Source organism: Glycomyces sp. YM15 (genome assembly GCF_016918015.1).
Classification (GTDB): Bacteria; Actinomycetota; Actinomycetes; order Mycobacteriales; family Micromonosporaceae; genus Glycomyces.
Genome location: NZ_JAERMK010000015.1, coordinates 73,133 through 130,535 on the forward strand (window position 1 = coordinate 73,133; position 57,403 = coordinate 130,535).

At 69.8% G+C, this 57,403-nt stretch carries 50 protein-coding genes and 1 pseudogene (1 of these 51 only partly in view); 30 read left to right on the plus strand and 21 right to left on the minus strand.

Translation table 11 applies throughout. The annotated features are described in order from the left end of the window. Positions 1-85 precede the first annotated feature (85 nt). Entirely contained in the window at positions 86-967 is an 882-nt protein-coding gene (locus tag JHY01_RS16955; RefSeq protein ID WP_205326840.1) for a hypothetical protein, read from the minus strand. Positions 968-1,139: 172 nt separating this feature from the next. On the opposite strand from JHY01_RS16955, the gene JHY01_RS16960 reads away from it, so the two are divergent. The 9 genes from JHY01_RS16960 to JHY01_RS17000 all read left to right on the plus strand — a co-directional run bounded on the left by JHY01_RS16960 (position 1,140) and on the right by JHY01_RS17000 (position 10,942). Next, positions 1,140-1,865, plus strand: coding sequence for a DUF4129 domain-containing protein (locus JHY01_RS16960; protein WP_205326841.1), 726 nt, complete (start codon positions 1,140-1,142; stop codon positions 1,863-1,865). Then, a complete protein-coding gene (locus JHY01_RS16965; protein ID WP_205326842.1) occupies positions 1,862-2,371 on the plus strand; it encodes a hypothetical protein in 510 nt (169 codons plus the stop codon). Before JHY01_RS16960 ends, JHY01_RS16965 begins: the two co-directional genes overlap by 4 nt. Continuing rightward, the gene (locus JHY01_RS16970; RefSeq protein WP_205326843.1) at positions 2,371-3,432 is read left to right on the plus strand and encodes a MoxR family ATPase; all 1,062 of its coding nucleotides are present in this window, start codon (positions 2,371-2,373) and stop codon (positions 3,430-3,432) included. Before JHY01_RS16965 ends, JHY01_RS16970 begins: the two co-directional genes overlap by 1 nt. After that, positions 3,429-4,787: a DUF58 domain-containing protein gene (locus JHY01_RS16975; RefSeq protein ID WP_205326844.1), complete on the plus strand. Its 1,359-nt coding sequence runs from the start codon at positions 3,429-3,431 to the stop codon at positions 4,785-4,787. The genes JHY01_RS16970 and JHY01_RS16975 overlap by 4 nt, the downstream gene beginning before the upstream one ends. 28 nt (positions 4,788-4,815) lie before the next feature. Beyond that, positions 4,816-5,430, plus strand: coding sequence for a hypothetical protein (locus JHY01_RS16980; protein ID WP_205326845.1), 615 nt, complete (start codon positions 4,816-4,818; stop codon positions 5,428-5,430). 20 nt (positions 5,431-5,450) lie between these two features. Further along, the gene (locus JHY01_RS16985) at positions 5,451-6,827 is read left to right on the plus strand and encodes an NAD(P)/FAD-dependent oxidoreductase (RefSeq protein WP_374199542.1); all 1,377 of its coding nucleotides are present in this window, start codon (positions 5,451-5,453) and stop codon (positions 6,825-6,827) included. 74 nt (positions 6,828-6,901) lie between these two features. After that, positions 6,902-7,591 carry an MtrAB system response regulator MtrA gene (gene mtrA / locus JHY01_RS16990; RefSeq protein ID WP_030155693.1) on the plus strand — a complete coding sequence of 230 codons (690 nt, stop codon included), beginning with the start codon at positions 6,902-6,904 and terminating at the stop codon, positions 7,589-7,591. Beyond that, entirely contained in the window at positions 7,591-9,219 is a 1,629-nt protein-coding gene (gene mtrB, locus JHY01_RS16995) for an MtrAB system histidine kinase MtrB (protein WP_205326846.1), read from the plus strand. The genes mtrA and mtrB overlap by 1 nt, the downstream gene beginning before the upstream one ends. Beyond that, positions 9,203-10,942, plus strand: a complete 1,740-nt coding sequence (locus JHY01_RS17000; RefSeq protein ID WP_205326847.1) for an LpqB family beta-propeller domain-containing protein — start codon at positions 9,203-9,205, stop codon at positions 10,940-10,942. The genes mtrB and JHY01_RS17000 overlap by 17 nt, the downstream gene beginning before the upstream one ends. Positions 10,943-11,098: 156 nt before the next feature. Here the strand turns inward: JHY01_RS17000 and JHY01_RS17005 are convergent, their stop codons facing one another. Both JHY01_RS17005 and JHY01_RS17010 read right to left on the minus strand, forming a co-directional pair. Continuing rightward, positions 11,099-11,326: a DUF3107 domain-containing protein gene (locus JHY01_RS17005; protein WP_205326848.1), complete on the minus strand. Its 228-nt coding sequence runs from the start codon at positions 11,324-11,326 to the stop codon at positions 11,099-11,101. A 295-nt stretch (positions 11,327-11,621) separates the two neighbouring features. Then, the gene (locus JHY01_RS17010; protein ID WP_374199544.1) at positions 11,622-12,248 is read right to left on the minus strand and encodes a TetR/AcrR family transcriptional regulator; all 627 of its coding nucleotides are present in this window, start codon (positions 12,246-12,248) and stop codon (positions 11,622-11,624) included. 176 nt (positions 12,249-12,424) lie between these two features. Here JHY01_RS17010 and JHY01_RS17015 point away from each other — a divergent pair, with 176 nt between their 5' ends. From JHY01_RS17015 to JHY01_RS27400, 6 genes are all read left to right on the plus strand, one after another. Next, a complete protein-coding gene (locus JHY01_RS17015; protein ID WP_205326850.1) occupies positions 12,425-14,479 on the plus strand; it encodes a hypothetical protein in 2,055 nt (684 codons plus the stop codon). 5 nt (positions 14,480-14,484) lie between these two features. Continuing rightward, entirely contained in the window at positions 14,485-15,471 is a 987-nt protein-coding gene (locus JHY01_RS17020) for an alpha/beta fold hydrolase (RefSeq protein ID WP_205326851.1), read from the plus strand. Positions 15,472-15,539: 68 nt separating this feature from the next. Next, complete coding sequence (locus tag JHY01_RS17025; RefSeq protein WP_205326852.1) at positions 15,540-16,361, plus strand: DUF3152 domain-containing protein; 822 nt, start codon at positions 15,540-15,542, stop codon at positions 16,359-16,361. Between the two features lie 99 nt (positions 16,362-16,460). After that, a complete protein-coding gene (gene moeZ, locus JHY01_RS17030) occupies positions 16,461-17,639 on the plus strand; it encodes an adenylyltransferase/sulfurtransferase MoeZ (protein WP_205326853.1) in 1,179 nt (392 codons plus the stop codon). Between the two features lie 173 nt (positions 17,640-17,812). After that, complete coding sequence (locus tag JHY01_RS17035) at positions 17,813-18,706, plus strand: serine hydrolase (protein WP_205326854.1); 894 nt, start codon at positions 17,813-17,815, stop codon at positions 18,704-18,706. Between the two features lie 137 nt (positions 18,707-18,843). After that, complete coding sequence (locus JHY01_RS27400) at positions 18,844-19,722, plus strand: hypothetical protein (protein ID WP_275889807.1); 879 nt, start codon at positions 18,844-18,846, stop codon at positions 19,720-19,722. A gap of 172 nt (positions 19,723-19,894) precedes the next feature. Here the strand turns inward: JHY01_RS27400 and ahcY are convergent, their stop codons facing one another. Continuing rightward, positions 19,895-21,343, minus strand: a complete 1,449-nt coding sequence (ahcY, locus tag JHY01_RS17045; protein ID WP_205326855.1) for an adenosylhomocysteinase — start codon at positions 21,341-21,343, stop codon at positions 19,895-19,897. Positions 21,344-21,683: 340 nt separating this feature from the next. Here ahcY and JHY01_RS17050 point away from each other — a divergent pair, with 340 nt between their 5' ends. Further along, positions 21,684-22,712, plus strand: coding sequence for a GNAT family N-acetyltransferase (locus JHY01_RS17050; protein ID WP_205326856.1), 1,029 nt, complete (start codon positions 21,684-21,686; stop codon positions 22,710-22,712). A gap of 94 nt (positions 22,713-22,806) precedes the next feature. Here the strand turns inward: JHY01_RS17050 and manA are convergent, their stop codons facing one another. From manA to JHY01_RS17075, 5 genes are all read right to left on the minus strand, one after another. Continuing rightward, the gene (gene manA / locus JHY01_RS17055; protein ID WP_205326857.1) at positions 22,807-23,955 is read right to left on the minus strand and encodes a mannose-6-phosphate isomerase, class I; all 1,149 of its coding nucleotides are present in this window, start codon (positions 23,953-23,955) and stop codon (positions 22,807-22,809) included. 152 nt (positions 23,956-24,107) lie between these two features. Next, positions 24,108-25,301, minus strand: coding sequence for an SIS domain-containing protein (locus JHY01_RS17060; protein ID WP_205326858.1), 1,194 nt, complete (start codon positions 25,299-25,301; stop codon positions 24,108-24,110). Between the two features lie 190 nt (positions 25,302-25,491). Beyond that, positions 25,492-25,665 carry a Trm112 family protein gene (locus JHY01_RS17065; RefSeq protein WP_205326859.1) on the minus strand — a complete coding sequence of 58 codons (174 nt, stop codon included), beginning with the start codon at positions 25,663-25,665 and terminating at the stop codon, positions 25,492-25,494. A gap of 3 nt (positions 25,666-25,668) precedes the next feature. After that, positions 25,669-27,048 carry a phosphomannomutase/phosphoglucomutase gene (locus JHY01_RS17070; protein ID WP_205326860.1) on the minus strand — a complete coding sequence of 460 codons (1,380 nt, stop codon included), beginning with the start codon at positions 27,046-27,048 and terminating at the stop codon, positions 25,669-25,671. 145 nt (positions 27,049-27,193) lie between these two features. Continuing rightward, on the minus strand, positions 27,194-27,628 hold the full coding sequence (locus JHY01_RS17075) for a DUF3499 domain-containing protein (RefSeq protein ID WP_205326861.1): 435 nt from the start codon (positions 27,626-27,628) through the stop codon (positions 27,194-27,196). A 121-nt stretch (positions 27,629-27,749) separates the two neighbouring features. Between JHY01_RS17075 and JHY01_RS17080 the strand changes: the two genes are divergently transcribed. Next, a complete protein-coding gene (locus tag JHY01_RS17080; RefSeq protein ID WP_205326862.1) occupies positions 27,750-28,181 on the plus strand; it encodes a metallopeptidase family protein in 432 nt (143 codons plus the stop codon). Between the two features lie 324 nt (positions 28,182-28,505). Here the strand turns inward: JHY01_RS17080 and JHY01_RS27800 are convergent. From JHY01_RS27800 to JHY01_RS17095, 3 genes and pseudogenes are all read right to left on the minus strand, one after another. Further along, positions 28,506-28,757: pseudogene (locus JHY01_RS27800) on the minus strand (WhiB family transcriptional regulator); the annotation flags it as partial. A gap of 328 nt (positions 28,758-29,085) precedes the next feature. After that, positions 29,086-29,607 carry a hypothetical protein gene (locus JHY01_RS17090; RefSeq protein WP_205326863.1) on the minus strand — a complete coding sequence of 174 codons (522 nt, stop codon included), beginning with the start codon at positions 29,605-29,607 and terminating at the stop codon, positions 29,086-29,088. A gap of 8 nt (positions 29,608-29,615) precedes the next feature. Then, positions 29,616-30,704 (minus strand): mannose-1-phosphate guanylyltransferase, encoded by a 1,089-nt coding sequence (locus JHY01_RS17095; RefSeq protein ID WP_205326864.1) that lies wholly within the window; start codon positions 30,702-30,704, stop codon positions 29,616-29,618. Positions 30,705-30,893: 189 nt separating this feature from the next. Between JHY01_RS17095 and JHY01_RS17100 the strand changes: the two genes are divergently transcribed. Next, on the plus strand, positions 30,894-32,984 hold the full coding sequence (locus JHY01_RS17100; protein ID WP_205326865.1) for an alpha-galactosidase: 2,091 nt from the start codon (positions 30,894-30,896) through the stop codon (positions 32,982-32,984). 187 nt (positions 32,985-33,171) lie between these two features. Then, positions 33,172-33,597 (plus strand): hypothetical protein, encoded by a 426-nt coding sequence (locus JHY01_RS17105; RefSeq protein ID WP_205326866.1) that lies wholly within the window; start codon positions 33,172-33,174, stop codon positions 33,595-33,597. A gap of 68 nt (positions 33,598-33,665) precedes the next feature. Here the strand turns inward: JHY01_RS17105 and nucS are convergent, their stop codons facing one another. Continuing rightward, positions 33,666-34,331: an endonuclease NucS gene (nucS, locus tag JHY01_RS17110; protein ID WP_205326867.1), complete on the minus strand. Its 666-nt coding sequence runs from the start codon at positions 34,329-34,331 to the stop codon at positions 33,666-33,668. A 189-nt stretch (positions 34,332-34,520) separates the two neighbouring features. Here nucS and JHY01_RS17115 point away from each other — a divergent pair, with 189 nt between their 5' ends. Further along, positions 34,521-34,982, plus strand: a complete 462-nt coding sequence (locus JHY01_RS17115; protein WP_205326868.1) for a hypothetical protein — start codon at positions 34,521-34,523, stop codon at positions 34,980-34,982. A 59-nt stretch (positions 34,983-35,041) separates the two neighbouring features. Here JHY01_RS17115 and JHY01_RS17120 read toward each other — a convergent pair whose 3' ends face one another. Continuing rightward, positions 35,042-35,812: an NAD(P)H-dependent oxidoreductase gene (locus tag JHY01_RS17120; RefSeq protein WP_205326869.1), complete on the minus strand. Its 771-nt coding sequence runs from the start codon at positions 35,810-35,812 to the stop codon at positions 35,042-35,044. Positions 35,813-36,063: 251 nt separating this feature from the next. On the opposite strand from JHY01_RS17120, the gene JHY01_RS17125 reads away from it, so the two are divergent. Next, complete coding sequence (locus JHY01_RS17125) at positions 36,064-37,599, plus strand: Hsp70 family protein (RefSeq protein ID WP_205326870.1); 1,536 nt, start codon at positions 36,064-36,066, stop codon at positions 37,597-37,599. Between the two features lie 52 nt (positions 37,600-37,651). Here the strand turns inward: JHY01_RS17125 and JHY01_RS17130 are convergent, their stop codons facing one another. Continuing rightward, complete coding sequence (locus JHY01_RS17130) at positions 37,652-38,494, minus strand: alpha/beta fold hydrolase (RefSeq protein ID WP_205326871.1); 843 nt, start codon at positions 38,492-38,494, stop codon at positions 37,652-37,654. Positions 38,495-38,585: 91 nt separating this feature from the next. Here JHY01_RS17130 and JHY01_RS17135 point away from each other — a divergent pair, with 91 nt between their 5' ends. After that, complete coding sequence (locus JHY01_RS17135; RefSeq protein ID WP_205326872.1) at positions 38,586-39,146, plus strand: TetR/AcrR family transcriptional regulator; 561 nt, start codon at positions 38,586-38,588, stop codon at positions 39,144-39,146. A gap of 53 nt (positions 39,147-39,199) precedes the next feature. Beyond that, positions 39,200-42,463 carry a DUF4132 domain-containing protein gene (locus JHY01_RS27805; protein ID WP_205326873.1) on the plus strand — a complete coding sequence of 1,088 codons (3,264 nt, stop codon included), beginning with the start codon at positions 39,200-39,202 and terminating at the stop codon, positions 42,461-42,463. Positions 42,464-42,505: 42 nt separating this feature from the next. Here the strand turns inward: JHY01_RS27805 and JHY01_RS17145 are convergent, their stop codons facing one another. Continuing rightward, complete coding sequence (locus JHY01_RS17145; RefSeq protein ID WP_205326874.1) at positions 42,506-43,435, minus strand: aldo/keto reductase; 930 nt, start codon at positions 43,433-43,435, stop codon at positions 42,506-42,508. A 2-nt stretch (positions 43,436-43,437) separates the two neighbouring features. Beyond that, on the minus strand, positions 43,438-44,682 hold the full coding sequence (locus JHY01_RS17150) for an ROK family transcriptional regulator (RefSeq protein ID WP_205326875.1): 1,245 nt from the start codon (positions 44,680-44,682) through the stop codon (positions 43,438-43,440). Positions 44,683-44,752: 70 nt separating this feature from the next. On the opposite strand from JHY01_RS17150, the gene JHY01_RS17155 reads away from it, so the two are divergent. The 7 genes from JHY01_RS17155 to JHY01_RS17185 are packed head-to-tail and all read left to right on the plus strand — an operon-like array spanning position 44,753 to position 52,381. Next, a complete protein-coding gene (locus JHY01_RS17155) occupies positions 44,753-45,847 on the plus strand; it encodes a Gfo/Idh/MocA family protein (RefSeq protein ID WP_205326876.1) in 1,095 nt (364 codons plus the stop codon). After that, entirely contained in the window at positions 45,844-47,349 is a 1,506-nt protein-coding gene (locus JHY01_RS17160; protein ID WP_205326877.1) for a sugar ABC transporter ATP-binding protein, read from the plus strand. The genes JHY01_RS17155 and JHY01_RS17160 overlap by 4 nt, the downstream gene beginning before the upstream one ends. Next, positions 47,346-48,353 carry an ABC transporter permease gene (locus tag JHY01_RS17165; protein ID WP_205326878.1) on the plus strand — a complete coding sequence of 336 codons (1,008 nt, stop codon included), beginning with the start codon at positions 47,346-47,348 and terminating at the stop codon, positions 48,351-48,353. The genes JHY01_RS17160 and JHY01_RS17165 overlap by 4 nt, the downstream gene beginning before the upstream one ends. Beyond that, positions 48,350-49,333, plus strand: a complete 984-nt coding sequence (locus JHY01_RS17170) for an ABC transporter permease (protein ID WP_205326879.1) — start codon at positions 48,350-48,352, stop codon at positions 49,331-49,333. The genes JHY01_RS17165 and JHY01_RS17170 overlap by 4 nt, the downstream gene beginning before the upstream one ends. Before the next feature lie 12 nt (positions 49,334-49,345). Next, positions 49,346-50,545: a substrate-binding domain-containing protein gene (locus tag JHY01_RS17175; RefSeq protein WP_205326880.1), complete on the plus strand. Its 1,200-nt coding sequence runs from the start codon at positions 49,346-49,348 to the stop codon at positions 50,543-50,545. Then, positions 50,542-51,387 (plus strand): sugar phosphate isomerase/epimerase, encoded by an 846-nt coding sequence (locus JHY01_RS17180; protein WP_205326881.1) that lies wholly within the window; start codon positions 50,542-50,544, stop codon positions 51,385-51,387. The genes JHY01_RS17175 and JHY01_RS17180 overlap by 4 nt, the downstream gene beginning before the upstream one ends. Beyond that, complete coding sequence (locus JHY01_RS17185) at positions 51,380-52,381, plus strand: sugar phosphate isomerase/epimerase (protein ID WP_205326882.1); 1,002 nt, start codon at positions 51,380-51,382, stop codon at positions 52,379-52,381. The genes JHY01_RS17180 and JHY01_RS17185 overlap by 8 nt, the downstream gene beginning before the upstream one ends. A 1,587-nt stretch (positions 52,382-53,968) precedes the next feature. On the opposite strand, the gene JHY01_RS17190 is transcribed toward JHY01_RS17185, so the two are convergent. The 4 genes from JHY01_RS17190 to JHY01_RS17205 form a co-directional block, all read right to left on the minus strand. Further along, positions 53,969-55,327 (minus strand): permease prefix domain 1-containing protein, encoded by a 1,359-nt coding sequence (locus JHY01_RS17190; protein ID WP_205326883.1) that lies wholly within the window; start codon positions 55,325-55,327, stop codon positions 53,969-53,971. Position 55,328: 1 nt separating this feature from the next. Next, positions 55,329-55,697 carry a PadR family transcriptional regulator gene (locus JHY01_RS17195; protein ID WP_205326884.1) on the minus strand — a complete coding sequence of 123 codons (369 nt, stop codon included), beginning with the start codon at positions 55,695-55,697 and terminating at the stop codon, positions 55,329-55,331. Between the two features lie 137 nt (positions 55,698-55,834). Next, on the minus strand, positions 55,835-56,497 hold the full coding sequence (locus tag JHY01_RS17200; RefSeq protein WP_307814486.1) for a nucleoside/nucleotide kinase family protein: 663 nt from the start codon (positions 56,495-56,497) through the stop codon (positions 55,835-55,837). A 23-nt stretch (positions 56,498-56,520) separates the two neighbouring features. Further along, on the minus strand, positions 56,521-57,403 hold the 3' portion of the coding sequence (locus JHY01_RS17205) for an MFS transporter (protein ID WP_205326885.1). 545 nt of this gene lie beyond the right edge of the window; 883 of the gene's 1,428 nt are visible here — the last part of the coding sequence; its start codon lies beyond the right edge, outside the window; it ends in the stop codon at positions 56,521-56,523.

The following is a 57,403-nucleotide window of genomic DNA, read 5'->3' on the forward strand; positions in this document are numbered from 1 at the left end:
TTCGCGCCCGGCCGCACTCTGCGCCGCCCCCGCCGGGGGCGGGGCCGGACCTTCAGGTCCGGCCCCGCCCGCAAGTTCGTCGTCGCTAGTCGAAGAGCTCTTCGATGCGCTCAATCTCAAGTGCCCTGTCGCCCCATCTGTCCAGCTGGTCGAGGTCGGTGCACGAGGTGATGCGTTCTTCTGCCGCGGCGTCGACCGCGATGCCGCGTTTCTCGAGGATTCGAAGCAGCATCCGCGATTCGCCTTGGGCCTGGCCTCGGGCTTCGCCTCGGGCTTCTCCTTGGGCCTCCAAGCGATCGATGAAGGTAACTCGGTGTGCGGTGTCGGTCATGATGGCGGCCTCCAGTCGCTCCAGAGCTTTGTCCGAGAGCGTGTTGCTAGCGATTCGAGTGTACTTGACCTTGAGATGTTCGGGAAGTTCCACGAGGACGCCCCACAGAGCTTCGATGACCTCCACGCCTGCGTCGCCGCCGCCGTGAGCCATGGCGCTGAGCAGGGCCATCTGCTCGCAACCTCGGACCTCGGCGGGATGGGTGACCACCGGAATGAGGTCCGGTCCGATCACGAACGGCACGAGGGTGAACCCCACGTGACCGGTCTCGATCGGGGCCATCGCCCACTTGGCGGTCTTCTCGTCCGGGCAGATGACGACCAGCGCAACAGGACAGCGCAGCCGGCTCCGCACCGCGATGAGGTAGTCAGGCCAGGAGAAGTGTTTGTCCTCGCTCTCGGCGCGCTGCACTTCGACGATGAGCGCGAAGACCGGCTTCTCGTCCTGGTAGTAGATGTCGAGGTTGTCGCAGTCGCGCTTGTCGGGTTTATCGCTGCGGGTCATCGCCTCGGAGCCCTCCTTCACCGAGGTGTAGTCGGGGAGGCGCTGGCCGAGCAGGCCGCAGTACAGCTCGGTCGCGAGTTTCGGGTTGTCCTGCAAGAGGCGCAGTGGCGCCTCGTGTTCGTGTGTGACCACCTGTTCGACGCTAGGGGAGCCGTGGTGTTCTACGTGCGAACGACACTGTTGGTTGCGAGACGGCGTCGTGAAGTCGCTTTCCGGGCGGCGACGGTGGTAGGCGGTTGCAGCGCCACTGACATAAGGTGGGGCGCGTAACTCCCGGAAGATGAGCACCCCCTTGAGGTTCCGTATGGCGCACCCCGATACGCAGCGGCGGCGAGTCGCGCTCAGGCGCTGGCTGCCCGTGCTCGTAGTGGTCGCCGCGCTGCTGGTGGTCGGGCTGGCCGCGCAGGGGGCCGGGCTGCAGTGGGATGAGGCCGAGGTCCCGACGTCCACCGGTGAACGGGAGTCGCCGCCGCCGCAGCAGCAGGAGACGCTGGAAATGCCGACGGGCTTGGAGAACGGCACCCCTCAAGACACCTTCACCTTCCCGTCCTGGGTCACCTGGGTAATACTCGGCATCCTCATCGGCGTACCGGCCTTCTTCGTGCTGCTCTTCCTCACGCGCAAACTCATCGACTGGCTCGTGGACGCGCCGCCCAGCAGCGGCGTCGGCGATCCCGAACCCGAGTACCTGCACAGGGACTTCACGCTCGTCGAGGAGGCCGTCAACGCCGCCCTCGCCGAAATGGACCTCGGCGACGACCCGCGCGCGGCGATCATGGCCTGCTGGCTGCACTTCGAGCGGGCCTCCGAGGCCGTCGGCATCGAACGCGAACCCTCCGACACCCCCTCCGATCTCGTCAGGAAACTCCTGGTCCGCCACGAACTCGACGGCTCCGCGCTGCGCCGCCTCTCCGAGGCCTACCTCCGCGCCCGCTACTCACCGCACCAGGTCGTCGAGGCCGACCGCGACCAGGCCCGCGACGCACTCATCGCGCTCCAGGCGCAGCTCGGCCTCAGGACCGGCCGATGAAGGACTTCCTCGCCCCGTTCGGGCGCCTGAAGCTGTGGCCCGCCGTCGGCGCCGTCGCGCTGGCCGTCGTGTTCTGGGGCGCCGCCCGCCTCAGCGGCGTCGACTTCGCGATCTGGCAGCTCGTACTGCTCTCCCTGGCCGCGCTGCTCGCCAACTCCGTCGTGAACGGCATGCGCGCCGACCACGAGAAGGCCCCGCCGATCGTCACCACCACCGTGAACGAACCCAGCTGGCGGCCTTTCACGGAGGTCAACCGCTGGGAGGACCGCCTCATCTTCGCCGAGGCCAAACCCGGCCGCTTCGAAGGCACGAACGCGAAGCAGCAGCTCGTCGAGGTCGCCTCCGAACGGCTCCGCCTCCGGCGAGGCCTCTCGCTCACCGCCCAGCCCGACCAGTGCCGGGCCCTGCTCGGCGACCCCCTGTTCCTGTTCCTCACCCAGCCCGCGCCCGACTGCCCGACCCCTCGGCAGCTCGGCGAATACCTGCACGCCATCGAGGAGATCTAATGTCAGACACCCCGAGCATCAGCCTCGACCAGGTCGCCCACCACGCGGGCGCGGTCCTCAAGTCCGTCCAGTCGGTCATCGTCGGCAAGGACGAGCCGCTGAAACTGGTCCTCGCCGGCATCCTCGCCGGCGGCCACATCCTGCTCGAAGACCTCCCGGGCCTCGGCAAGACGCTCACCGCGCGCTGCTTCGCCCAGAGCCTCGGCCTCGACTTCCGGCGCCTGCAGTTCACCCCCGACCTGCTGCCCGCCGACGTCACCGGGTCGCTGCTCTACAACCAGAAGAGCGGCGAGTTCGTCTACCGCAAGGGACCCGTCCACACCAACCTCCTGCTCGCCGACGAGATCAACCGGACGCCCCCGAAGACGCAGTCGGCGCTCCTCGAAGCCATGCAGGAACGCCAGGTGTCGGTCGAAGGCGAGACGCACCTGCTCCCCGAGCCGTTCACCGTGCTCGCCACCTCGAACCCCGTCGAGTTCGAGGGCACCTACCAGCTGCCCGAGGCGCAACTCGACCGCTTCCTGCTCCGCGTCTCGTTCGGCTACCCGACCCCCGACGAGGAGTGGGAAGTCCTCCAGCGCCGCATCTCCCGGCGCGCCGAGTCGGTCGACCTCGCCCCCGTCATCGACGCCGCGACGCTCGTCGGCATGCAGAAGGCCCTCGAGAACGTCACCGTCGAGGACTCGGTCGGCCGCTACATGGTCGCCATCACCAACGCGACCCGCGGTCACGCCCAGGTCCAGGTCGGCGCCTCGCCTCGCGGTTCGCTCGCGCTGCTGCTCGCCTCCCGCGCGCTGGCCGTCCTCTCCGGACGCGACTTCGTGACCCCTGACGACGTCAAGGGCGTCGCGGGAGCGGCCCTCGCCCACCGCATCACCCTCAAGCCCGAGCTCTGGATGCGCCGCATCGACCCGGCCTCCGTGGTCGCCGACATCTGCCACGGCGTCGCCGCGCCCCAGACCGCTCAGGCCCCCACTTACTCCGCAGCCTCGGCGACGCCAATTGACGGCTCGCAAGCTTCGCCGAGACCGCTTGCGAGCCGTAAATTGGCAGAGCAATGACACTCGCAGGCGATCCCGCGCTCAGTCTGCGCACCGACAGCGCCCGGCCCGCCGGCCGGGTGCAGTCCGAGCCGCCCGTCACGTGGCGCCGCACGCCGGCCCTGACACGGGCCGTCGCGCTCGTCGCCGTCTGCCTGCTCGTCTCGGTCGCGTTCGGCCGGATCGACTTGGTGCTCATCAGTGCGCCCTTCGCCATCGGCACCGCGATGCTGCTCCAGCACCGGCCGACGCGCCCGCCCGAAGCCAAGCTCGTCCCGTTCGACGACGCCACCACGGCCGAGGGCGCGACGGCCGCCGCGACCCTCACGGTCGTCAACCCCGAGCCGGTTCCGATCACCACGCTCGTCACCGCGGCCGCCGATCCCTGGATCGACCTGCACACCGGCAAGGGCGACTTCGCCGAACGCCTCGCGCCCGCGTCCGGGCGCGACATGGTCGTCGCAGGGCGGGCCCGCCGCTGGGGCGGCCACCATTTCGGGCCGATCCACGTCCGCTCGATCGCGTGCGGCGGGCTCCTCGAGACCACGGTGCAGCGACTGCACGGCGCGACCGTGTGGGTCCTGCCGGTGCCCGACTGGTTCGACTCCGCCGAGTCCCTGCCGTTCGCCGACGGCGTCACGGGCGTGCACCGCTCCCGCCGCGGCGGCGACTCCGGCGAGCTCGCCGAGGTCCGGCTCTACCAGCCGGGCGACCGCCTGCGCCGCATCGACTGGCGCACCTCGATGCGCAGCCAGGACCTGTACGTCAACGCCACGCTCTCCGAACGCGACACCGACGTCACCCTGATCCTCGACCTCCAGGTCGAGGCCGGGATCTCCGGCGGTCTGGACGGCGCGGCCTCGATCGCGGACCTCACCGTGCGCGCGGCCGGGGCCGTGGCCTCCCACTACGCGCTCCAAGGCGACCGCGTGGCCTGCATCGAGTTCGGCGCGCGCGGCCGCCGGATGCGGGCCGGGACCGGAAGGCGCCACGCCGCCGCGACGCTCCGCTGGCTCGCGTCGGTCGACATGCCGCCGGACCCGCTGCCGCCCTCGCCCGAGATGCTGCGCCGCCAGCTCGCCGGGCAGCGCAGCCTGAACGTCGTGTTCACGCCGCTGCTGACCGACCGCTCGCTGGCGCTGGTCGCCGCGATCGCCCGCGCCGGGCGGCCCGTGCTCTGCGTCGGCACCCTCCCGCCTCACGTCTCGCCGCCAAACCGTTCACATTGGACGCCGTATGCGGAGCGGCTGTGGCGGCTCACGCGGTCCAACACCGTGATGGAGCTGCGCGACCTCGGCGTCGCGGTCGAGCCCTGGCAGGGCTCGGCGTCGCTCGACAACGTGCTCGCCGAACTGAACCGGAGGCGGTACCGATGAGCCCCCTTGCCGAAGCTTGCGAGTCAAAATGAGCGACGCGCACCGCAGTCTTGCCCGGGCGCTCAGCGAAGGCGCCCGCGACCGCCTCAGAGCGGGCAAGGCCGGCAGCGTCTCCTGGGCCCGGCGGGTCGCGCCCGCGGGAGTCCTGCTGCGGCTGGTGATCGCGCTGCCGGTGTTCGTCGCCGCCGAGATCGCCGTTCCGCCCGAGTGGGCCGCGGCCGGGTTCTACGTCGGCGCCGCCGCGCTCTTCGCGCTCGTCGCGGCCCTGCTCCCGGGTGGGATCGCGCCGACCCTGGCGATCCTGTTCGTGCTCGCGTCCTGGCTCATCAGCGGCGCGCTGGACGAGGGCGAGTCGTCCTTGTGGACGGCCACCGCCATCGCGTGCCTGCTTTATGCGGCGCACGCCACGGCCGCCGTGACCCAGCGCTTTCGGACGACTACCGCAATGGACGGTGAGATCATCCTCACCTGGGCCCGCCACCTGGGGATCGTCCTTGCATCGACAGTGGTCGTAGCCGGTATTCTGGCCCTGTTCACCGCGTATTTCACCGGTCTCGCGGCCGGTCTCGTCATTGCGGCCGGGATCGTGGCAGCGGTAACAGTGATCTACGTCCTCGCGCGTTCACTACACAGGAACCCCTGAGCAAGGACAGAATTGAACCCGTGAAACGTATTGTCGTGATAGGTGCCGGTCACGTCGGTTTCTACGTTGCCGAACGCTTGAGCAAGCTCTTGAAGAGCGATATCAAGCGCGGTCAAGTTGAACTGATGGTCATCGACCCCAACCAGCACATGACCTACCAGCCGTTCCTGCCCGAGGCGGCCGCTGGCTCCATCTCCCCGCGTCACGGTGTAGTGCCGCTCCGACAGGCCCTCAAGCTCTGCACCATCCTCACCGGTGCGGTCACCGAGATCAACCACGCCGAGCGCAAGCTCGTCGTGCAGCCGTTCGTCGGACCCACCCGCGAGGTCGAGTACGACGAGGTCATCGTCGCCCCCGGCTCCGTCACCCGCCCGCTGCCCATCCCGGGCCTGGCCGACGTCGCCATCGGCATCAAGTCGATGGGCGAGGCGATCTGGCTGCGCAACCACGTGCTCCAGCGCTTCGACATCGCGGCCACCACCGAGGACCCCGACGTGCGCCGCAAGGCCCTCACGTTCGTGACCGTCGGCGGCGGCTTCGCCGGCGCGGAGACCCTCGGCGAGCTCGAGGACCTCACGGCGAACATCGTGAAGAACTACCCGATGCTCGACGCCGACGAGATCAAGTGGTACCTCGTCGAATACGCGAACAAGATCCTCCCCGAGGTCGGCCCCGAGATGGGCGCCTACGCGGCCCGCGAGCTCACCAAGCGCGGCGTCGACATCCGGCTCGGCACGACCCTCAAGTCCTGCATCGACGGCCACGTCATCCTCACCGACGGCGAGGAGTTCGACACCGACACGATCATCTGGACCGCCGGCGTCATGCCGAACCCGATGCTCAAGCAGTCGGACCTGCCGATCGGCCCCCGCGGCCACCTCGAGTGCAACACGCGCCTCCAGGTCGCCACCGGCGTCGAGGCCGGCACGCACACCGTCGGCGAGGTCGTCGACGGCGCCTGGGGCGCCGGCGACTCCACGCAGGTGCCCGACACCTCGGACTTCCCGATGGACTGGTGCACGCCGTCCGCGCAGCACGCCGTCCGCCAGGCCTCCGTCCTGGCCGAGAACGTGTACCGCAAGCACGTCGGCCGCGAACTCAAGCCGTACGAGCACAAGTACATCGGCTCGGTCGCGGGCCTCGGCCTGTACAAGGGCGTCGCGAACACCTACGGATTCAAGGCCAAGGGCCTGCTCGCGTGGCTCATGCACCGCGGCTACCACCTGTCGCGCGTGCCCGGGACCGGCCGCAAGGGCCGCGTCCTCACGGACTGGATCGTCGGCTTCTTCACGAAGCGCGAAATGGTCCAACTCGGTGAAATCCACGCCGGTCGCCAACCGTTCGAAGCCATCGCCGCAGGCACTGACCCCGCACGGGCCGCCAAGTCCGTCGGATAGTCGTTACAGTTGGAGCACCACGGGTAAGAGACCCGTGGTGCTTCAACCTTTAGCGAGGTGGAAAACTGGTGTCCATGAGAGCACGTGTACTCGTCGTCGACGACGATCCGGCCCTGGCGGAGATGCTCGGCATCATCCTCCGGACCGAAGGCTTCACCCCCACGTTCGTCACCGACGGCGAGAAGGCGCTCGCCGCGTTCAAGGAGCACCGCCCGGACATCGTCCTGCTGGACCTCATGCTCCCGGGCATGAGCGGCATAGACGTCGCCAAGGCGATCCGCGGCGAATCCGGCGTGCCGATCGTCATGCTCACCGCGAAGTCGGACACCGTCGACATCGTCCTCGGCCTCGAATCGGGCGCGGACGACTACATCGTCAAGCCCTTCAAGCCCAAGGAGCTGGTGGCCCGCATCCGCGCCCGCCTGCGCCGCGGCGACGACGTCACGCCCGAACGCCTCGAGATCGGCAAGCCCGGCCTCCAGGTCCAGATCGACGTGCCGGCCCACCAGGTCACCCTCAACGGCGCCGAAGTCAAGCTCACTCCGCTCGAGTTCGACCTGCTCGTGGCCCTGGCCCGCAAGCCCCGCCAGGTCTTCACCAGGCAGGTGCTCCTCGAGCAGGTCTGGGGCTACCGGCACTCGGCCGACACCCGCCTCGTGAACGTCCACGTACAGCGCCTGCGGGCCAAGATCGAGCCCGACCCCGAGCGTCCCCAGCTCATCCAGACCGTGCGCGGCGTCGGGTACAAAGCCGGATTGGGCTAGTGGCTCCGGATCAGGGCCGGACTCGGGAGAGGCCGGCTTGGCTGCGGCGTCTCGCCCAAGGCGCCGCCCGCTACGCGGGCCGCGTCTCGCGTCCGCTGGTCGACCGCTTCCGGGCGTCGCTCCAACTGCGCGTGGTCTCCTCCACCCTGATCGCCTCCACGATCCTCGTCCTCATCTTCAGCTTCGTCGTGGCCGGCTCGGTCACCTCGGGGCTCCTCGACGATCGCCGGGACACGGCCGTCGAGGAGACCGAGAACGCCGCCGAGAACGCCGCCGAGCAGCTCGGCTCCTTCACCACCGAGTCCGACACTTCTCTGGCCCAGACCATGCAGCGGATCGTCGCCGAACTCGGCGACGACCCGGCCTACGCGCCGTACATCATGCTGCGCACGGCCAACGGGACCGTCGCGAAGACCCACCCGGTGTCGGGCGGGGCCGAACCCAGCGCCGAACTCCAGAGCACGGTCGCGGAAGGCAAGGTCGCGACCCAGTACGCCGAGTTCGACATCGACGATGAAGGACCGCAGCCCTATCTCGTCGTCGGCTCGTACATCGACCTGAACATCGGGTACGAGATCTACGCGCTCTATCCGCTCGAATCGCAGCAGGAGGCCATCGGCCTGCTGCGCACCAACCTGGCCCTGGCCGGGGTCGCGCTGGTGCTGCTCCTCGGCGTGATCGCCGCGCTCGTGACCCGCCTCGTCGTCACCCCGGTCCGCGAAGCCGCCCGCACCTCGCAGCGCCTCGCCGCGGGGCTCCTCCACGAGCGGATGGAAGTGCGCGGATCGGACGACCTCGCCCGGCTGGCCGGGTCGTTCAACCTCATGGCCGAGAACCTCCAGAACCAGATCCGCAGGCTCGAAGAGATGTCGATGATGCAGCGGCGCTTCACCTCCGACGTCTCGCACGAGCTGCGCACCCCGCTCGCGACCATGCGCATGGCCGCCGACCTGCTGTACGACAACCGCGACGAGTTCGACCCGCTCACGAAGCGCTCCACCGAGCTCCTCCAGCATGAGATCGACCGCTTCGAGGACCTGCTCCAGGAGCTGCTGGAGATCTCCCGCTTCGACTCCGGGTTCGCCTCGCTCGAAGTCGAGGCCGTGGACGTCGGCCGTATCGCCGAAGACGTGGTCGAAGGCCTGTCCCGCCTCGCGGGCGAATGCGGCGTCGAGGTCGCGATCAAGAAGCCGCAGCGCCGCGTCATCGCCGAGGTCGACCAGCGCCGGGTCCACCGCATCCTCCGCAACCTCGTCTCGAACGCGATCGAGCACGCCGAAGGACGCCCGGTCGAGATCACCGTCGCCGAGAGCGACACGGCCGTGGCCGTGGCCGTACGCGACCACGGCGTGGGCCTCAAACCCGGTCACGCCGACCGCGTCTTCGACCGGTTCTGGCGCGCCGACCCCTCCCGCAACCGCAAGACCGGCGGCACCGGGTTGGGCCTGGCCATCAGCCTGGAGGACGCGAAGCTGCACTCCGGCACGCTCAAGGCCACCGGCGCTCCCGGCGTCGGCACCTTGTTCGTGCTCACCCTCCCCCTGCAGTCCGGGAACCGGGTCATCAATTCGCCGATCCCGCTGCGACTCCAGCAGAGTAAGGAGGCCTTTCGTGCGACGCAGGACTAGCCTCGCCGCCACCGCGGCCGTGCTGAGCGTCTTCTGGGCGCTGACCGCGTGCGGCATACCGACGGACAAGGCCCCCGAGGTCATCGGCGACGCGCCCACCGACTTCGACTCGTCCTCCGGGGCCAACCCGGAGGTCTTCAGCCCCACCTCGATCGCCAAGGAGACCGTCGAGAACTTCTTCAAGGCGGCCGCGGGCGACCCGGCCAGCCGCGACGACCGGCTCAACAGCTTCACGGTGAGCGGCGACGCGAAGTTCTCCGAGCCGACCGAGGACATCCGCCTCGTCGCGGCCCTCAACGTGACCGTGAACGACTCGAGCGACTTCGACTCGGCGACGGTGACGGTGACCGGCTCGGTCGTGGGCAACTACCGCGAGGACGGCTACGTCCGCATGAACTCGACCCCGAGCGGCTACGAGGAGACCTTCACCCTCCAGCGCGGCGACGTCGACGAGGTCTGGAAGATGAGCGAGCAGCCGGTGCACGCCGCCCTCAGCTACGACTACTTCACCAACGCCTATGAGCAGGCGCCGATGTACTTCCAGGCCGGGCAGGCCGAGCTCCTCGTCCCCGACCTGCGCTGGATCTACCGCGAGCTCGACGCGGAGACCCGCCAGCGGATGCTCCTCTCGTGGCTGCTCGCGGGCTTCCGCGACTTCGCGAGCGGGTCGGCGCACAACGCGATCCCGCCCACCACCACGGGCAAGATCAGCGAGGACGACGGTTTCGTGGTCGACCTCTCGCCGAGCGAGGCCATCGAGGACGAAACCGCCTACGCCATCGCCGCGCAGATCGTCTGGAGCCTCGGAGTCAACGGCGAGTTCACGCTCAGGATCGACGGGGACGTCCGAGTCGAAGGTGATGCGGACGAATGGCGGAGCTGGAACGCCATCCCGCCGAGCCTGCCCGAGACCGCGTACTTCATCGCCGAGAACACGGTGTGGGAGTACTCGGCCACGTTCGGGGTCACCAAGCAGCCCACGGCCGAGCACTCGTGGGTCGGCTTCAGCGCCGAAGGACTCGAGCAGGTCGCGGTCGGCCCGCTCGACCGGATCGCCGCGGTCGTGGCCGGTCCGGAGGGCCTAGCGCTGCTGACCGGTTCGTCGGCTTCGTCGCTGAGGGAGGTCGCCGATCTCAGCGGGGCGCTCGCCGACCCGCAGTGGCTCGACCGGAGCACGTTGCTGGTCATCGACGACGGCGTCCCGACTCTGGTCCTGCCTGCGACGGGGGCGGTGCAGCCGCTCGGCGTCGGAGAGAACGTGACCGCGATGGCGCTCGCCGCCGATGGGCGCCGCCTGGCCTATGTCGAGGACGGCCACGCCTGGGTGGCGCCGTTGAGCGTCGACGCGGACGCGAACGTCACGGTGGGCGACCCGCGGAGGATCGGACTGGACATCGAGAACGTGGAGGACGTGGCCTGGAGCTCCGAGAACTACCTGTGGGTGGTGGGGGAGCGGGGCAGCGACCAGTTGTTCCGAGTCGCGATCGACAATTCGCGGACCGTGCCGCAGGACGGCACGGGCACTGGGCAGATGCCGCCGATCACGCAGATCGCGGCGAACCCGGCTGATCCGAAGCGACCGAACGCCGATCGCGGCGAGCCGGTGATCATCGTCGCGAACACGACCCTGTACCGCGTCTACGCGAGCGATGCGGCCCAGGTGACGAACGAGGGCGAGCTGGTGGGCGGCACTGCGCCGTTCACGGTGCTGTCGGACAGCTAGGGCGAGGCGAAAGGCCCGGAGCATCCTGCTCCGGGCCTTTGCAGTGCGGTATCCACGCGTCGACCGTGCGGTGCCGTCGGTTCACGGCTCGAGCCTTCGCAAGCTCAGGCGTCGACCGTGCGGTGCCGTCCGTTCACGGCTCGAGCCTTCGCAAGCTCAGGCGTCGACCGTGAAGCCAACCGACCGCACGTTGGTCGCGGCGACCTCGACGTAAGCGATCTTCTCGACTGGGATGAACACCTGCCGGCCCTTGTCGTCTTCGAGACGGAGGACGCCGCCGTTCGTCACGGCCTGCTCGATCGTCTCGGACAGGTCCTTCGGCGACAGCTTGCTCTCCAACACCAGTTCGCGTGGGGCGTACTGGACACCGATCTTGACCTCCACGGGTCCTCCTCAATCGAAATTCTGTGACGTCTCTACGGTTGCAAGACTACTCGTGGGCCCGCCCGGGACCGTCGCGGCGCAGTGCGCCGAGAGCGAACGGAGCGGCGCAAGGGACGTGTCAGGGCTCACGCGAAACGCTTGAAAACCGGTCCTGCCGTGCCGTTCTCTACCCGCGCTCGGCTTCGCCTTCACGCGGGCTGTGCCCCTCGCTACCCGCGCTCGGCTTCGCCTTCACGCGGGCTGTGCCCCTCGCTACCCGCGCTCGGCTTCGCCTTCACGCGGGCTGTGCCCCTCGCTACCCGCGCTCGGCTTCGCCTTCGCGCGGGAAGTGCGAAATGCCGCGCCAGGCCAGTGTGCTCATGAGCTGGATGGCCTCGTCCTTCGGGATGGCGCGGTCGGAGGCGATCCACTTGCGCGCCGAGATCTCCGCGATGCCCAGCAGGCCGGTCGCGAGCAGTTCGGCGCGGGCCTTGTCGACGTGCGTGTCGCTCATGATCGTCTCGGCCATGGCGGCCACGCAGTCGGCTTCCATCTTGAGGACCCGCTCCGCAACCTCGGGGTCGTTGCGCTGGTCGGATTCGAAGACGAGTCGGAACGCCTCGCCCTGCGCGTCCACGAACTCGAAATAGGCGCGCATGGCGCGGTTGACCCGCTCTTTGTTGTCCTCAGTGGATTCAAGGGCGTGGCGAACCTGGCCGACGAGTTCGGCCGCGCGCCCGTCGAGGAGCGCCAGGTACAGTTCGAGTTTCGACGTGAAGTGCTGGTACAGCACGGGTTTGGAGACCCCGGCGTTCTCGGCGATGTCGTCCATGGAGGTGCTGTGGTAGCCCTTGGACACGAAGACGTCCTGGGCGGCCCGCAGCAGTTGCGCCCGGCGTTCGCTCCTGGGCAGTCGGACCCGGCCCTCACCAGCGCTGTTCACCACGGCACCTCTCCTCGGCACATGTCGGCCATCCGTCAGCAGCCCGCTCTTGCGACCTGAACGAAGTTTACGGAAACCTGAATACAGTCTCCCAGCGTACGGGGGCGACAAACGCGGGTTCGAGTCACTGGGCACGCCACGGTACCTTGAGGGCGGGAATATGAAGGAGTTGTCTAGTGGTGTATGACCAGAACCGACCGGATGAGCCGCAGCGTCCGAGCGGGGAGGAACGACCCGCCCGCAGGCGCATCGGCAGGTCTTGGGGACCGCCCGCCGAGGAGGCTCCCGAGCCCGCCGAGGAGGCGCGCCAGGGGATGGGCCAGGCGCCGGAGCAGTACCGGTTCGACCCGGACCGGGGGCGCCGCCACCGCTACAGCGAGGACCCCACCGGGCAGGTGCCGAACGTGCCGGTGGAGATCGCCGAGACCGGCCCCATGGTCCCGGCCACCCGCCGCCCTTCTTCCGGCGAGCAGTTCGAGCCGATCCCGCCGGCCCCGCAGCATTCCCAAGCCCCCCAGAGCTTCCAAGGCGAGCAGCAGCAGTCGCCGTTCGCGCCGCCAGGTGTGAACCAGGAGTACAGCGCGCCGCCAGGTGTGAACCAGGAGTACAACGCGCAGCCAGGTGTGAACCAGGAGTACAACGCGCAGCCGGGCGCGAACCAGGAGTACAACGTGCAGCCGCAGGGCGGCAACCAGGAGTACGGTCAGCAGCCCGCTCAGGACCAGGGCGCGCAGCAGCAGGACTTCGGTGCCCCGCAGCAGCACCCGGGCTACAGCGCCCCGCCGATGCCCGGCGATTACGCGGCCCCGCAGCAGCATCCGAACCAGGGACCGCCGCAGCCGAACCAGGAGTTCGGCCCGCAGGGCGGCAACCAGGAGTACAGCGCGCCGCCCGGTGCCAACCAGCAGTACAGCCCGTCGCCCGCCGCGAACCCCGATTACGGGCCGCCGAGCGCGAACGGCGCCGCTCCCGCGAACCAGGAGTACAGCGCGCAGGAGCGGAACGCCGCGGCGCAGCAGTTCTACAGCGCCCCGCGCCAGGCCATGCCGAGCGAGCCGGTGAACCCGCAGTTCGGTCAGCCCGCGAACCAGGACTTCGGCGCGCAGCCGCCGCAGACCCCGAACCAGGACTTCGTCGCGCCTCCGGGCATGAACCAGGAGTACGCCCCGCCCGGCGCGAACCAGGGGTTCGCTCCGCCGAGCGCCAACGGCTCGGGCCCCGGTGCGACGCAGGAGCACAACGCGCCGGCCACCCCGCAGGAGCCCCCCGCGCAGGAGGCACCGGAGGACCGGACCCAGCCCTCGCCGGTCCAGATGCCCGCGCCGCAGCACACCGGCCCGATCGAGCTTCCGCACCAGGCCGCGCCGCCGACGCCGAGCGCGCCGACCCCGCGGCCGCACGCGATCCCGGGCCCGGAGCAGCAGACCGAGCAGTTCCCGATCGTGCAGCCGCAGTCGCCGGTCACCGAGGTCTCGCCCGCGGCGGTCCCCAGCCCGCCCGTCACCGAGCAGGCCCCGCTGCGCACGCCTCCGGCGAACCGTCCGCCGCTCGCCGAGCCCACTCCTCCCGCGACAGTAGAGAAAGACGTGAACGACCCCGAATCCGTGCGCCTCGTCGACGCCGTGCGCCAAGTCCCCGGCGTCCGCGACGCCTTCCACGTGACCGCCCCCGACGGCAACTCCAGTCTGCGCCTCGAACTCGAGGAGGGCGTCGACCCCGACGAGGTCCACGCGGTCGTCTCGGCCGTGGTCGCCGAGCAGCGCGCGGTCGAGCCCGGCCCGCAGTCCGCCGACGAGCAGGAGGTCCACGACCAGGTCGAGTCCCCGTCCGCCGAGGTCGAGCTCGCCAAGGTCGGCCCGGTCGAGCTGCGCCGCGTCGAGATCGAATCCGCCGGGCTCGAAGCCGAGGTCAGCGTGACCCTCGTGCTCGGCGACTCGGAGTCCACGGGCAAGGTCGCGGTGCCGCCGATCGACTGGCACATCCAGCACGCCGCCGCCGCGGCCACCGTCGAGGCCCTGCGCCCGCGCCTGGGCGCGAACGACGTGCGCGTCGAGGTGGAGCACGCCTCGATCGTCCCCACCGGGCCGGTGAAGACCGCGGTGGTCGTCATCCTGTGGCTCGACGGCCGCTCGGTGCGCCGCCTCTCAGGCGCGTCGGTGGTCACCGCCGAACGTTCCCGCGCGGTGGTTTCGGCTACATTGGGCGCGCTCGCCGGTGAAGTGACACACTAGATCCCATGAAACGGGCACGGCTGGCCGAGGCGGGCGGGGTTCGCAATCCGACCCGCCCCCACCCGCCGTTCCCGGGAATGGAGCACCAGCTCAGTCGTCGCCGCCTGTTCATCCGGCACACCCCGCCGACCGCGCCGGGCGCCGAGCCCGCCGTGTTCGTGCACGGGCTCGGCGGCTCCGCGCAGAACTGGACCGATCTGGCCGACGCGCTGTCAGACCGCCTCGCGGTCGACGCGATCGACCTGCCCGGGTTCGGGCATTCGGCTCCGGCCCCGCGCGTCACGGTCCCGCTCCTCGCGCAGGACGTGGCGGCCTGGATCGTCGAGTCCGGCCGCGCCCCGGTGCACCTCGCGGGCCATTCGCTCGGCGGGGCCATCGCGGTCTACCTCGCCGCGACCCGTCCGAACCTCGTGCGCACGCTGACGCTCATCTCGCCCGCGATGCCGTTCGCGAACCCGCGCCGCTCGCACCAGTCGCGATACGTGCCGATGCTCGCCGTCCCCCGCATGGCCTGGTTCGCCGACCGCGCCATGAGGACGCGCACGCCCGAGCAGGTCGTGGAGGACATCTTCCTCGGCACTTGGGCCGATCCCTCGGTGATCCACCCGCAGCGCCGACGGGAGGCGATCGCCGAGGCCCGCCGCCGCCTGGCAGTGCCTTGGAACTCGCGCGCGTACATCCAGACCTATCGGGGCCTGATGGCCTCGTTCTTCCAGGCGTTCGTGCCCGGCACGCATTCGCTGTGGCGGCTCGCCCGCACCATCGAGTGCCCGACCCTCGTCGTCTGGGGCAAACAGGACAAAGTCATCGATGTGCGCCAGGCCCCGCCCACGGCGCTCGCGATCCCCGATTCACGGCTGCTCATCCTCGACCGGACAGGGCACGTGGCGATGATGGAGCGCTGGCAGGCCGTCGCCCGTGCGATGGCCGCGATGTTCGACGAGTATCGAACCTCTTTGGAGCCCACTGATAGCGCTATGTCCGTATTGTGAACAAGAACCATGCCACAGGAGTCTCAGGTGTGGGCCCCTGGCCGCTCCGTCTGCCTTAGACTCGCGGGGTGGCAGAGGGACGGCTGGAACGCAAGCGCAGGCTCCGCAGGAGGCGCCGTTTCGTGTTCTTCGCGATCCTCATCGTCATGGCCGGCGCGGGCCTGTACTTCGCGTTCGGCATCGGCGGCAGCGAGAAGCCGCAGGCCCTCGACGACGAGGAGCGGATCGCTCCGAACAGCGTCGCCGACGCCGTCTCGCCCGATGCGGTTCCGCCCTCGCCGCCGCTGTACTTCTCCGGCACCGGCACTTGGACGTACGCGGTACCAGTGAACGACGCGGTCGTCGGCGACGCCGGGACCCTCCTCAAGTACGACGTGGCCGTGGAGAACGGCCTCGAACTCGACGCCGCCGAGGTCGGCGCGTTCGTGAACGCGACCCTCGCCGACGCCCGATCCTGGACCGCCGGCGGCGCCTGGCGCTTCCAGCAGGTGCCCCAAGGCGGCGGCGCGGACTTCACGGTCTACCTCGCCAGCCCCGAGCAGCGCGCCTACCTGTGCGGCTCCCAGAACACGACGGTCTCGTGCCGCAACGGCGACAACGTCGTCATCAACTCGGCCCGTTGGATCACCGGCGTCGACCACTGGGACGGCACCATCGACACCTACCGCCAGTACGCCGTGAACCACGAAGTGGGCCACCGGCTCGGCCACGGCCACGAGGTCTGCCCCGAAGAGGGCGAGCCCTCCCCGGTGATGGCCCAGCAGACCTACCAGCTCGCGGGCTGCATCGGCAACGCCTGGCCGTTCCCCGACGGCTCGACCTACGTCTCTGGCCCGGCGGGCGATTACAACGGCCCCGACCTCCCGCCGGACGACTTCGTCGACCAGTAGCGTTCCACTATCCGGGAGCTCGCGTCCCATTCGCGTGAAGAACCGCACACCCGGCTTCCCGGTGGAATATCCAGCCCTTGGACATGCATTATTGAACATATGAGTTTGCCGCCGCTGGTCGAACCAGCCTCTGAGCTGTCGGTCGACGAGGTGCGCCGCTATTCGCGCCACCTCATCATCCCCGACGTCGCCATGGACGGTCAGAAACGACTCAAGAACGCCAAGGTGCTCTGTGTGGGCGCGGGCGGCCTCGGGTCCCCCGCCCTGATGTACCTGGCCGCGGCCGGGGTCGGCACGATCGGCATCGCCGAGTTCGACACCGTCGACGAGTCGAACCTGCAGCGCCAGATCATCCACGGCCAGTCCGACATCGGCCGCCCCAAGGCCGAGTCCGCCGCCGCCTCGATCCGCGAGATCAACCCGTACGTCGACGTCGTCATCCACAACACGGTGCTCGACAACGACAACGTGTTCGAGATCTTCGGGCAGTACGACCTCATCGTCGACGGCACCGACAACTTCGCCACCCGCTACATGGTCAACGACGCGGCCGTGCTGCTCGGCAAGCCGTACGTGTGGGGCTCGATCTACCGCTTCGACGGCCAGGCCTCGGTCTTCTGGGCCGACCAGGGCCCGTGCTACCGCTGCCTCTACCCCGAGCCCCCGCCTCCCGGCATGGTCCCCAGCTGCGCCGAGGGCGGCGTGCTCGGCGTCCTCTGCGCCTCGATCGGCTCGATCCAGGTCACCGAGGCCATCAAGCTCCTCACCGGCATCGGCGACCCGCTCGTCGGCTCGCTCATGGTCTACGACGCGCTCGAGATGACCTACCGCAAGATCAAGGTCCGCAAGGACCCCAACTGCGCGGTCTGCGGCCCCAACGCCACCGTCACCGAGCTCATCGACTACGAGGACTTCTGCGGTTCCGTGACCGACGAAGCGGCGGAGGCCGTCATCGGTTCGACGATCACCGCCCGTGAACTCGAGACGTGGATCAAGGAAGGCCGCGACATCGACCTCATCGACGTGCGCGAGCCCGCCGAGTACGAGATCGTGCGCATCCCCGGCTCGCGGCTGATCCCCAAGGGCGACATCGTCTCCGGTGCCGCGCTCGCCGATCTGCCCACCGAGAGGCAGGCCGTGTTCTACTGCAAGGCGGGCGTCCGCTCCGCCGAGGCGCTGGCCGCGGCGAAGGCCGCCGGCCTGAAGAACGCGGTCCACGTCCAGGGCGGCGTGCTCGGCTGGATCAACCAGGTCGATCCCAGCCTGCCCACCTACTAAGGGGTACAACGACATCGAAGGGCGTGCGGCTCAGGCCGCACGCCCTTCGCCGTACCCTCCATAGTGCGATTTGGTTGCCTCGGCCGGATATGAGATTTCGAACCCCTGGTGTTCAATGAATTCCCATGATGGGGCATTGACTCTCGCTTGACCGGTTCCGTACCCTCGCAAGGATGATCCGCATTAGCGAAGCCGTCTCCCGTCGCCTCAACCCCACCCGCCGCAACCTCCTCCGGATCGGCGTGCCCGCCGCGGCCGTCCTCGTCGGGGGCGGCGCGATAGCCACGGTGGCCGCGAACGCCTCGGAAGGCGGACTCGACTCGTTCTTCGGCCCGTCCCGCGAAGAACTCGAAGCCGACCTCAAGAGCCGGATCGACGAGTACCTCGCGGGCACCGGCACCGCCGTCGAAGCCTCCGTCGCCATCGAGCGCGGCGACATGCACCTCGACTACAACCCCGAGCAGACGCACATCACCGCCTCCATCGTCAAAGTCGAGATCCTCGCGATGGTCCAGCAGTACTGGGGTTCGGTCGACGCGATCCCGGAGGACCAGCGAGAGCAGTTGCAGCTCATGATCACCGAGTCCGACAACGGCTCGACGACCACTCTCTACAACTACCTCGGCGGCGCCGCGGCCCTCGAGGCCGCGCATGAGCGCTACGGCCTCCAGAACACCACCGTCGACGCCCAGGGCCGCTGGGGCGTCGGCTGGTCCAGCGCCCCGGACCAGCTCATCCTCACCGACCTCAACCTCTTCGAGGGCGTCCTCACCGGCGAGCAGGTCGACCTCGGCCGCGAACTCATGGGCGCCGTCATCGAAGAGCAGGCCTGGGGCATCTCGGCCGCCGCCACGGAAGGCGAGACCGTCTGGCTCAAGAACGGCTGGGACGTCGAGTCGCAGCTCGACGGGCTCTGGGTCGTCAACTCGATCGGCGTCCTCGGCGGCGACGGCGACGACCCGGTCAAGCTCGCCGTCCTCACCAGCGGTGCCGTCGACGACGTCGAGGGCATCCCGATCGTGGAGGAGATCGCCAGGATCGCCCGCGACGTCATCGAGAGCGAATAGCGAGACGCTCAGCGGCGCAGACGAAGTCACCGGGCGCCCGGCCGGAGCCGGGCGCCCGCGGTGCGTCCGGGACCCTCCAGACGTGAACGAGGGCACCGCCCTTCGCAAGACCCGAGACTGTTTCATACTCTTGCTCAATGACGCAGCACACCCCCGAACGCCGTCCCCCCATGCCCTCCCGCCGCACCGTCCTGCGCGCCGGCATCCCCGCCGCCGTGGCCCTCGCCGGAGGAACCGCCCTCTACGGCGCCACTGCCGCCTCCGCCGCCGGACCGACGGACGCCGAGCTCTCGACCGAACTCACCAACCGCGTCAAGACCTACCTGGCCACCACGGGAACGCAGACCGTCGCCTCAGTCGCGGTCTCGCGCAGCACCACTCGCCTCGTCACCGCCAACAAGACCCTGATCCACGACACCGCCTCCATCGTCAAGATGGAGATCCTCCTGATGCTGCTGGAGAAGTACAGCTCCGTGAGCGCGATCCCCGCCGACATCCGGGAGCACGCGCGCCAGATGATCATCTGGTCCAACAACGACTCCGCCACCAAGGTGTACAACCACCTCGGCGGCTGCAACGCGCTCAAGGCCGCCCACACCCGCTACGGCCTGCAGTACACGAAGGCCTCCTCCGACTGCCGCTGGGGCCTGACCACCACCAACGTCACCGACCAGCTGAAGATCATGGGTCAGCTGCTCTACAAGGGGCGGCTCACCCAGTCCGAGGTGGACCATGCGCGCTGGCTCATGGGCGGCGTCGCCTCCGTGCAGCGGTGGGGCGTCAGCGCCGCGCTGAAGACCGGCGAGAAGGTCTGGATCAAGAACGGTTGGGACTCCCGCTCCTCGCTCGGCGGCCTGTGGGTCGTCAACTCGTGCGGGATCATCACCAAGCCGGGCGCCGTCTCGATCCGGATGGCGATCCTGACCAGCAAGGCCCCCAACGAGTCCAAAGGCATCGCCATCGTCAAGGAGATCGCCAAGATCTCCCGCTCGGTCATCGACAAGGCCGTGCTCTAGGCATGGAAAAGCGGCCCGGACCGTAAGGCCCGGGCCGCTCTGCATCGTCGAGCACCGGCTGTGTTGGCCGCTACCGTCCCTTCGCTTCGCTCAGTACCGGCTGGTTGGCCGCTACCGTCCCTTCGCTTCGCTCAGTACCGGCTGGTTGGCCGCTACCGTCCCTTCGCTTCGCTCAGTACCGGTAGTGATCCGGCTTGTAGGGCCCTTCGACCGGCACGCCGATGTAGTCGGCCTGCTTCTTCGACAGGGTCGTCAGCTTGACGCCGAGCGCGTCGAGGTGCAGGCGGGCGACCTCCTCGTCGAGGTGCTTCGGCAGCGTGTAGACCCCGATCGGGTACTGGTCGAGCTTGGTGTGCAGCTCCATCTGGGCGAGCACCTGGTTCGTGAAACTGTTGCTCATCACGAAGCTCGGGTGCCCGGTCGCGTTGCCCAGGTTGAGGAGCCGGCCCTCGCTGAGCACGATGATCGAGTGCCCGTCGGCGAACTGCCACTCGTGCACCTGCGGCTTGACCTCGAGCTTCTTGATCCCCGGCTCGGCGGCGAGGCCGGCCATGTCGATCTCGTTGTCGAAGTGCCCGATGTTGCCCACGATCGCCTGGTGCTTCATCCGGCGCATGTGGTCGATCGTGATGATGTCGCGGTTGCCGGTGGTGGTGATGAAGATGTCGGCGTACTCGACCGCGTCCTCGATCGTCAGCACCTCGTAGCCGTCCATCGCCGCCTGCAGCGCGCAGATCGGGTCGACCTCGGTGACGAGGACGCGCGCGCCCTGGCCGCGCAGCGACTCCGCCGAGCCCTTGCCGACGTCGCCGTAGCCGCAGACCAGCGCGACCTTGCCGCCGATGAGCACGTCGGTGGCGCGGTTGATGCCGTCGACCAGCGAATGCCGCACGCCGTACTTGTTGTCGAACTTCGACTTGGTCACTGAGTCGTTCACGTTGATCGCCGGGAACGGCAGGCGGCCCTCGCGCTCGAGCTCGTAGAGCCGGTGCACGCCGGTGGTGGTCTCCTCGGTCACGCCCTTGATCGCGGCGGACTTGCGGGAGAAGCGCGTCGGGTCCTCCTTGAGCGAGCGGGCGAGGAGCGCCAGCACGACGCCCTCTTCTTCGCTCTCGGCGCCGGCGAGATCCGGCACGGACCCGTCGCCCTCGTACTTGGCGCCGTTGACCACGAGCATCGTGGCGTCGCCGCCGTCGTCGAGGATCAGGTTCGGCTCCGCATCGCCCCAGTCCAGGGCGCGCTCGGTGCACCACCAGTACTCCTCGAGGGTCTCGCCCTTCCATGCGAACACCGGGACGCCCTGCGGCGCTTCCGGAGTGCCGTTCGGGCCGACCGCGATCGCGGCGGCGGCGTGGTCCTGAGTGGAGAAGATGTTGCACGAGGCCCAGCGGACCTCGGCGCCCAGCGCCGTGAGGGTCTCGATGAGCACCGCGGTCTGAATCGTCATGTGTAGGGACCCGGTGATGCGGGCACCCTCCAGCGGGCGGGACGCACCGTAACGTTCGCGCAGGGCCATCAGGCCGGGCATCTCGTGTTCGGCAAGGCGGATCTCGTGGCGGCCGTAGTCGGCCAGCTTGAGGTCGGCGACCTTGTAGTCGTCGGCACGCAGCGTGTTCGTCATGGCAGAAATGCTACGCGCCGCGCCTCGAAGACCTGAACAACGCCACTGCTGGGGCAGCCTGGAGCACTGAGGCGGACGCCACGGAAAAAAATTTTCCGGCAACGCGTGTTTCGGCTTGACACTGCCGGGGCTGTGGGTAATATTGCAGATACACAGCGTCACGGAGATGCGGAGGGCCCACAGGGTCCGGAACCATCACCGAGGCGCCGGGGAATACCAAACCGGGGGGAGTGCCGGGCGGTCTGGGGTGGCCGCCCGGCACATTTTTGCGCACTGAACGCGATGCGTTTTCACTAAATCACTTGCGCCCCATCCCGTGATGCGGGACGGTACTGGGGCCATGAGTGACATTGAGATTCTCCCGATCGATCCCCTCGACACCGACCTCGTCGGGGCGTGGATCGCCATGCAGAACGCCGTCATCGAGCACGACCGGCCCGGTGACGCCCCCTACAGCCCCGCTCACCAGCGGCTCCGTCTGCTCCTCTATCCGTCGGCCATCGATGTCGAGCGCTACGCGGCCCGCGTCGACGGTTTGATCGTCGGCGCCTTCGAACTCGTCCTCTTCCTCAAGGACAACCAGCACCTGGCGAGCTTCGAGCTCGAGGTCCACCCCGACCACCGCCGCCATGGCATCGGCTCCCGCCTGCTCGAGTTCCTGGAGCAGCGCGTCGCCGAACGCGGCCGCGACACGCTCCTGTCCGGCGTCGCCGAGACCGTCGAGGACGCGCCGACCGTCGACCACGCGGGCCGCGAGTTCGCCAAGGCCCGCGGCTACGCCGCCGTCGACAACGAGATCCACCGCCGCAACGACCTCTTCGCCGTGAACGACGACGACCTCGCGAAGCGCTACGACGACGCGTGGGCCAAGGCCGCCGGGTACGAGCTCGTGCAGTGGGTCAACCACGCCCCCGAGGACATCGTCGAGGGCATCGCCGCCATGCGCGCCCGCATGTACACCGACCCGCCCATGGGCGAGGAGCTGGACATCCGGCCGGCCGTCTTCGACGTCGAGCGGGTCCGCGACGAGGAGCGCGTGCGCGCCGACCGCGGCGAACTCCAGCTCGCCGCCGCCGTCAGGCACGTCGAGTCCGGCGAGGTCGCCGGGATGACCGACATCCTCGTGAGCCCCGGCAGCGAACTCCATGCGGGCCAGAACGACACGATCGTCGACCCGGCCCACCGAGGCAAGCGGCTCGGGACGATCCTCAAGATCGCCAACCAGCGCCTGCTGCGCGAGTACCGGCCGAGGCTCCGGTACGTGCACACCTGGAACGCCGAGGTCAACAGCCACATGATCGCCATCAACGAGGCCGTCGGCTACCGCCGCTTCTGCCGCGACATCGACGTGCAGAAGAAGCTCTCCTAACACGCAGGAGTCCCCACGTCGTTCAACGGCAGAGCGCAGATGGCAAACCGGCCCGGACGTTGCACGTCCGGGCCGGTCTCTCGCTTTGCGGGCGTCACGCGCTGGCGATGAACAGCTCGCCCTCGCCGCTCGCAGTGATCGGGCCGGCCGTGCCCGCCGAGAACGCCGCGCGGCCGGGGTGCAGCGCGACCTCGCCCTGATCGTCGGCGACGGTGACGTTCCCGCCGGTGCTCAGGCAGATGCGCGGGCCGTCGATGTCGATCCGGATCGGCTCGCCCGTGAGCTCGACGCGCCGCAGCGCGAAGTCCTCGATGGGGACCGGCCACGAGCGCACCGGCCCGGCGTCCTCGATGAGCGCACGCGGCTCGTCGATCGCGTTGAAGTCCAAGACCCGCAGCAGTTCCGGCACGTCGACGCGCTTGTTCGTCAGGCCGCCGCGGAGCACGTTGTCGCTCGCGGCCATGATCTCCACGCCGAAGCCCTTGAGATACGCGTGCAGGTTCCCCGCGGGCATGTACACGCCCTCACCGGGCTGCAGCGTGATGTGGTTGAGCAGCAGGCTCACCAGGACGCCCGGGTCGTCGGGGTAGGTGCGGGCCAGGTTCACCAGGTCCGCCGCGTCTGCGGTCCCGAGTTCGGACGCCGCCTTCGCGGCGGCGTCGATGATGCCGCGGCATTCCTCGCGGCCGAGGCCGAGCAGGTCCGGTACGGCCCGGCGCAGGCCCGCCTTCGGGTCGCGCAGCGTGGCGCACAGCGTCTCGAGCTCGGAGAGGCCGAGCGCTTCGATGTCGGCGGCGGCCGCGAGCGGGTCGCGGAAGCCGCACATCGCGCGGAACTCGGTGAGGGCCACCAGGAGTTCGGGCTTGTGGTTGTCGTCGACGTAGTTGCGGTAGGCCATGTCGATGCCGATGCGCATCTCGCGCTGGTGGCCCGAGTTGGCCTGGCGCAGGTTCGGGTGCGCCTGGAGCGACAGCGGCTTCCCGGCGGCGAGCAGCTTCAGCAGGAACGGCAGTTTCGGGCCGAAGCGGTCGAGGACGCGCCGGCCGAGCATCTCGGCGGGCGCCGAGGCGATGGCGTCGTCCAGGGGACGGCCGTCGTGGAGGGTCGAGGGGGCGCTGTGGTGGGCGCCGAGCCATTCCTCGGCTTCGGGGAGGTCGGCGGGGACCTCCCGGCCCTGCAACTGGGCGATGTCGACTTGCGATCCCCACGCGTAGTTGCGGATGACACCGTAGAGCCCCTGCACCGCCGCTCCTCACTGTTCGGGTTGAAGGCCTCAACTCTAACGGTTCGGCCCGCGCGGCTCGCGGCCCCGGCCCGTCTGCGTCCAGGACGCGGAAGGCCGCGGACGGCGATCCCGTCCGCGGCCTTGAAAGCGTTGCCGTCCTTGCGATTCGGTTAATCCGATCCGAGGGTGGCGTCCTTCATCTCGGAGACGGCCGGGACGCGCATCGGGTCGAGGCCGTGGAGGAGCGCCAGGTACACCGACGCGAAGTCGGGGACGGCGATGAGCGAGGCGAGCCGCTCGAGCGCGCAGCCGCCTTCGGCGGGGATCACGTCGCAGCGGACGCCGCGGCGGGAGGCCAGGTCGGCGATGGCGTCGGCGCGGCGCACGTCCGGTTTGGGGCCGGTGTCGTCGCCGTCGAGGCCGTCGTCGCGCATGAGCACGATCCGCAGCCGGGTCAGCTCGTCGTCGGTGGGGTCGGCGAAGATGTCGGTCTGGCCCTCCGCGAGCGAGCCGAAGACGCCGTCGAGGAGGCCGACGCGGCCGCGCCCGACCTCGCCGAGCTCACCGGAGACCACCGGGTAGCGGGAGTTCGCGGCCAGCATGTCGCCGAAGCGGCGGGCGGCCACGCCGGCGAGCGGGCTCGAGCCCCACACCACGGGAATCGACCCGGCCAGGTTCATGGCGAGTTCCTTCGCCGGGTTGACGTACGCGTCGGCGTCGGGGCGGCAGCGTTCGGCGTCCTCGTCGAGCCGCCGGGCGGTCTCGGCGATGTCGGCCTCCACCAGGTTCACGAGCCCGAGTTCCCTGGCGGCCATGAGGACCGGGACGGTGAGCGCCCACAGGCTCAGGCGTGCGGGGGCGCGTCGGGGGACGGCCACGAACGAGGCGCGGGCGCGTTCGGCGAGGGCCTGCAGCTCCGAGTCCGGGGCGCCGATGGCGACCAGGCGCGCGCCTCGCCGAGCGGCGGCCTCGGCGGCGGCGAGCGCCTCCGGGCTGCGTCCCGAGGCCGAGACGGCGATGACGACGTCGGCCGCGCCGACCCAGCCGGGGACGCCGGCGGAGCGGTGCCCGAGGATCGGGACGGGGCAGCGGGGCCCGGCCACGGTCGCGAGGATGTCGCCGGTGCGCGCGGCGGTGCCGACGCCCGCGACGACGACCGCCCGGGGGCGGCCCTCCTCGGCGAGCGCGGTGAGTCCGGCGTCGGCGGCGAGTGCCGCGGACTCGCGGAGCTGCGGTCCGGCCGAGGCGAGCGCCCACAGGGCGCCGCCGGGCCGGATCGACTCGCTCAGGTCGCCTTCGATGCGTCGCTCGTCGGGGAGCCGATCGCCGGTGATCCCGGCGAGGCCGTCGTCCTCAAGACCCATGCTGTACTCCTCTTTGGCCGATGCGGCCTCGACGGTTCACTTCATTGCCGGGCTGTTCAAATCTACGGCTCGCAGGCGTCGCCGAGGGGGCAAACCTACGGCTCGCGAGCGACGCCCGGAAGGCCTCTGGGCGGTTCGCCGGCGTTGCCGCGCTGCCGAATCGCGGCCCGCGGACGTCGCCGCGGTGCGGCTACTCCGGGCCGTCGAGGAGCATCACGGGGATGCCGTCCTCGACCCGGAAGACCTTGGCGCACTCCGAGCAGGTGAGCGCGTTCGCCTCCCGGTCGTACGAGAGCGGGGCGTGGTGGGGCTCAGGGCAGCGCAGCAGTTCGAGGAGCACTGGCTTGGGCGCGGTGGCGGGCATGGGCTAGTTCCTTACGGTGCGGAGGATGTCGTCCCGCAGCAGCTCCATGGACGCCTGGTCGGGGCCCTCGGCGTTGAGGCGCAGCAGCGGTTCGGTGTTGGACGGGCGCAGGTTGGCCCACGAGCCGTCTTCGAGCGTGATCGTGAGGCCGTCGAGGCGGTCGGTCGTGACCCCCTGGCGGGCAGCGTACTGCGCGGCGACCTCTTCGATCTTCGCGTGCGGGTCGTCGACCTTCGAGTTGATCTCGCCGGAGGGCACGTAGCGCACGAACGCCTCGGAGAGCTCCTTGGCGGTGCGCTCGCTCTCGCCGACCGCGGCCAATACGTGCATCGCGGCGAGCATTCCGGTGTCGGCGAACCAGAAGTCGCGGAAGTAGTAGTGCCCGGAGTGCTCGCCGCCGAAGACCGCGTCCTCCTCGGCCATGACGGCCTTGATGTAGGAGTGGCCGACGCGGGTGCGCAGCGGGCGGCCGCCGTGCTCGGCGATGATCTCGGGGACGGCCTTCGAGGTGATCAGGTTGTGGCACACCGCGGAACCCGGGTGCTTGGCGAGTTCGCGGGTGGCGATGAGCGCGGTGATCGCGGAGGGGGTGACGGGCTCGCCGTCGGCGTCCACGACGAAGCAGCGGTCCGCGTCGCCGTCGAAGGCCAGGCCGAGGTCGGCACCGACCTCCCTGACGCGGGCCTGGAGGTCGACGATGTTCGCCGGCTCCAGCGGGTTCGCCTCGTGGTTGGGGAAGGTGCCGTCGAGTTCGAAGTAGAGCTCGTCGATCTCCAGCGGCAGTCCGGGCAGGAGCTGGTCGCCGAGAACCGCGGGGACGGTGTGGCCGCCCATGCCGTTGCCCGCGTCGACCACGATCTTCAGCGGGCGGATCGCGGAGAGGTCCACGAGTTCGCGCATGTACGCGGCGTAGGAGGCGAGGAAGTCCTCGCTCGTGGACGTCCCCGGAGTGTCGGCTTCGGGTGCCGGTTCGCCGTCGAGGATCGCCTGGGCCTTGTCGCGGATGTCGGCCAGACCGGTGTCGAGGCCGATCGGGCGGGCCGCGGGCAGGCACATCTTCAGGCCGTTGTACTCGGCCGGGTTGTGGCTGGCGGTGAACATCGCGCCGGCGACGTTCCGCCGGCCGGCGATGAAGTAGAGCATGTCGGTCGAGCAGAGCCCGGCCTCGATGACGTTCGCGCCCGCCCGGGTCGCGCCGCGCGCGAAGGCGGCGGCGAAGCCGGGGCCCGAGTCGCGCATGTCGTGCCCGACCGCCCAGGTCTGCTCACCGGTGACGGCCACTGCCGCCGCGCCGATGGCCTCCATGACCTCGGGGGTGAGTTGCGAACCGACGAGTCCGCGCACGTCGTAGGCCTTCACGAAATCGCTGAGTTCAGGAGCCACTCAGTTGCCGCCTTTCCGGTGTTGCGGGTCCGGTCGGGGTCCGTCTGGCACTCTCGGCGACGCTCGCGAGCCGTGAATCAGCATCCTCGGCGACGCTTGCGAGCCGTACATTAGCACCGTTGCTAGAGGCCGCCCCGTGACGAGACTAGCGCTGTAGGTCCTCGTCGCCGGACACCACCCGGAGGTGACGCCGGGCACCGATCTGGGGCGCGGCGGGGCGGAGCCCTTGGCGCGGAGACGCATCGGACTCGTCGTAGCGGCCCCCCGCCATCGGGGGCGCCTCGGGCGGGTCGAGCTCGGGCCTTTCACCCACGGCGGCCTCCCGCACGGCGTTGGCCAAAGCGACCAGGTCGTCGTCGGTGGGCATGGGCACCGCGTAATCGCCTTGATGGCGGACCAGTTCCCAACCATGGGGCACGGTGAGGCGCCGGGCGTGCGCATCACACAGGTCATAGCTGTGGGGTTCCCGCGTCGTCGAGAGCGGGCCGACCACAGCCGTCGAATCCGAGTAGATATATGTCAAAGTGGCCACCGCAGGCTGGCGGCAGCCGTTCCGGGAGCAACGCCGATCCGACCTCACCCCACGAAACTACCACTCGCGGTGGCGAAGTCAGCGGCGCTGAACTGTGGTCCCATGCGGAATTGTCCGGATCGCGATCGTGGGGACCGAATTCGTCGGGCGCGAACGCTATGGTTTCCCCATGCGCAGAGATCGACACGGACGGGGGATGCGGGGGCCGCTGGCGCCTCGCGCCCTGCCTCTGCGGCGCACTCCCGTCGAGCAGTTCGACGCGCTGGTGATGGATTCGGTGGTCGAGATCGAGCGCCGTCTCGCGGAGTCCCTGGGCTCGAAGTTCACCGATCTTCGGCACATCGAGTTCGCCGTCGACGAAGTGCCGCCGGAATCCCAGAACTACGACGCCGACATCGTGGAGGACCGCGGAGTGCCGCTCTCGAAGCTGTACCCGGCCCAGCCGGGCACGGTCGCGGCCTCGCCGCGGATCGTCCTGTACCGCAGGCCGATCGAGCTGCGGGCCGAGGGCAAGGCGGAGATGGAGGGGCTGGTGCGGTCGGTGCTCGCCGAGCAACTCGCGTCCCTGCTGAACCTCCCGCCCGAGGACCTGGAGTACTGAGGCGGGGACGGCGCAGGGGCGGGATTTCGATATCCCGCCCCCGCCGCTCGCTCGCAGGGATGCACTCGTCTACGCGGCGACCGGAATGCGCTCCTGCACCACCGGCTCCTCCGCGAGTTCGCCGAGCGGAGCGGGCAGGCGGGCGCCGACCAGCTCCTCCAGCAGGCCCACTTGGCCGCCGATGCCGCCTCCGACCAGGACGGGTTCGACGTGGCGCTGCTCCGCCGCGAAGACGACCTCTGAAGTCAGCGCGGGGTTGATCATCGGGCTCGGGAAACACACCACCACCGGCAGGCGCTCCGTGCGCCGCCGTGCCGCCTCGCGCGCCTGGCGCTTGATCTTGCGGCGCTCCCGTTCGGAGAGCCCGCCCCAGATGCCGAAGCGCTCATCGTGGTCGAGTGCGTACTGCAGACAGTTCTCTTTGACCTCGCACCTCGCGCAGATGCGTTTCGCATCCCGCGTGGAGCCCCCTTTTTCGGGGAAGAACGCCTCCGGATCGGTCTGCGCGCACAATGCGCGAGCCTGCCACTCCGGAACGTTACCCAACAGGTCGGCCAAGTAGTCACGGCCGTCCATATACGTCCGCCTCCTCGTTCGCGCACCGGCAGAACCGGTGCTCCCCCCTTGCAATCACTTGCGCTGCACCGGGATGCGGATGGCGGGCTGGACGCGTCCCCTCCCCTGAAACGCGTACGGCCCTACTGCGGGCGAGCCGGTCGTCCGCTGATGCCTGTCCTACATGGTTGTGCCTCTAAAGAAGCCCGGTGCCCGCGGGCGGCCTGTAGATGGGGCCGCACCGCCATTACTCGTCGCTATGGACGATGAGTGCTCATCGCTATTCGGTCACGGTTCGATATCAGACGATAGCGCACAGTGAACTGAATGATGGAAGGACCCCTCAGACTCACGCTTGTGGGGGACTTAACTTGACAGGTTCGGGAGTGGAGGATCGCTCGCGAGTTCCGTTCCATCGCATGAAGACGAGGCCGATGCCGGCCAGTGTCAACCACACCGTGTCGAGCAGGAGTCGCTCCACGGCGGCGCGGGTGTCGATGAAGACCTGTCCTTCCTCAGCCAATTGCCTGGCATCGTCGAATCCGTACCGTGCTGCCGACAGCGCCAGCAGTACACCGATAACGAGGTAGGCGACACAAACGAGACGGGTAAGGCGGACTGTCACCCGTCCGGGTCGCGTGTCGGGTGCCAGGAACGCCGCAAGCGCAGGCAGGGCGACCGGGAGGATCGAGAAGAGCGTGCCCCGGGCCTCGTCGGTGAAGGCGATCCCCGCGGCGCGGCGGAGCGTGTCGTCGCGCGGGTCGAGACCGAATCCGAACAGCCACTGGGACAAGGCGACCGCGATGACCGTGATCGCGAGGGCGAGCAGCAGGCCCGCGAGGACCGACCGTTGACGAGACCCGAGCTTCATGGCCGCAATTACACCAGATCGGTTCGATCGGCCTGCTTGAGTTCCTCGACCAGGCCCTTGACCTCCTGGGCCCTGTCCCTGGGGCACACCAGGAGGGCGTCCGGAGTGTCGACGATGATGAGGTCGTCCACGCCGACGGTGGCCACGAGCCGTCCGGCGGCCGGGACGACCACGTTCCGCTTCGACTCGGTCAGCAGCGTCTCGCCGGAGCCGCGCGGCTCGACGATCACGTTGCCCACCTTGTCGTTGGCCTTGAGCACCTGGCCGAGGGTGTTGTAGTCGCCCACGTCGTGCCACTCGAAGTCGCCGGGGACGACCCCGACCTTGCCCGCGGCCGCGGCGGGCTCCATGACGGCGTAGTCGATCGAGATCTTCTCGAGGGTCGGCCACAGCTGCGCGAACAGGGCCTCGCGGCGGTTGGAGTCCCAGGCCGCGGCGAGGGTGCGCACCGCGTCGTGCAGGGCCGGGCGGTGGCGCTTGAGTTCGGCGAGATAGGCGTCGACGCGCCAGACGAACATGCCGGCGTTCCACAGGTAGTTCCCGGCCGAGACGTACTCGACCGCCGAGACCTGGTCGGGCTTCTCGACGAACGCGCCGAGCTGGTAGCCGGGGCCGACCGGCGGTCCGAGCCGCAGGTAGCCGAAGCCGGTGTCAGGGCCCGTGGGGGTGATGCCGATCGTCATGAGCAGGCCCGTAGAGGCCAGCTCCATGGCCTTCTGGACGGTCTTGGCGAAAGCCTCGCCGTCCAGCACCAGGTGGTCGGCGGCGAAGGAGCCCATGATCGCGGTCGGCTCGCGCTCGGCGATGACCGCCGCGGCGAGGCTGATCGCGGCCGCGGAGTCGCGGGGCGAGGGCTCGACGAGGATGTTGTCGCCGGGGATCTCGGGCAACTGGCGGGCCACGTCGACGGCATGCGCCGCGCCCGTGACGACATAGACGTGGTCGGGCTCGGACAGCAGCCGGACCCGTTCGACCGTGGACTGCAGCAATGAGGAATCCGTGCCGGTCAACGGCAGCAGGAACTTGGGTCGTTGCGCGCGAGACAGGGGCCAGAGCCGAGTTCCGGATCCGCCTGCGGGGACCACCGCGTGAAGCATGCCAATAGTCTTGCATGCCGCTCCCACGTGCCCGTTCACCACCTGCGGCGGGCCCGTCGGGGTGACGCGGCGGTTGCGCTGGCGTGAAGAACGGGGCAACTCAAGTGCATCTCGAGGACTGATACCGGTTTCTATCCAGAGCGATCCCCGGGGCAGACTGGAGCCGATCGTGAACTTGAGGAGTAACGCATGTCCATCCGCTTCGACGAAGCCGCCCGCACCTGGCACCTCTCCGGGCCCGACCTCTCCTACGTCGTCGGTCTGCAGGGCGGCCTGCCCCGGCAGCTGCACTGGGGCCCCGCGGTCCCTGACGAGGCCATCGCCTCGCTCGCGGTCGAGTGGCGCGAGGCGTACTCGTGGGACGACCGGGTCCACACCGGCGCCGAACTCCTCGGCGAACTCGGGCCCCAGTTCGCGACCCCGTCCCTCCAGCTGCGGCACCCGGACGGTGCCAAGGGCTTCGCCTGGAACTACGCCGACCACACCGTTGAAGAGAGCGCTGCCGACGGCGACCACTTGGCGATCCGCTTCACCGACCGGGACCTGGCCCTCACCCTGCATTACCGGCTGTGGGACACCGGCGTGCTCGACCGCTGGGCCTCGCTGGAGGCCGCGTCGCCGGTCGAATTGTCCCGCTTCGACTCCGCCGCGTGGACCCTCCCGCACTGGGGCGACTACCGGCTCTCGCACCTGAGCGGCGAATGGGCCGCCGAATGGCAGCTGCGGCGCGTCCCGCTCCCCGTGGGCGAGACCGCGATCGGCTCGCGCCGCGGCGGCACCAGCCACCAGGCCAACCCCTGGGTCGCCGTCGACGACGGCACCGCCACCGAGACCGCCGGCACCGTCTACTCCACGAACCTCGCGTGGTCGGGCTCGTGGCGGGTCCTGCTGCGCCGGTCCGCCCAAGGGCGCGTGTCCATCACCGGCGGCGCCGGACACGAAGGCCTGCGCTGGACCCTCCGCGAAGGCGAGACCTGGACGACCCCCGTCTACTCCGGGCTGTTCACCGCCGAAGGCTTCGGTGGGGCCTCCCGCGCCTGGCACGAGCACCTGCGCCGCCACGTCATGCCCACCCCCGAAGAAGACGCGCCGGTCCTGTTCAACTCCTGGGAGGCCGTGTTCTTCGACGTCGCCGAGGAGAAGCAGCTGCCGCTCGTGAAGCTCGCCGCGCGCATCGGCTGCGAGCAGTTCGTCGTCGACGACGGCTGGTTCGGCAAGCGCGTCAACGACAATGCCGGGCTCGGGGACTGGTGGCCCAACCCCGACCGGTTCCCCGAAGGCCTCGGGCCCCTGATCGACGCCGTGCACGAGACCGGCATGAAGTTCGGCATCTGGGTCGAACCCGAGATGGTCAACCCCGACTCCGACCTCTACCGCGCCCACCCCGACTGGGTCCTCCACCAGGCCGGGCGCGACCGCACCGAACGGCGCCAGCAGCTCGTCCTCGACTACGGCCGTCCCGAGGTCGCCGCGTGGGCCTTCGCCTGGCTCGACGAACTGCTGAGCGGCAACGACATCGACTACGTCAAATGGGACCACAACCGGCCCTGGACCGAGGTCGGCCGACCCGACTCGGCCGACCCCGACCGGGCCTGGTTCGAGCACGTCGAAGCCGTCTACTCGATCAAGGAACGTCTGCGCGCCAAGCACCCGAACGTGCGCATCGAGGGCTGCGCGGGCGGCGGCGGCCGCGTCGACCCCGGGATGCTCCGCTACGTCGACCAGGTGTGGACCTCGGACAACACCGACGCGGGCGACCGCGTCAACATCCAGTACGGCTTCGGCCAGGCCTACCCGGCGCGCGCCATGGACACGTGGATCACCGACGAGCCCAGCGGGTTCAATCAGCGCACCACTTCGCTGCGGTTCCGCTTCCATGTCGCCAGCGCGGGCGTGCTCGCGGTCGGCGGCAGCCTGACAGAGTGGTCGGAGGCCGAGCTGGAGGAGGCCGCTGAGCACGTGGCGCACTACAAGCGGCTGCGCCCGGTCGTGCAGCACGGCGTGCATTACCGGCTCGGCGACCCGGAGACCTCGCCGCTCACCGGCGTGCAGTACGTGCGCGGCGACCAGATCGCGGTGCTGGCGTTCAAGACCCCCTGGCACTGCAACCGACCGGTCGCGCCGCTGCGCCCCGAGGGGATCGCGGCGGACTCCCGCTGGTTGGACGAGGACACCGGCGATGTCCATTGGGGAGCGACACTGAATGTGCTCGGTCTTCCACTGCGTTGGGCGAACGCGGATTGGGACTCGGCCATTCTGCGGCTGCGCAGAGTCGAGTAGCGACTCCATCGAGTTATTGCCATTTGGACGCACACCGTAGGTGATTGTCCTAGTCCGATCGGTTGAAGTGAGCAGTATCTCGGGAATGGGCGAGCTGTGCACCCGGTGCCGATTTGCACCATTGACTTAGGCTCCACGCTGTTCCGCCCGAACAAACCGATCGATCGACATCAATAGGAGTTACCCCGTGGCTTACCAGCCCGCCCCGGCCCCCATGCAGCAGCCCGCCCCCGTCAAGCAGGGCAACGGCTTCGGCGTCACCGCGCTCGTCCTCGGCATCATCGCGATCGCCGGCTTCTGGATCCCGCTCCTCAACGTCGGGAGCATCATCATCGGCGTCATCGCGCTGATCTTCGCCATCATCGCCCTCGCCAAGGCCGGCTCGCGCGGCGGCAAGGGCAAGGGCACCGGCGGCACCGGCCTGGTCCTCGCCGTGCTCGCGATCGCCGGCTCGATCATCTGGAACATCATCGTCGTCGACATGCTCAAGGACGGGGCTGACTCGATCAAGGAGGAATCGATCCAGGAGTGCGTCGAGACCGGCGAAGGCCTCCTGACCGAAGCGGACTGCGAGGCCGAGTGGGATCGCATCCAAGGCGAGCTCACCGAGTAGCTTTGAAACAGTAAGGGCCGCAACGCACTCCTTGGTTCTAGGAGTCGTCGCGGCCCTTACTCGTCGTCTCAGAACAGCCGCGGCTGGCTCTCGTCGACCGCGCCGCGAAGGTCGTCGTAGTCGAGGACGACGCAGCGGATACCGCGGTCCTCGGCGAGGACCCTGGCCTGGGGCTTGATGGCCTGGGCGGCGAAGACGCCGTCGACCGGGGCGAGGAGCGGGTCGCGGTTCAGCAGCTCGAGGTACCTGGTCAACTGCTCGACGCCGTCGATCTCCCCTCGCCGCTTGATCTCGACCGCGACGTGCTTCCCGTCGGAGTCGCGGCACATGAGGTCCACCGGCCCGATCGCGGTCGGGTACTCGCGGCGCACCAGCGACCAGCCCTTCCCGAGCGGCGCGGTGTCGGCGGCGAGCAGCTCCTGCAGGTGTGCCTCGACGCCGTCCTTCTGCAGCCCGGGGTCGACGCCGAGTTCATGACTCGAATCGTGGAAGACCTCTTCGATGGTGATCTTCAACTGGTCGCCGGTCTTCTTCGAGGTCACGGTCCACTCAGTGGCCCCCTCGACGACCGTGCACGGCGGCGTCATCCAGTTGAGCGGCTTGTACGACCCACCGTCGGCGTGCACCAGCACGCTCCCGTCCGCTTTCCATATGATCAGCCGGGTCGCCATGGGCAAATGGGCCGAAAGCCGCCCCGTGTAATCAACCTGGCACCGTGCCACCAACAAACGCATGGCAAGCACCCTACCCGTGACGGCCCGACGCACAGGAATGACGGGGTTGGACCAGTTGGCTGCTGGTTTGCTACTGCCCCGGGTCGCTGCGGGTGCGATGAAAGCGCCGGTGTCGGACCCTCGCTTTATCTTTCACGCACCTGCCCAACGCGGTTGTGCGCGTCGGGCCTGCAAGGGATCGGAGCTGACATGGGTTCATCGAGTTGGGACTACACCGTGAAGTGGGAGGGTTCGATCGAGGCGACCTTCGCGAAACTGCGCCGTGACACCTTCGAGGCCGGTGGTTTCTACTGGCCTTGGGTTGAGGGTGACCCTGAGAACGCGAAGCCGCGTTCACTCGCTGAATGGGACGGCTCGAAGTACGGCAACGACTATCCAGGGGCGCACTCGATCGTGGATATCCGCGAGGTCGTCTCGGGTGTCGAACTCGACGACTTGCTGCCCCAGCAGAGTCTGGCCCTCACCTCGGACGAATTGGTCGCGCTGTTCGGATCGGCGACGCCCACTATTGAGGATTGGGAGCGCGCCGGTGGAGAGAAGGCTGAGGAACTCTGGGAGTACGAGGCCGACAGGGACAGCGCCCGGCACCTCGTGCTCTGGGGAGAAGGCGGGCCCGAACAGGTCGTCTTCTGGGGGCACTCGGGGGACTGACGTCGTGCCTCGCCCAATACTACTGAGCGATCGAGCTCCAGGATCCCGCCAGCTGCTCGTCAGCGGGGGTCGGCGAGGTGGAGGTTGAAGCCGGTGGTTCCCGGGGTTTCCAAGCCGGGTGCGAGTTCTGAGGCGTCGGAGTGGGTGAGGCCGGTGTAGTCGCCGCCGGCTTCGGAGCGGTAGGGAATGGGGTCGGTCGTGAAGGCGGTGGCGAGGCGCCGGCGGAAGCGGTCGGTGATCTGGAGGTAGCGGTCTTCGCTGAGGTGGACGGCGCTGTGTTCGACGAAGGGCGGCAGGACGTCGAAGCCGGTGAAGTGGAGGAGGCCGTGGTTGAGCGGGAAGAGCAGGTCGTCGATGGGGCCGTTGACGCCTCGGGGCGTGTAGTGGCCGGCGCGGCTGCCGGTGAGGGTGGCGAGCATGGCGCGCTTGCCGGCGAGGGGTCCGTCGCCGTAGCGGGGGATCGTTGCGCCGTAAGCGAAGTTGTAGGTGAAGACGCGGTCGATCCATCCCTTGAGGATCGCGGGAACGGTGAACCACCAGAGCGGGAAGAGCAGGATGACGAGATCGGCGTCGAGCAGTTTCTGCTGTTCGGTGCGGATGTCGGAGGAGAGGCGGCCGGTTTCGTAGGCGGTGCCGGAGGCGTGCATGAAGTCCGGTCCGGTGACGCCGTCGAAGTCCGTGAAGTCGGCGGCCGACTGCCATTTCATGGCGTAGAGGTCGGAGACGACGACGTCGTGCCCGTCGGCGCGGAGGGAGCTCACGGCGAGGTCTTTCAGCGTGGCGGTCAACGAGTTCGCGTCGGGGTGCGCGTGGACGATCAGTGCTTTCATGCCGCCAAGCCTGGCCCGGATCGTTCGCGCGCACCAGAGTCCGGCTCGACCCCGGACGGGCGTTCCCCGGTCCGGTGGGGCCACCCTGACCGGGCTGCGGCCCCGCACGTCAGGAGGGTTTCCTCAGGAGGGCGGCGGATCGTTCGGGCGGTGAGCGGTTTGAGGGAATTGCAGGGCCGCAAGAGGATGCGGAACCTGTGACCGGCCCCACCCATTGAATCGGTTCGATTCGGCCCAATAGACTCACTCGCATGCCTCCCTCATCCCGAGCAGTCGCAGTGGGGGTCGACCTCGGGTCCTCGACCACGACCGTGTCGACCCGTCGCATCGATCAGAAGGCCGAGCCCGGGGAGGCGGCCTCGAGCGCGGCCCGCTTCGGGGCCGCCCGGGCAGATGACGCGGCCGTGCCCGGCCTTCCCGGCGATGAACCCGCGCTCATCGTGCTCGCCGTGCCCGCCACCTGGACTTCGACCCGCCGTCGGGCGCACGCCGAGGCGGCGGCGAACGCCGGGTTCGAACCGGCCTTCCTCGTCTCCGAGCCCGAAGCCGCCGCCCGGCAGTACGCCGAAGTCCAAGGGGGCGAGGCAGAGTCGCAAGCTCCCCTCGTGGTCTGCAACATCGGCGCGGGCTCGTGTCACATCGGCGTCGTGAGCCGCGAAAGCGACCACTACACGGTCGAAGCCGCCAAGAGCGCCGACGACATCGGCGGGCGCGAGTTCGACCGGCTCCTGCTCGAGCACCTCGCGGGTCGGCACCGCCCGGCCGACCCCGAGTTCTGGGCGCGCGCGGGGGATCCGGCCGAGACCGCGCTGCGCGCCGAGGTGCTCGACGAGGTCCGGCGCGCCCGGGAGTACCTGACCGACCACCCCTCCGTGGCCCTCTCGCTGCCCGGCCTCGCCCGTGACCTGCGTCTGACCAGGGAGGACGCCGATCAGTGCCTCACTCCCGCGATCTTGCGGACCGTCGGCCTCGTCGAGGAGGCGATGCGGGACTCAGGCGTCGAGACCGATCAGCTCGCAGGCGTGCTGCTGGTCGGCGGGGTGAGCCGGATGCCGCTGGTGGCCGCGGTCCTCGGCCATCATCTCGGTGTCGAGCCGCTGCGCCCCGACCTGCCGGATCTGGTGATCGCCGAGGGCGCGGCACTGGCCGGACTCGCCAGGATGCGAAGCGACGGCGGCGAACCGACCGAGGTTCCCGTGGGATTCACCCGGTTGCGCACGAGCCCGGACGTGATGGTGACGGTCATGGTGGTCGTCTTCGCGGTCGCCTCGCTCGTCGGTGTCGCGCTCCTCAACCGCGGCGGGCACGATGCCGACGAGATCGACGGCGGCCTCGGCCTCGCCCCCACGAGCGAGGTCGTGGGCGAGACGACCGTCGCCGAGGCCGAGCCCGCCCCGTCGGAAGCCGGGGACTCCGCCGAGCCGGCCGAGACCGAGCGGGAAGCGTCCACAGAGGCGGCTGTCGAGTCGACGGGCGGCGTCTCGCCCTCGCCTTCGAACTCCACGCCGGCCTCCAGCGCGACGCCGCTGGCCCCGCCCGCGTCCGATCAGGCGGAAACCGCCGCCGAAGTGCCCGATGTGGTCGGCTCGACGGTGGCCGACGCGAGGCGGATCCTCGCCGAGGCCGGTTTCACCAATATTGCGGCCCAAGGCGACCGACGCGACACCGAGAGCCCTTCATACGGCGATTGCGAGGTCACCGCCCAGTCGCCCAGCGGCGGGTCGCGGGCCGAGCAGGATACGACGGTCACCCTGCAGTACGTGTACGTCGGCACCGACTCCTGCTGAACGGCGAAGCGGCCCCCGCCCGGCTGGGAGGGGACCGCGGCGTCGGCGACGATCAGGAGCGGACGAAGTCCAGGAGCGCTTCGTTGACCTGCTCGGCATGAGTCCACAGGAGACCGTGTGGGGCGCCTGCGATCTCGACGTACTCGGCCTCGGGGAACGCCTTGTGGAAGCGGCGGCCCGTGGCGTCGATGGGGAGGATGTTGTCCTTGTCCCCGTGGAGGATCAGTGAGGGCTTGGCGGCGGCGCGGACGGCCGCGACGTCCTCTCGGAAGTCCTCGATCCAGGCGGGCACGACCGCGTAGGCGGCGACGGGCGCCGAGGTCGTGGCGGTGTTCCAGTTGGCGGTGACGACCTCCTGGCTGATGCGGGAGCCGAGGTTCTCGTCGAGGTTGTAGAAGTCGTTGTAGAACTGGGTGAACCACGCGTACCGGTCGGCCTTGGCGGTGGCGGCGATGCCGTCGAAGACCTCCTGCGGGACGCCCTCCGGGTTGTCCTCGCGCTGGACCAGGAACGGTTCGAGCGAGGCGAGGAAGGCGAGCTTGGCGACCCGGTCGTGGCCGTGGTTCTTGACGTAGCGGGCGAGTTCGCCGGTGCCCATCGAGAAGCCGACGAGGATGACGTCGCGCAGGTCGAGGGTCTCGAGGACCTGGTTCAGGTCCGCGGCGAAGGTGTCGTAGTCGTATCCGGCGCCGACCTTGCTCGACTGGCCGAAGCCGCGGCGGTCGTAGGTGATGACGCGGTACCCGGCCGCGAGGAGCTCGCGGGTCTGCCGCTCCCAGCTGTGCCCGTTGAGCGGGTAGCCGTGGATGAGGACGATCGGCTGCCCGCTGCCCTGGTCCTCGTAGTAGAGCTCGATGGGAGTGCTGTTCTCGGTCCCGACGGTGATGGTGCCCATGGCTGCGATCCTTTCGGTGCGGAGAACGATCGTTCTCCGCTGTTGTGGACTACGATAGAGAACGGTCGTTCTCAATGCAAGGAGTTCTTCTATGATCGACGACACAGTTGCTCGGACGCAGGTGGTGGAAGCCGCTGACCAGCTCTTCTACGCGCACGGTGTGCAAGCGGTGGGCATGGACGCGGTGCGCACCGCTGCCGGCGTCTCGCTCAAACGCATCTACTCCCTGTTCCCCTCCAAGGACGCGCTCGTCGCGGCCGTGCTCGAGCGCCGCCGCGCCCAGTGGAACGCCGGGATCGCCGCAAGCGCTGCCCGCGCCGCCACCGTGCGGGAGAAGATCCTGGCCGTCTTCGACTTCCTCGACGCCTGGTTCCGCGAAGCCGACTTCAACGGCTGCGCGTTCATCAACGCCTACGGCGAGCTCCACGACGGCAACCCCGACGTGACCCGCACCGTCCGCGAGCAGAAGGCCGCGTTCCAGCGGTACGTCGCCGACCTCGTGCGCGACGCCGGCGCGCCCGAACCGCTCGCCGCCCAGATCGCGATCCTCGCCGAAGGCGCCCAGACGACCGCCGCGATCGCGGGCACCCCCGAGGCCGCCGGCCAAGCCCGCGCCGCCGCCGAGGTGCTGATCGACGCCGCCCTGGCCTGACCGCCGAGCCGATGTGCGAGGCGGTGTCGTACTCGGTTCCTATGCTCTTCAACGTGACTGAAATTGATCCCTCGATCTCCGCGCCCGTCGACGAGGACCGCATCGACTTCCCCGACGAGTGGCACGAGTTCGCCATGGACCGGCGTGGACGCGGCACGCCGCGGCCGGTGACCATTGATCCCAATGCGCCGCAACGGGTGAAGGCGCTCTTCGCCGAACACGCCGAACTCCTGGACCGCCTCATCGACGGCCTCGACGTCCCCGCCTACGCGCCGCTGATCCGGGCCGGGATCGCCGGCGAGGCCGACCCGCTCGGCGCCGCCCTGGCCCTCGCGATGCTCGCCCAGGTGGCCCCGGGCTCCAGCAGGGAGGTCGAGAACCTCGGCAGGGACGCCTGGATCGGCACGCACGGCCTCACCTTCGCGTGCCGCGCCGCGGTCGAGATGCTCGGATACGAGGTGTACTACTGGAAGCGCAGCGGCGAGTACGGGCACGTGAGCATCGTGGCGCCCCACGCGCACCGGGTCGCGCTCATCAGTGAGCACCTGCACCGGATCGGACGACTGCGGTCCCTCCTTGCGGCCCTTCCTGAAGACGAGTACACGACCGTCCGTGACCCGGTCGCGGCGCACCGCACCTCCGACGCGAAGAAGTTCGGAGCAGCGATGCTCATGCCCGACCAGGAGGACTGGGCCCACGAAGCCCTCGATTTCCACAATGGATGGCGCGGGCGGCGGTACGGGAGCAAGGAACTGATCTGGACCATCGCCTCGACGCCCGAGCACGTCGAGCGTGCGGGCATCACCTCGATCGGCGTGTACGGGGATGTTGCCGAGCGGATCGCCCTGGTCGTCAATGCCCTCGGTGCCGACGCGTTCCCCGTCTTCGTGAACACCCTCGAAGGCGAGGACCGTCCGAGCACCGAAGTGCGCCAGCGCCTCTTCGACGCCATCAGCCGCCTGCCCTCCGAAGCGGCACTCGCCTACCTCCTCGGCGACCTGACGAACCCGCATGCCATGGCCGCAGCTGCGCAGGCCGCCCGCCGCTTCCCGGTCCGCACCCTGCGCACGATCCTCTCGCTCGCGCCGAACGCCCACGCCGCCGGCAGGGTCCGCCTCTCGGGGTTCGCTCGCGCGAACGGCCTCCTCGACGCCGCCGAAACCCTGAACGAGGCCGAGCGGGACCGCCTTACGGAGCTGCTGGGCCGCCGCCACCCCGTCGCCGAGACCCTCCCGGAGGTCTTCACCACGCCCCCTTGGGCTCCGTACGCGAAGCCCGCCTCCAAGCGGGCCGCCCTTGCTCTCACGCCCCCGGACGTCGACCAGATCCGCTGGGCCCCAGGTGAACAGGAGGAGTGGCGCGTACTCTCCGGCTACGCGGCCGACTACTGGTCCGACCCCTCCCGCTGGGGGCGGAGGACCGCCGAGGACCCGAGCGACTGGGCGTTCAACCACTTCATCGCCTACGCCTCCGACGACCGCACCCGGCCGCTGCTCCCGAAATGGGACGGCACTTCGGGATCCCTCACCATCGCAACCCTCAAACCGATCCTGGCCCGCTACGGCGACGAGGTCAAAGCGCATGTGATGGCGCTGCTCAAGCGCAAGACCTCGTTCCGCGATGCACTGCAGCCCCTCGTGAACCTCGACGCCGCACGGTTGGCCGCGGGCTGGCTCTCCCGCTCCCGCAACGAACGCGCCGCCGCCCAGTCCTGGTTCGACCGGCACTCCGGCGACGCCGCCGCGTTCCTGGTCCCCGACGCCGTGGGCAAGGACGCGAAGCTCCGCAAGGCCGCCATGGACGCACTGCGGTACCTCGACCGCTCCGTTGTGGACGAACATGCGGCGACGTACGGCGAAGAGGCCGCCGCGGCCGTCGCCGCGCTGCTCGACGCCGACCCGTTCGACCCCCAGCTGCCGCGCATCCCCAAGCCCGGCGCGTGGGCCGACCCGGCGATGCTCCCGCAGGTGCTGCTCGGGGACCGCGCGGAGGCCTTGCCGGACGCGGCCGTGCGCACGCTGATGACGGCACTGGCGATGGACGAGTCGGAGCGCCCGTACCCGGGCGTCGACGTGCTGGCCGGCGAGTGCGCCCCGGAGTCGCTCGCGGCGTTCTCCTGGGGCCTGTTCGAGCTGTGGCTCTCGGCGGGGTCCCCGTCGAAGGACGCGTGGGCGATGGACCAGTTGCAGCGCTTCGCCGACGACTACGCGGTGCGGCGCCTCACCGAGCGCATCCGCGAATGGCCGGGCCAGGGCCAGAACCGCAAGGCGGTGCGCGGCCTGGAGGTGCTGGGCGGGGTCGGCTCGGAGTCCGCTCTGCGGGCCGTGCACGGCATCGCGCAGAAGGCGAAGTTCAAGGCGCTCAAGAAGACCGCGAACGAGCAGATCGAGGTGATCGCCGAGCGGCTGGAGCTGACGCTCGACCAGCTGGGGGACCGGCTCGTGCCGGACTTCGGGCTGGCCGAGGAGTCGCTGGTGCTCGACTACGGGCCCCGCTCGTTCACGATCGAGTTCGACGAGGCATTGAAGCCGTACGTGCTCGACGAGCAGCGGAAGCGCAAGGCGAGCGCGCCGAAGCCGAACGCCAAGGACGACCCGGAGCTCGCGCAGCCGGCGTACGAGCGGTTCACGACGCTGCGCCGCGACCTCAAGGCCACGGCCGCCGAGCAGGTCAAGCGCCTCGAAGCGGCCATGGGCAGGCGCACGTGGTCGCGGGAGGAGTTCCAGGAGTTCCTGATCGACCACCCGCTCATGTGGCACCTCTCGAGCCGCCTGGTGTGGGAGGCCGGGGGCACGGCGTTCAGGCTCGCCGAGGACCGGACCCTCGCCGACGTCGAGGACGAGCCGTTCGAGCTGCCCGAGGACGCGGCGGTGCGACTGGCGCACCCGCTCACCCTCGGGGACGAGGTCGAGGCGTGGGCCTCGGTGTTCGCCGACTACGAGATCCTGCAGCCGTTCGACCAGTTGGCGCGGCCCGTGTTCGAACGGTCCGAAGAGGACCGCAAGAGCGGCCATGTGGCGCGGTTCGAGGGCGTGAAGGCCGGCGGCGGGCCGCTCATCGGGCTGCTCAACCGGGGCTGGAAGTTCGGCGGGCCGCAGGCCCGCGGCGGCGGCTACGGCCTGTACCGCGAGTTCCCCGAGGGGGGTTACGTGTTCCTCGACTCGACCCCCGGCGTCCACCCCGGCTACGGGTTCGACAACAGCGTCGAGCAGACCCTCGAGAACGTCGAACTGGTGCTGCCCGAAGGGGACGCGGTCAGCCCGGTGGCGGTCTCCGAGATCCTGCTCGTGGTGTCGCGGCTCAGCCGGTCCGCTTAGCGGGAGGTGTTCCCCGGGGCCCGCCCCGGGGAACACCCCGGCTCAGATTCGGGCCTGGGGGACCAGCGACTCGAGCTCGTCCCAGAGGGATTGGGGGATCTCGACGTCGAGGAGCGCGATGGTCTCGGCGGCCCGCTCGGGTCGGGAGATGCCGACCACTGTGGAGTCGACGAGCGGTGAGCGGGTCGAGAACTGGAGGGCGGCGGCGATGAGCGGCACCCCGGCGCGCTCGCACGCCTCGCTCATGGCGAACGCGGCGGCGGCGATGGCCTCGTCGCGTTCCCCGTAGCAGTACTTCGGCTGCTGCGCAGGGCCTTTGGCGAGCATCCCGCCGCCGTAGGGGGCGGCGTTGAGGACGCCGAGGCCGCCCGCGCGGGCCTTGGTGAACAGCTCCTCGGCCTCGCGGTTGAGCAGCGTGTACCGGTTGTGGTTGAGCACGAGGTCGAATTCGCCGGTGTCGAGGTAGCGCTGGCTGAGCTGCACGTCGCCGGAGGCGACGGCGAGGTGGTCGGCGACGCCGGATTCGCGGATCTCGATGAGCGCTTCGAGGGCGCCGCCGGGCGCGAAGCCGTCCTGCTTCATGAACTCGGGGTCGTGCAGGGCGAGGATCGGCAGGTGGTCGACGCCGAGGCGTTCGAGGCTCTCTTCGAGGGACCTGCGCACGCGGTCGCCGGAGTAGTCGCCGGTCTCGGGGTCGGCATCGACTTTGGTCTGGAGGACGAAGCCTTCGGGGAGGCCGCCGCGGCGGCGGATGGCCTCGCCGATGCGGCGCTCGGACAGGCCGTCCTTGCCGTAGTTGTTGCCGGTGTCGAGGTAGTTGACCTCGCTGTCGAAGACGGCGAGGATCGTCTGGACGGCCCGCTCGTCGTCCACTTCGTACCCGTACACCGAGTCGAACCCGGCGAGCGTGCTGGTGCCTATGCACAGGGGCGTGACTTCGAGTCCGGTCGGGCCGAGAGTGTTGCGCTGCATGTTCATCCGTTCGTCTTGAAATCGGTGCTATCGAGGCGGGCGGGGTCGAGGGCGTGTTCGATGACCATGACGCCCGCGCCGATCGCGCCGCTGCTCTCGCCGGTGCGGGCGGCCGCGATGCGCAGGTGCCTGGTGGCCAAGGGCAGCGATCGCTGGTAGATGACCTCGCGGACGCCCGCGATGAGGTGGTCCCCGGCGAGCGAGAGGGAGCCGCCGATGACGATGATCGACGGGTTGAAGAAGTTGACGGCTCCGGCGAGGACTTCGCCGATGTCGCGTCCGGCCTGGCGGACGAGGCGGAGGGCGGGGACGGAGCCGGAGCGGGCGAGGTCGACGACGTCGAGGGAGCCGCCCGCGCGGATGCCCTGCTCGGTGAGGTTCTTGGCGATGGCCGCACCGGAGGCGACGGCTTCGAGGCAGCCGGTGTTGCCGCAGCGGCAGTGGACGTCGCCGGCGCCGGCGACGCGGTTGTGCCCCCAGTGGCCCGCCGCGCCTTGGGCTCCCCGGTAGACCTGGCCACTGGCGATGATGCCGCAGCCGATGCCGGTGGCGGCCTTGATGAACAGCAGGTGCTCGTATTCGGGCCAGGCGGTGAAGTGCTCGCCGAGGGCCATGATGTTGACGTCGTTGTCGACCATGACGGGCACCGGGATGCGTTCGCGCACGTACGCGGGGACCTCGAAGCCGTCCCAGCCGGGCATGATCGGCGGGCTGACGGCGCGGCCGGTGTCGTGCTCGACGGGCCCGGGGAGGCCGATGCCGACACCGAGGAGATCGCTCGCTGGGCGGCCGACTTCGGCGAGGAGCGCGAGGCCGTGTTCGACGGTCCAGTCGAGAACCGGCTTGGGGCCCAACGCGATGTCGAGGTCGGCGTTGGTGACGGCGAGGACGTTCCCGGCGAGGTCGGTGACGGCGAGCCGGGCGTGGGTGGCGCCGAGGTCGGCGCCGAGGACGATGCGCGCGGCGGGGTTGAACGCGAACGTGGCGGGCGGTCTGCCGCCGGTGGAGGCGGTCTCGCCGGTGGGGGCGATGAGCCCGGCGGCGAGCAGCGCGTCGATGCGGCCGGTGACGGTGGAGCGGGCGAGACCGGTGAGCGCCGCGAGTTCGGAGCGGGTCCGCGGGGCGCCGTCGCGCAGGAGCTGGAGCAGCGCTCCGGCGCCGACCGAGGCCCCTGGGGCCGGACGGCGGGGCACGGGCGAACCATCTGTCACACGACTAGTGAACCACACGGGTTTGGACGCAGGCATGACGTAACTGTTTCATAACGCCGACAACTTTTGCTTGTGCTCTGTCATAAGTCTGCCCTACGGTCGTCATATGGCTCACGTCACGATCACCCGGCAGGACTACCGTGCGGCAGTAATCGGCACCGGCTTCATGGGGCGCGTCCACGCCCGCGCGATCGCCGTCGCCGGGGGATCGGTCGCGGGGATAGCGGGGTCCACTCCGGACCGGGCCCGCGAAGCCGCCGCGGACCTCCGCGCCGAAGCCGTGTTCGACGACCTCGACGCGGCCCTCGACGCCGCCGATGTCGTCCACGTCTGCGTCCCCAACCACCTCCACGCCCCGATCGCCTTGGCCGCCATAGCCGCCGGGAAGCACGTCGTCTGCGAGAAGCCCCTCGCCACCGACGCCGCGACCGCCCGCGCCATGACCGAGGCCGCCGCCGAAGCCGGAGTCGTCGCCACCGTCCCGTTCGTCTACCGCTTCCACCCGATGGTCCGCGAGGCCCGCGCCCGAGTCGCCAATGGACAGATCGGCCGGCTCACCCTCGCCCACGGCTCCTACCTCCAGGACTGGCTCCTGCGCCCCGGCGACGACAACTGGCGGGTCGACGCCGACAAGGGCGGCGCGCTCCGCGCCTTCGGCGACATCGGCTCGCACTGGTGCGACCTCCTCGAATTCGTCACCGGCGACCGCATCACCGCCGTCAACGCCCAGCTCGCCACCGCCAACCCCCGGCGATCCGGACGCGACGTATCCACAGAGGACATCGTCACGCTGCAGTTCGCAACGGACGGCGGGATGATCGGCTCCACCGTCATCAGCCAGGTCTCCGCCGGGCGCAAGAACCGGCTCCTCCTCGAGATCTCCGGCACCGAATCCACCCTCGCCTTCGACCAGGAACGCCCCGAGACCCTCTGGATCGGCGGCCGCGACCAGAACGCCGTCCTCATGCGCGACCCCGACCACCTCAGCCCCGACGCCGCCCGCCTCGCCCGCGTCCCCGCCGGACACGCCCAGGGCTACCAGGACTGCTTCGACGCGTTCGTCGCCGACACCCGCGCCGCCATCGACGGCGAGGACCCCGACGGCCTCCCCACCTTCGACGACGGCCTCCGCGCCGCCGACCTCGCCGAAGCCGTCCTCGCCTCCGGCCGCATCCGCGACTGGGCGGAGGTCCCGCGATGACCGCACTGCTCAACATGCGCGGCATCGACAAGGCCTTCCTCGGCGTCCCCGTCCTCTCCGCAGTGGACCTCACCGTGAGCAGGGGCGAGGTCCACGCCCTGGTGGGGGAGAACGGCGCCGGCAAGTCCACGCTCATGAAGATCCTCGCCGGCGTCCACACCGCCGACGCCGGCACCATCGAGCTGGACGGCCGCGCCGTCTCCTTCACCCACCCCGCCGCCGCCCAGCGCGCGGGCATCGCCTCGGTCTTCCAGGAGTTCAACCTCCTCCCCGAGCTCACCGTCGCCGAGAACGTCCACCTCGGACACGAACCGCGCCGCCGCGGCGCCATCGACCGCCGCGCCATGCACGAGACCACCGCCGCGGCCCTCGCCGACCTCGGCGTCGCCGACCTCTCCCCGGCGGCCAAGGTCGGCTCGCTCTCGGTCGCGCACCAGCAGATCACCGAGATCGCGAAGGCCCTCTCCCACGGCGCGGACCTCATCTGCATGGACGAGCCGACCGCCGCGCTGGCGGACGCGGAGGTCGCGCTGCTGTACCGGCTCGTGCAGCGGCTGCGCGAGCGGGGCGTCGCCGTTCTCTATGTCTCCCACCGGCTCCGGGAGATCTTCGACCTGTGCGACCGGATCACGATCCTCAAGGACGGCCGCCTGGTCGAGAGCGTCGCCACCGCCGACATCACCCCCGACGAACTCGTGACGCGCATGGTCGGTCGACGCATCGAGGCGCAGTTCCCGCCCCGCGCGGCGGGCACCGAGCCCGGCGAGGTCCGGCTGCGGATCGACGGCTGCGGGAACGACTATGTGGACGGCATCGACCTGGAAGTGCGCGCGGGCGAGATCGTCGGCCTGGCCGGACTGCAGGGCTCGGGCCGCACCGAGATCGCCGAGGCGGTCTTCGGCATCACCCCGTTCACTCGCGGCACGGTCGCGGTCGACGGCAGGCCGGTGCGGATCACCCGTCCCCGCAAGGCGATCGCGGCCGGGATCGCGCTGGTCACCGAGGACCGCAAGGCCCAGGGCCTCGCGCTGCGCCAGTCGGTGAAGGCCAACGCGCGCATGGTGCTCGACGCGAACGCCCGGGTCCACTCGCGGCGGCGGCTGGCCCGCATCGACGGGATCCTCTCGAGCCTCGACCTCGTGGCGCGCGGCGGCGACCAGGAGGTGCAGTACCTCTCGGGCGGCAACCAGCAGAAGGTGGTGGTCGCGAAGTGGCTCGCCGCCGAACCGGGCGTGATCGTGCTCGACGAGCCGACGCGCGGGATCGACGTGGGCGCCAAGCACAAGCTGTACGCGGTGATCCGCTCCCTCGCGGCCGAAGGGCTCGCGGTGCTGCTCATCGCCTCCGAGCTCATCGAGGTGATCGGCCTGGCCGACCGGATCGCGGTCCTCCACGACGGCCGCATCGCCGGGGAGCTGCCCGGCGGCGCGAGCGAGCAGGAGGTCATGGCGTACGCGACCGGTCGGCGCCGTCCGCAGAGCGAAGGGACGCAAGCCGAATGACCGCCTTCACCCCTCGCCCCCGCATCGGCGCCACCGTCGCGATCTACCTGGCCCTCGCGGGCGTGCTCGCGGTCGGCGGGGCCGCCGTCGCGGCCGACGGCGGGAACCTCTTCGCGACCGCGCACCTCGTCGACATGCTCACGCGCACCAGCCTCACCGGGTTCCTCGCGATCGGCATGACCCTGGTGATCCTCTGCCGGTCCCTGGACCTCTCGGTCGGCTACACCGCGGCCCTCTCCAGCCTCGTCGCGGCGACCACGATGGACGGTCAGAGCGGGAACGTGCCGCTCGCGGTCGCCCTGGTCCTGCTCGTGTCCGGGCTCATCGGCGCGGCGAACGGCGCGATCGTCGCGTTCCTCAAAGTGAACCCGTTCATCGCGACCCTCGGCACGGGGCTGATCCTCAAGGGCTACCTGGACACCGAGTACAAGGGCCCGGCCGGGGACGTGCCGTTCGCGTTCCAGCAGGCCCTCGGCTACACCAGGTTCGCGTTCATCCCCGTCTCCACGGTCGTCATGCTCGCCGTCGCCGCCGCGGCGGTCTGGTTCCTCAGGTCGACCCGCACCGGACACCACATGTACGCCGTCGGCGGCGACGTCGAGGTGGCGCGCATGTCCGGCATCCGCACCACCCGCGTGCTGCTCACCGCCCACGTCCTGTGCGGCATGAGCGCGGGCCTCGCCGGGCTGCTGCTCGCGGCCCGGTTCGGCACCGGCTCGGCCGAGGCCTACACGAACCTCTACGAGCTGGACGCGATCGCCGCCGTCGTGCTCGGCGGCACGCTGCTCCTCGGCGGCAAGGGCGGCGTCGCGGGAACCGTTGCAGGCGTGGCGATCCTGGCCGTGCTCGACACCGTGTTCAACGTGATGCAGATCGACCCGTTCGCGAAGGACGTGCTGCGCGGCGTCGTCATCATCGCCGCCGTCGCCCTCTACGCCCGCCGCCAGCTCGACCGCACCGCCCGCAGACCCCGCTTCGCCGCGGCCGCAGGGAGGGCGTCATGACCCACGTCAAACGGCTCGGCGCCGCCCTCCAAGGCGCGGGCACCGTGTTCCTCCTGCTCGCGCTCGTCTTCGCGCTCATCCTCGCGATCAACCCCGGGTTCTTCGCGGCCCCCTCGCTCATGGCCTTCCTCAAACAGGCCGCGCCGCTGGTCATCCTCGCGGCCGGGCAGTACTTCGTGATCGTCTCGGGGAACTTCGACCTCTCCGTCGGCGCGCTCGTCGGCGCCCAAGTGGTGATCGCCGCGCGCCTCATCGACGGCGAAGAATCCCGCACGGTCCCCGTCATGCTCGTCATGCTCGCCTTCGGCATCGGTGTGGGCCTGATCAACGGCCTCATCACCACCGTCCTGAAAGTCCAGTCGTTCATCACCACCCTCGGCATGCTCCTGGTCCTGTACGGCGCGATCCGGCTCTGGACCGGCGGCGCACCGACCGGCGCGCTCTCCGACGCGTTCCGCACGCCCGGGCGGCTCGGCATCCAGACGCCGCTCTTCCAGATCCCGTGGGCCCTGCTCATCATGATCGGTGTCGGCGCGGGCGCGATCGCATTGATGCGCACCAGATTCGGCCGGATCCTCATGGCCTCGGGCGACAACGAGCTCGCCGCGAACCGCTCCGGCGCCCGCGTCGACACCGTCCGCACCGCCGCGTTCGTCCTCTCCGGTGTCTCCGCCACGATCGCCGGCATCCTCATCGGAGGGTTCGCCGGCGTCAGCGCCCAAGTCGGCGAAGGCCTCGAGTTCACCGTCATCACCGCCGTCGTCCTCGGCGGCGTCGCACTCGGCGGCGGCCGCGGCACAGCGCTCGCCGCCATGGCCGGGGCACTCGCGATCGAAGCCCTGTTCACGCTGTTCAACCAGATGGCGCTGCCCGCGACGCTCCGGCCCGCCGTGCAGGGCGTCATCATCATCGCCGCCGTCGCCTACGCGGCCCGGCGGCGCATCCGACCCGCCCTGCAATCCACCGCCACACCCTCATGAAAAGAAGGCACCATGCAGACCACACGCCTCGCCCTCGCCGCGGCGGCCGCCCTCGGGCTGCTGCTCGCGACCGGATGCACCACCGATACGCCGACCGAACCCGCCGAGGAGGACGCCAGCACCGCCGAATCCGGCGATGAGTGGTTCGTCCAGGCCGAATACGACGAGCAGCTCGCCCAGCGCGACATCGAACCCGAAGGCGACCCCGACACGCCCTGGCTGCAGGCGATCGAACCCGAATGGGTCGACACGAGCCAGTTCGCGCGCGAAGGCGGCGACGCCACCGTGTGCTTCTCCAACGCCTCGGTCTCCAACCCGTGGCGCGTCACCGGCTGGATCACCATGCAGGAGCAGGTGAAGGTCCTCCAAGAGGCCGGGGAGATCGGCGAGTTCCGCACCTCCGACGCCGGTGACGACGACGACCGGCAGATCTCCGACATCCAGGCGTTCGTCGACTCCGGCGAATGCGACGCGCTCATCATCTCGCCCTCCACCACCGCGACCCTCACACCCGCGGTCGAGACCGCCTGCGCCTCGGGCATTCCCGTGATCGTGTTCGACCGCGGCGTCAACACCGACTGCGCGACCACCTTCATCCACCCGATCGGCGGCTACGCGTACGGCGCCGACGCCGCCGAGTTCCTCGTCGACAACCTCGAACCCGGCTCCACGGTGCTCGCGCTGCGCATCCTCCCCGGCGTCGACGTCCTCGAACACCGCTGGGCCGCCGCGCAGGAGATCTTCGGCGACGCCGACCTCGAAATCCTCGGCAACGAGTTCACCGGCGGCGACGCCGCCGAGATCAAGAACATCGTCACCCAGTACCTGCAGCGCGGCGACGTCGACGGCATCTGGATGGACGCCGGCGACGGCGCCGTCGCCGCGATCGAGGCGTTCGAGGACGCCGGGAAGCCCTACCCGGTGATGGCCGGCGAGGACGAACTCTCGTTCCTGCGCAAATGGCAGGAGACCGGCATGACCGCGATCGCCCCCGTCTACTCCAACTTCCAGTGGCGCACCCCGGTTCTGGCGGCGACCATGATCCTCAAGGGCGAGCAGGTACCGTCGGAATGGGTACTGCCGCAGGAGCCGATCACGGAGGCCGACTTGGACGACTACCTCGAACGCAACGCCGACATGCCCTCGCTGCACTACGCCAAGTTCGGCGGCGAGGACCTGCCCGGCTTCCCCGACGCCTGGCGCGACCGTTGACCCGCACCATCGGCGTCAACACCTGGGTCTGGGCCTCGCCGCTCGACGACGAGGTCCTGGCCCGGCTCGCAGTGCGCGTGCGCGACTGGGGATTCGACGCCATCGAACTCCCCGTCGAGCACCCCGGCGACTGGGACCCGAAGCGCGCCGACGAGATCCTGAAGAGACTCGGCCTCGACGCCACCGTGGTGCTCGTGATGGGCGAGGGACGCGAACTCGTCGACGCCCCGCGCGCCGTCGTCGCCCAGACCCAGGACTACCTGCGCCGCGTCGTCGACGCCGCCGTAGCGGTGGGCTCCAAGGTCATCGCCGGACCCGCCTACGCCTCCGTCGGCCGCACCTGGCGCGTCCAAGACCGGCCCGCGGCCTACCGCGAACTGCGCGAACACCTCGCCCCGGTCGCCGACTACGCCGCCGAACGCGGCGTCACCGTCGCCGTGGAACCGTTGAACCGCTACGAGACCAGCCTCATCAACACCGTCGACCAGGCACTGGAGGCACTGGACGGACTGCCCGGCACCGCGCTGGCACTCGACGTCTACCACATGAACATCGAGGAGACCCATCTCCCGGCCGCGATCGTGCGGGCCGGGGACCGGATCGGGCACGTCCAGGTCAGCGCCAACGACCGGGGCTCGCCCGGCCGCGACCACCTCGACTGGCGTTCGATCCTGCACGCCCTCGACCTGGCCGGGTACACCGGGCCCCTTGTCATCGAGTCGTTCACCGCGCACAATGCGACTATCGCGACGGCCGCTTCCATATGGCGGCCGCTCGCGCCGACCCAAGACGCCCTCGCCGTCGACGGACTGACCTATCTGAGGAGTCTCACGGATGCCTAGACCCATCACACTGTTCACCGGCCAGTGGGCCGACCTGCCGTTCGAGGAGGTGTGCCGGCTCGCCGCGGGCTGGGGCTACGACGGGCTCGAAGTCGCCTGCTGGGGCGACCACCTCGACGTGGTGCGGGCCGCCGAGGACGACGACTACGTCGCCGAGCGCAAGGCGATCCTCGAATCGCATGGCCTGGGACTGTGGACGATCTCGAACCACCTGGTGGGCCAAGCGGTCTGCGACGACCCGATCGACGACCGCCACAAGGCGATCGTGCCCTCCCGCGTGTGGGGCGACGGCGAGCCCGAGGGCGTGCGCGGGCGCGCCGCCGAGGAGATGAAGGCGACCGCGCGGGCCGCCGCGAAGCTCGGCGTCGACACGGTCGTGGGCTTCACCGGCTCGGCCGTGTGGAAGTACGTCGCGATGTTCCCGCCGGTATCGGAGGCGGTGATCGAGGCGGGCTATGACGACTTCGCGGCCCGCTGGAACCCGATCCTCGACGTGTTCGACGAGGTCGGGGTGCGGTTCGCGCACGAGGTGCACCCCTCGGAGATCGCCTACGACTACTGGTCGACGCACCGCACCCTCGAAGCGGTCGGGCACCGCAGCGCGTTCGGGCTCAACTGGGACCCGAGCCACATGGTGTGGCAGGACATCGATCCGGCGGCGTTCTTGTGGGACTTCCGGGAGCGGATCTACCACGTGGACTGCAAGGACACCCGCAAGCGTTTCGACGGCCGGGGCGGCCGCCTTTCCTCGCACCTGCCGTGGGGCGACCCGCGGCGCGGCTGGGACTTCGTGTCCACGGGGCACGGCGACGTGCCCTGGGAGGACTGCTTCCGGGTGCTCAACGCGATCGGCTACGCGGGCCCGATCTCGATCGAGTGGGAGGACGCGGGCATGGACCGTCTCCGCGGCGCCCCCGAAGCCCTTGCGTACGTGCGGGACTTGAACTTCGACCGCCCCGCCGCGTCCTTCGACGCCGCGTTCAGCTCCGACTAAGGCGCGGGCGTGATGCTGTCGTGAGGGCTGGTTGCCGGTCGCGGTCAGAGCGGTCAGCGACGGAGCGGTGAGGATCGCGTCGGGGGCGTGATGCCGCCGTGCGGGCTGGTTGCCGATCGCGGTCAATGCGATCAGCGACTGAAGTGGCGGGATTCGGGTGCGTTGCCGTCGCTGAGGCCGGACTCGGGGTCCTGGCAGGAGTCGGGGCCCTCGCCGCGATAGCGGCTCGGGCCGGATGCGGGACCCGGGCGGGACTTGGGGTCCTGGCCGCGCTAGGGCCCCGGCGGCGGTTCGCGGCGCACTGGGGACCCCGCCGCGCTTGAGGACCCGCCCGGACTCGAGCCTGCCCCTGCTGTTGCTGCTGTTGCTGCTGTTGCTGGAGCGGCGCGCTCGTGTCGCTCACGACGCCGGTGGCGGCGGTGCCGCTGGTGGCGGTGGCGGCCGGGTGGCGCCGTGGGCTTGGTGTCCGGGGCCGGGCGACGTTTCGATCCGGCTTCAAACCGGCGGCGATGGTGTGGTGGGCGGTGGCCCGGGGGTGTGTCGCCGGGGCGGGGCCGGTGGTCGCTTCCGGTCGGGCCGGGTGGGTCCGTCCGGATGCCGCAGCGGCGGGGCGGTCGGCGGCACGGGAGCGGTCAGCCGCCGAGTTCGGCTCGGTTGCGCTCTTGTCCATGTCCGTGTTCGTGTGCATGGTCGTGGTCCTCATGCGCCTGTGTCGCCTCCTTCCCGCTGCTCCGCTTGCTTCCCTCGCTGGCCCTGCTGGTCCTGCTGGTCCTGCTGGTCTTGCTTCGGCTTCCGGTTCCGGCCCTTCGGCTTTCGCCTGGCCGCGCGCCGTCCCTGCCAGGGGCGGATGTGGTTGCCTGCCGTCCCTGAGGGAGTGGTGCGGCCTCCCGGTGATGGTCCGGGTGGTTGCCGGTGGCGGGTTCGCCTCCCGAGGATCGTTTGCCGTTCCTCGGGGTCCGTCCTGCAGTCGCGCGGGCTTGCGGGCGCGGCGCTGCCGGGACGGGGTGGTGCTCGCCATGGACGTGCTTGCGGTGTCGCCGTGCCGAGTCCTCTATTCGCTCGGTGTGGCCTCACCGTTGACGCTGGCGGGTCGTGCTCGGATCGCGTATGCCGTCGTGTACGGCATCGCCTGCTGGTTGGGGTGATCCCAACTAGGATCGTCCACCCAGTCACGGCCCATCGGGGGCGCGGACAGCTGCGGGCGATGGCACGGGGGTGAGATCGGACGCCTCCAGCGGAGGAGCACCCTGGCTTACCGGGTCGTCGCCTCGAAACAAGTCGGTTTGTCGGATCGGCCAGAGGCTTGTCATAGTCTGCTTACACCTACCCCGACACCTGTACCAGTTTCCTGTCCCTGTACGTACCTCAATTGTCCCCCATGCAGCCCCCGACTGTCATCACCCACAGGTGGAGAACATCCTCATGTTCCCCACCCCCACGCCCAGCCTGATCGACTGCGTCCCAACCGAATCCGACCCGAGGCGCGCCACCCCGCCCGCCCCGCCACTTACCCCTCCGTCGCTGCCCGCCTTAAGTGCAACCCACCCCGACCTGGTGCCGCTCGCGCGGCCCGGGGTTCTTGCCCTGCTAGGCGAAGGCGAAGATCGGCGGGAACGCCAGTACGACGATCCACGCCCATGCGGCGTACACCGGCATGTAGTCGGTCTGCCAGCGCTCGAGCCGTGCGAACGGCTTGCGGCCCTTCACGATCCCCCAGTACAGCCAGGCCGACCAGGCGAGGTTCACGAACAGGACCAGATTCTCGCCGAGTGCCGCGCTCTTGTTCGGCGTGAAGCCCCACTCGGTGATGCGGCCGGTGATCGCGATGAGCACGAGCACGTCGATGAGCAGGGCGCTCACGACCAGCGCGAGCTGCATCCAGTCGAAGAACCCGGCGGGTGCGCCGGGGTCGCGGGCCGAGATCGAGTACAGGACCAGGCCGAGGACCACGACCAGGAGCAGGTCGAACAGGATGAGCATGTCGCGCTCGACGTCGATCGCATTGGTGGTCAACGCGATCGCCACGAGCACTGCCACGAGCGTCACCGCGAACAGCGGCGTGAACACGCGGGTGAGGACCGGCGCCATGTTCTCGATGACGCTCTGCTTCGCCTCGACCAGCCACGCGGCCACGACCACGGCGGCTGCGCCACCGCAGGGGACGAGCCATTCGCTGATGAACGTCTCCGCGTCGATCCCTATGGCGCTGAAGGTGCCCACGGTGATGCCGGTGAGCACCCCGCCGCCGAGGCAGATGAGCACGAAGTAGATGAACCACTCGCCGGTGAAGCGGATGAAGTCCATGCGCTTCTGGCCCGAGCGCCATTCGCCTGCGGCGTAGGCGATGCCGACGACCAGCCACAGCGCGAGCGGAAGGTGAATGCCAGTGAGCACGATGGACTGCGAGTCGCCCTCGAGCGGGTACGCGTTCGCGGCGACGGCCCCGAGCGCGAACAGGCCGAGCAGCGCGAGCGCAGTGCCCCGGCGGACCCTGCGGCGCCACGCGAAGTACACCGCGAGCGGCGCGAGAACGAGCAGGCCCAGGTTGCGCCCGTAGAACTCGGCGCTGCCGTCGAATCCGTAGCCGAAGAGCGCGGGGAGTTTCACCGCGAGCACGGCGAGGGCGGCGCAGGCGATCATGACGAGCAGACCGCGGCGGCGCGCGGCCTCGGCAGGCGCGTCGTCGGTGAGCACGAGCTGTTTCCACAGCCGGTCGGAGTGCTCGCGGGCGAATTCGCGGGAGAGCTCGTCCATGCGGCCCATGCGTTTCACGGCGATGAGGAAGGCCTCGTCGGTGCGCAGGCCGGTCTCGGTGAGGTCGGCGACGCGCTCGCGGAGGTGGTCTTCGAGTTCGTCGACGTCGGCGCCGCTGAGGGCGCGGCGGCGGAGCATGTAGGTCCGCCATTCGGCGATCTGCGTTTCGAGCTCGGTGTCGTTGCCGGTCATGTCACCCCTCCAATACGGGCGACGCGGTCGGTCCGATCGACCGCGTGGCCTTCCAGATGTCTTGCAGCGCTTCGGTGACGGCGTCCCATTGCTTGCGCTGCTCGGCCAGTTCTCTGCGGCCGGAGGGGGTGATGGCGTAGTACTTTCGGCGGCGCCCGCCTTCGGGGGTGCGCCAGTTGGCCTCGACGTGGCCGAGTCTTTCGAGGCGGTGGAGGAGCGGGTAGAGCAGGCCTTCGGTCCATTCGAGGCGGCCGCCGGAGCGCTCGGCGATCTCCTTGAGGATCGCGTAGCCGTAGCTCTCCTCTTCGGCGAGGATGCCGAGGACCAGCGGTGTCGCCGAGGCGGCGACGAGGTCTTTGGCGATGTGCATGAGGAGGCGCCTCCTAAACCCTAGTAGTTCTATGCCTTGAGGTGCTATGCATCGTAGCGCTAGGGTTCTTGGCACGTCAACCGCGGATACGCGAAACGCCGCCGCACGTGGGGTGCGGCGGCGTTCTCGGGTCCTGGTCAGGCCTCCGGCCGACCGATCTGCAGCTTCTCGAAATCGAGCACGAGATCGGCGCGGTGCCGGGCGGCGCGAATGCGTTCGGCGTTGCGCTCGTCGACCTCGGCCACCCATGAGCGGGCCCGCTCCGGCGACTTCCCGAACCGTTCGTGGCGCGCGACCAGCCGGGCCAAGCGCAGCGGCTCCGGAGTCTCGCAGTACCAGACCTCGCTGAGCGCAGCGCGGACGGCGGGCCAGGGCCCGGTCTCATCGAGCAGGTAGTTCCCCTCGGTCACCACGATCTCGGCCGTGGGCGGCACCGCGATCGCCCCTGCGACGGGCTCGCCGATCCGCCGATCGAACTCCGGCGCGTACACGGTCGTTTCCCGTTCCGCCGCAATGCGTTCCAGCAGCGCCCGGTACCCGTGGCCGTCGAACGTGTCGATCGCGCCCTTGCGGTCGCGGCGGCCGAGGCGCACGAGTTCGGCGTTCGCGAGGTGGAAGCCGTCCATCGGCACCTGCACCGCGCGCCGCCGCTCGGGGTCGAGCGTGCGCGCGAGCCACGCGGCGGCGGTCGACTTGCCCGCGCCCGGGCAGCCCGCGATCCCGATGAGCACGCGCCCGTCGCCCGCGCGGAGGTCCTGCACGCGGTCCAACAGGAGCTGAGGGTCGTCTGCGATGTCCACGCGCCCGAACCTATCCGACCGCCCTACGCCCGCACCCGCAGGCTCAACCCCGCGTTCACCAGGGCCGTCACCCCCTGGGTCGCGATGGTCCACCCGTACGCCTCCTGTACGCCGACCTCCGGCGCGAGGTGCAGGAACACGGCCCCGAAGACCGCCACTCCCGAGGCGAGCGATACCTGCTGGAACGTGGCCATCACGCCGCTGCCGACCCCGGCCCGCTCCGGCGGGACCTCGGCGAGCACCACCCGGAACAGCACCGGCAGCTGCAGGCCCTGCCCGAAGCCGACGGCGACCAGCGCCGGGGCCATCGCGAGCGCCGCCGTGCCCGACCACGTCGACGCGACCGTCCACACCAGAGCGACCAGCCCTGCGATCTGCACGGCCACGCCCCACGTCACCGCCCGCCCGCCGAGCCGCGGCGCCAGTCGCGGTCCGATCGCCGACCCCGCGAAGAACGCCAGCGCGTACGGCACCAGAGCGAACCCGGCCGCGACCGGCCCGTAGCCGAGCCCCTGCTGGATCGCGACGGCCGAAGCGAACAGGAACCCGCCGAACCCGCCCATCGACAGCATCATCACCGGCAGCCCCCGCCGCATCCCCGGCAGCGCAAGCAGACTCGGCGGCAGCAGCGGCACCGCCCCCGCCCGCTCCTTGCGCCGCTGCACGATCAAGAACACGGCCGCGGCGAACGGGAACGCCCCCAAGCAGATCCACGACCAAGCGGGCCAGCCCGCCGCGCGTCCCTCGGTGAGAGGTACGAGCAGCAGCACCATGGCCGCGCCCAGCAGGACCGCGCCGAGCGGGTCGAGCGGCGCCGACTTCGGCGCGCGCGACTCCGGGACGGTGCGCAGCAGCAGGACCGCCGCGATCGCCACGGCCGGGACGTTGATGAAGAACACTGAGCGC

What these genes read in the sequence shown, in the direction of transcription:
- JHY01_RS17135 (WP_205326872.1), top strand. Translation starts at nt 38,586, where the DNA reads ATGATCGACGACACAGTTGCTCGGACGCAGGTGGTGGAAGCCGCTGAC.
- JHY01_RS17165 (WP_205326878.1), top strand. Translation starts at nt 47,346, where the DNA reads ATGACCGCCTTCACCCCTCGCCCCCGCATCGGCGCCACCGTCGCGATC.
- ahcY (WP_205326855.1), bottom strand. Translation starts at nt 21,343, where the DNA reads ATGACGAACACGCTGCGTGCCGACGACTACAAGGTCGCCGACCTCAAG.
- JHY01_RS16980 (WP_205326845.1), top strand. Translation starts at nt 4,816, where the DNA reads ATGAGCGACGCGCACCGCAGTCTTGCCCGGGCGCTCAGCGAAGGCGCC.
- JHY01_RS17090 (WP_205326863.1), bottom strand. Translation starts at nt 29,607, where the DNA reads ATGAAGCTCGGGTCTCGTCAACGGTCGGTCCTCGCGGGCCTGCTGCTC.
- JHY01_RS17190 (WP_205326883.1), bottom strand. Translation starts at nt 55,327, where the DNA reads ATGACCGGCAACGACACCGAGCTCGAAACGCAGATCGCCGAATGGCGG.
- JHY01_RS16970 (WP_205326843.1), top strand. Translation starts at nt 2,371, where the DNA reads ATGTCAGACACCCCGAGCATCAGCCTCGACCAGGTCGCCCACCACGCG.
- JHY01_RS16960 (WP_205326841.1), top strand. Translation starts at nt 1,140, where the DNA reads ATGGCGCACCCCGATACGCAGCGGCGGCGAGTCGCGCTCAGGCGCTGG.
- JHY01_RS17060 (WP_205326858.1), bottom strand. Translation starts at nt 25,301, where the DNA reads ATGGGTCTTGAGGACGACGGCCTCGCCGGGATCACCGGCGATCGGCTC.
- JHY01_RS16965 (WP_205326842.1), top strand. Translation starts at nt 1,862, where the DNA reads ATGAAGGACTTCCTCGCCCCGTTCGGGCGCCTGAAGCTGTGGCCCGCC.
- JHY01_RS17185 (WP_205326882.1), top strand. Translation starts at nt 51,380, where the DNA reads ATGCCTAGACCCATCACACTGTTCACCGGCCAGTGGGCCGACCTGCCG.
- JHY01_RS17035 (WP_205326854.1), top strand. Translation starts at nt 17,813, where the DNA reads ATGATCCGCATTAGCGAAGCCGTCTCCCGTCGCCTCAACCCCACCCGC.
- JHY01_RS27400 (WP_275889807.1), top strand. Translation starts at nt 18,844, where the DNA reads ATGACGCAGCACACCCCCGAACGCCGTCCCCCCATGCCCTCCCGCCGC.
- moeZ (WP_205326853.1), top strand. Translation starts at nt 16,461, where the DNA reads ATGAGTTTGCCGCCGCTGGTCGAACCAGCCTCTGAGCTGTCGGTCGAC.
- JHY01_RS17170 (WP_205326879.1), top strand. Translation starts at nt 48,350, where the DNA reads ATGACCCACGTCAAACGGCTCGGCGCCGCCCTCCAAGGCGCGGGCACC.
- JHY01_RS17065 (WP_205326859.1), bottom strand. Translation starts at nt 25,665, where the DNA reads ATGCCCGCCACCGCGCCCAAGCCAGTGCTCCTCGAACTGCTGCGCTGC.
- JHY01_RS17080 (WP_205326862.1), top strand. Translation starts at nt 27,750, where the DNA reads ATGCGCAGAGATCGACACGGACGGGGGATGCGGGGGCCGCTGGCGCCT.
- JHY01_RS17100 (WP_205326865.1), top strand. Translation starts at nt 30,894, where the DNA reads ATGTCCATCCGCTTCGACGAAGCCGCCCGCACCTGGCACCTCTCCGGG.
- JHY01_RS17125 (WP_205326870.1), top strand. Translation starts at nt 36,064, where the DNA reads ATGCCTCCCTCATCCCGAGCAGTCGCAGTGGGGGTCGACCTCGGGTCC.
- mtrA (WP_030155693.1), top strand. Translation starts at nt 6,902, where the DNA reads ATGAGAGCACGTGTACTCGTCGTCGACGACGATCCGGCCCTGGCGGAG.
- JHY01_RS16975 (WP_205326844.1), top strand. Translation starts at nt 3,429, where the DNA reads ATGACACTCGCAGGCGATCCCGCGCTCAGTCTGCGCACCGACAGCGCC.
- JHY01_RS17160 (WP_205326877.1), top strand. Translation starts at nt 45,844, where the DNA reads ATGACCGCACTGCTCAACATGCGCGGCATCGACAAGGCCTTCCTCGGC.
- JHY01_RS17175 (WP_205326880.1), top strand. Translation starts at nt 49,346, where the DNA reads ATGCAGACCACACGCCTCGCCCTCGCCGCGGCGGCCGCCCTCGGGCTG.
- JHY01_RS17195 (WP_205326884.1), bottom strand. Translation starts at nt 55,697, where the DNA reads ATGCACATCGCCAAAGACCTCGTCGCCGCCTCGGCGACACCGCTGGTC.
- JHY01_RS17020 (WP_205326851.1), top strand. Translation starts at nt 14,485, where the DNA reads ATGAAACGGGCACGGCTGGCCGAGGCGGGCGGGGTTCGCAATCCGACC.
- JHY01_RS17130 (WP_205326871.1), bottom strand. Translation starts at nt 38,494, where the DNA reads ATGGGCACCATCACCGTCGGGACCGAGAACAGCACTCCCATCGAGCTC.
- JHY01_RS17050 (WP_205326856.1), top strand. Translation starts at nt 21,684, where the DNA reads ATGAGTGACATTGAGATTCTCCCGATCGATCCCCTCGACACCGACCTC.
- JHY01_RS17150 (WP_205326875.1), bottom strand. Translation starts at nt 44,682, where the DNA reads ATGCCTGCGTCCAAACCCGTGTGGTTCACTAGTCGTGTGACAGATGGT.
- JHY01_RS17095 (WP_205326864.1), bottom strand. Translation starts at nt 30,704, where the DNA reads ATGCTTCACGCGGTGGTCCCCGCAGGCGGATCCGGAACTCGGCTCTGG.
- JHY01_RS17145 (WP_205326874.1), bottom strand. Translation starts at nt 43,435, where the DNA reads ATGCAGCGCAACACTCTCGGCCCGACCGGACTCGAAGTCACGCCCCTG.
- nucS (WP_205326867.1), bottom strand. Translation starts at nt 34,331, where the DNA reads ATGCGTTTGTTGGTGGCACGGTGCCAGGTTGATTACACGGGGCGGCTT.
- JHY01_RS17155 (WP_205326876.1), top strand. Translation starts at nt 44,753, where the DNA reads ATGGCTCACGTCACGATCACCCGGCAGGACTACCGTGCGGCAGTAATC.
- JHY01_RS17115 (WP_205326868.1), top strand. Translation starts at nt 34,521, where the DNA reads ATGGGTTCATCGAGTTGGGACTACACCGTGAAGTGGGAGGGTTCGATC.
- JHY01_RS17120 (WP_205326869.1), bottom strand. Translation starts at nt 35,812, where the DNA reads ATGAAAGCACTGATCGTCCACGCGCACCCCGACGCGAACTCGTTGACC.